Origin of the sequence: Streptomyces siamensis, from assembly GCF_039543605.1 — a bacterium.
Classification (GTDB): Bacteria; Actinomycetota; Actinomycetes; order Streptomycetales; family Streptomycetaceae; genus Streptomyces; species Streptomyces siamensis.
Genome location: NZ_BAABKB010000041.1, coordinates 1 through 57671 on the forward strand (window position 1 = coordinate 1; position 57671 = coordinate 57671).

Consider the following 57671-nt stretch of genomic DNA (forward strand, 5'->3'; position numbering starts at 1 on the left):
CGCGCGTGGTGGCGCGGGCCGCCGGGCTCGTGGGCTGCGCGGACTCCCGGGTCCCGGCAGGGTCTCGGATCGGCGGGCTCAGTCCGCAGGCCGGGCCAGCAGGGTGCGGACGCCGTCCGAGGTGAGCGTCAGGCCGTGCGGCGAACTGGCGTCGATGGTGAGCGCCAGGTCGCCCGAGGGCCACTGGGCGGCGAGCGCCCCGAGCGGCACCAGCCGGTAGCGGGAGACGGACGGCAGCAGCTCGGCCATCTCCAGTTCGGAGGTGAACACCGGCACCACCTGGGCGCCGCCCGGCTGGTCCAGGACGGGCAGCGCCACGGCCGAGGGGTCGGCCATGCCCTCTTCGACGGCGTCGTCGGGCACGGGGACCAGCACGTCGCTGCCCGCGAGCGTGTCCAGAGCCGCCGTGTCCTCGGTGTTCTCGGCGAGGGCGTTCAGAGCCTCCTGGGCCGGTGTCGGGGCGGCCTTGGGCCGGTCGTGGTTGTTCGAGGGTGTGTCCATGGCAGATCCCGGATAGTCGCGGACGGGACACCCGGGACACGATCGTTCCCGGGCGCAACGCCCGACGCGTACCCACCCTCGTACGCGGCAACCCTCGTGATCGCCTCCGGGCAGGGGCAGGATGCTCCTGGACGGCGGTCCTAGCCGGTCGCGGCCCGTGCGGGGTGCCGGGTCCAGGCCCTCGGGACCCGGGCCCGGCACGTCCGCCGCGGCACGGTGCGGGTTCGCTTTCGGTACCGCGCGTTCCGTCGCGCCGGACGGGGACCGTCACTTCAGGTACGGACCGTCGCTCCCGATCTTGCCGGGACCGTCGAGCACATAGACCCGGAGGTTGCCCTTCCCCGGTGCCGGCACCGTGAGCGTGCCGTTGGAGACGGTCTTCACGTCACCCGTGACGGCGTCCCTGTAGGTGCCGTTCGGGATGCCGGTGTAGGTGGCGTCCCCGGTGACGGTGACGAGGGCGAAGCTGTCGGTGGACCCGTTGGTGTAGCGGCGCTTGAACGCCATCGCTCCGGTGATGCCTTCGGTGGAGTACTGGCCCGACTGGAGCGCCGGGATCGCTCGGCGGATCCGGTTCAGGCGCTGGAGGTGCTTGACGAGCGGCTGGTCCAGGGTGGTGGCGACCTCACCGCTCGCCGAGTCGGCCTTGCCGAACTCGGACGCCGTCACGGACCCGGCGAGGTGGTCGCCGTAGTAGGCCCGGCCGGTGGTCGCGAGCGGACACGTGGGTCCGCAGTCGATCTGCTTGCCCTTCTGGAACTCGATCTCCGAGCCGTAGTAGAGGGTCGGGATGCCGCGGAAGGTCCACATCAGCGACATGTTCTCGGCCCAGGCGTCGGTGCCTCCGCTGTAGCGGGTGCTCGACTTGTTGGGGCCGTAGTCGTGGCTGTCGACGTAGACGACGTTGTACGTGGCGTCGTTGACGGAGTCGTCCGAGTCCTTGCCGTTGTTGTAGGCGTTCTGCGCGTCGCTGAAGTTCATGTGCATGCGCATGTCGATGATGTTCATCCCGGAGAACTGGCTGTGGTCCGGGGTGTGGTAGTTGTTCCCGCTCAGGAAGGCGTTGGTGGACGTGGGCTGGTTGCCGGTGCCGAGCTGCTCCTCGTAGTCGTACTGCTCGATGGCCGCGGTCGCGTCGTCGGCGCTGTACTCCTTGCGCTCCTTCCACGTGAAGAACTGTGCCGAGTGGTTGACCGAGCCGCGGTTCCACTTGTCGTTGACGAACGCGCCGACCTCGCCGAAGACGAAGAAGTTCCGTGCCGCCTCCGCTCCGAACTTCTGGGTGACGCGCTCCTGGATGGCGGGCAGGAAGCGGCGGTTCCAGGTGACGCGCGGGATGTGCACGGCGGTGTCGACGCGGAATCCGTCCACTCCCATGTCGATGTACTTGTCATAGGCGCCGATCAGGTAGTTCTGCACGGGCGCCGACTCGGTGTTGAAGTCGGCGAGATCCTCGTGCAGCCAGCAGGAACGGGAGTCCTCTCCCTCCCAGTTGCCGATCCAGCACTGGTGGTAGTACGTCTTCGGGAACATGCCGGAGGTGGGGCTCGGCCACTGGCAGTTGTACAGGGTGTAGCCCTCGGCGCTCCTGCCTCCGGTGGGCTTTCCCCAGTTGACGCAGGTGTTGCCGGAGGGCTCGGCCGTCGACCACAGGTCGCCGTTGTAGTACGACTTCCCGGACTTGGGTTCGACGGTGAGGCCGTCGTACTCGAAACCCTCGTTCTTCTCGTCGTAGTACCAGCTCCACTGGGAGTCGCGCACGCCGTACACCGTCGGGGTGAACAGGCCCTTGGCGCCCCAGCGGGAGCTGTGGTTGTAGACGACGTCCTGGTAGATCTTCATACCCTTGGCGTGGGCCGCGTTGATCAGGTCCTGGTAGGAGGCGCCGGCCGACTCCAGTCGCGGGTCGACCTTGTAGAAGTCGTAGCCGTGATAGCCGTGGTAGTCGTAGTCCGAGCGGTTGAGGACCACGGGGGTGATCCAGACCGCGGAGAACCCGAGGGCCTTGATGTAGTCGAGCTTGTCGACCAGGCCCTTGAAGTCGCCGCGGAACATGGGGTCGTCGTTGGCTGCGTTGCCGGACTTCACGTGCTGGCTGCCGCCACGGTTGTTGGAGCTGTCGCCGTCGTAGAAGCGGGCGGTGAGGACGAAGTAGACGGGGTCCTTGCGCGGATCGGTGCCCAAGGGGGTACCGGCCGCGGGTTCGGGGGCCTTCTCACCGGTCGTGACGGTGGCCTCGGCCGAGGCCGGCGACGTGTTGCCCGCCGCGTCGACGGCCTTCACCGTGTACGTGTAACTCGTCTTCTCCTCCAGGCCGGTGTCGGACCACACCGTCGAGCCGACGTCGGTGACGAGGGTGCCCTGGGTGCCGCCGGTGCGGGTCACCTGGTACTTCGTCACCGCCCTGTTGTCGGTGGCCGGGTCCCAACTCACCACCACCGAGGTGCCGGTGGCGTTCGCGGTGACCTTGGCTGGCGTGGTCGGGGCCTCGGTGTCGGGTTCCTCGGTGGCGCACGGGTTCTCGGCACCGGTGGTGACCTTCTGGTTCTGCACGGTCGTCGTGCCGGTGGGGATGGTGTAGTCGGCGCTGTTGTTGTTGTCCCAGACGCCGTTGCCGTTGTTGAACGCGGCCTTCAGCGAGGTGGCCGTCCCGATGTCGAGGGTCTTCTTCCACCAGCCGGTGCAGGCCGCTTCCATGCCGAGGCCGGGGACGGTCGTCCAGGAGCCGCCGGCGGGCGCGTAGTGGATGTTGGCGGTGGTCCACCCGGAGGTGGCGGTCGAGTAATAGACGGTGGCCTGGTTGCCGCTCCCGGTGCCGCCGTCGGCACACGGGTCGCTGTGCGCGATCACCCCGTCCTTGACGGTGATGTCGCCTGTGCCCAGGGCGTAGTTGCTCCCGCCGTTGTTGTCCCAGGTGCCGCTGCCGTTGTTGAAGGTCGCCTGGAGTCCGGTGGCCGATCCGAGGTCGACGGTCGCCTTGACCCAGTCGGTGCAGGCGGTCACCATCCGCACGCCGGGGACGGTGGTCCAGGATCCGCCGTCGGGCGCGTAGTGCAGATAGGTGGCCGGCCAGTTCTTGGTCTTCGTGTAGTAGAAGACGGTCGCGTTGTTCGCCGCGGCGGCGGTGGGCGTCATGGGGGCAGGGTCGTCGCCGGGCGGGACCAGTCCGAACAGTCCGAGCGCCGTGACGAAGACGAGGAGCGGGCGCAGCAGCACGGGTGGGGGTCTACGTCTCATCGCGGGTCTCCAACGGGAGCCGGGGAGTGGGGAGTTGCTCTGCAAGAGGAACCGGAAAGTTCCTGAAAGCCCTTGCAGGCGGAAGCTACAGGGACATGACAGAGACGTAAAGAGATCGCGCAGCGCCGGGTACGCGGTGCCGTTCTGACGCCCTCGGCGGGGGCGGGGGCTCGGGCCGAAGGCGTCGCCGGGTCGGGGCGGGTCGACGGTCCGCGGGCTCGGGTGCCGACACCGGCACCCGAGCCCCACCCACGGTCACGGCACGTGGGCGGTGAGCGACTCGGTCAGGAAGGATCGGTGGCGAGCACCTCGGCCACGGTGACGACCCGGATCAACGGCCGGTACAGGTCCATCACCCGCAGCGCCCTGGCGTGCGCGGTGTCGTCGGCACCCGCGCAGGCGTCGGCCACCACGAGGACCTCGACTCCCGCGTCGGCGGCCGCGAGCGCGGTGGACAGCACGCAGCAGTCCGTGCTGACGCCGGCCAGGACCAGCGGTCCCCCGGTGCCGAGGTGCCCGGCCAGTTCCGGCGTCCACTTGCCGAAGGTCGTGGCGTCCACCTGCTGCCCGGCCCACACCGTGAGTCCGTCGACCAGGTCCCACAGCGGGGACTGCGGTGGCTGGAGCGCGAAGGGCCACCGGTCGTAGTACGCCCGCCAGGCACCGGCCGGCTCCTCGGGCGCGACGAAGCGGGTGAACACGACCCTGTCACCGAAGGCCGGCAGCAGGCGGCGTACGCCGTCGGCGGCCTCGTCGAAGCGGGGCGTGGCCCACGGGCTGCCGGGCTCGGCGAAGACGCGCTGCATGTCGATGACGGCGAGCAGCCCGCGCCGCGCGCCGCCCGTCCCCTCTCCCCCGGTGCGACCGCCACCCACGCGTTGATCGTCCCGTCCTCGCGGACCGCTGTTCACGCGCGGACGGCCTCCGCTCCGGCGGCGGGGCTCGGGTCCAGTCGCTCCTGGGCCTTCACGCGGCCGACCCCGAAGGCCAGGGTGCCGAGGAAGCCCAGGGTCAGCGCGACCAGGACGCCCAGATTGGCGTAGGCCCAGTCGCCGTTCCTGCCGCCCAGACCGAACGGGCCGAGGAAGTAGCCCTGCCATTCCAGCCAGCCGGCCGCGGAGTTGGTGACCAGACCCCAGCCCAGCGCGGTGGCGACGAGGGTGAGCAGCAGCGGCTGGAGCGGCACGTCGCCGTACCGGCCGGTCCGACGGAAGAGGTCGCCCTCGTCGTAGTCGCGGCGGCGCATCGCCAGGTCGGCCAGCATGACCCCGCACCAGGCGGCCACCGGGACGCCCAGGGTGGTGAGGAAGCCGATGAACTGGCCCAGGAAGTCGTCCGCGAAGAACACTATGTACACGGAGCCCGCCATCATCAGCACGCCGTCGACGAGCGCCGCCAGATAGCGCGGTACGCGCAGCCCCGCGGACAGCAGCGCGAGCCCGGAGGAGTAGATGTCGAGGACGGCGCCGCCGACCAGGCCGAGCACGGCGACGACCGCGAAGGGAACCAGGAACCAGGTGGGCAGGATCGTGGTGAGCGCGCCGATCGGGTCGAGGGCCACGGCCTTGCTCAGGTCGTCGGAGGAGCCGGCGAGGAGGAGGCCGAAGACGAGCAGGAGCAGCGGCGCCACCGAGGCTCCGAAGGTGGTCCAGCCGATCACGCCCCGGCCGGACGAGGACCGCGGCAGATAGCGCGAGTAGTCGGCGGCGGCGTTGACCCAGCCCAGGCCGAACCCGGTCATCATGAACACCAACGCGCCGATGAACTCCTGCGCGGACCCGGCCGGTACGGCGCTCACCGTGTGCCAGTGGATGTGGTCGGCGACCAGCGCGATGTAGACGACGGTCAGCACGCCGGTGACGACGGTGATCACGGTCTGCAGACGCATGATCAGGTCGAAGCCCATCACACCGCCGACGACCGTCAGGGCGCCGACGACGATCAGCGCGACCACCTGGGTCGCGGTGCCGCCGCCGTGCCCGAGCCGCTCGAAGACGGTCGCGGTGGCCATGGTCGCGAGCGCCGTGAGCACGGTCTCCCAGCCGACGGTGAGCATCCACGAGATCACCGCCGGCAGGCGGCTGCCCCGCACTCCGTACGCGGCCCGGCCGAGCACCATGGTCGGCGCGGAGCCCCGCTTGCCCGCGACCGCGACGAAGCCGCACAGCAGGAAGGAGAAGACGATACCGATCACTCCGGCCACCAGCGCCTGCCAGAATGAAATGCCGAAACCAAGGGCGAAAGCACCGTAACTGAGGCCCAGGATCGAGACATTGGCCCCGAACCAGGGCCAGAACAGTGTGCGCGGAGTGCCCTTGCGCTCGCTGTCGCGGATCACGTCGAGTCCGTGCGCCTCCACCTGGAGCGGCCCGCCCGCGGATCTGCTGCCGGTGGCGTCCGTGAAGCCGGCCATCGTGGACCTCCCCCCTCTGGACGTGTCGGCGCGAGGCTAGGTCGACGCTCCCGGACCGTCAAGGGAGCCTCACGCACGGGCCGGTGGCGCGGACCGGCCGGTAATCTCCGTTCCCCACGATGAGAAGCTGTGCCCGAACCGGCGTACTGAAGGTCGAGGGGCAGCGAGCCACCGAGCCCTTCCCTACCGGAGGTACCTCACCCGTGACCATCACGAAGGCAGCCCCGCCTCCGGTCGACCGCGGCGACGCGGACGACCGACAGGGCGCGCGGGGCTGGCAGTTCAACTCTCCCCTCGTCCTGACGATGGTGCTGCTCCTCGTGGTGGCGGCACAGGGACCGGTACGGCAGGCGTTGTCCGCGCCGGTGATGCAGAGCTGGATGACCGTGTTCGTCGCGGTGGTGGTCCAGGCGCTGCCCTTCCTCGTGCTCGGCGTGCTGCTCTCCGCGGTGATCGCGGTGTTCGTGCCACCGACCTTCTTCGCCCGCGCTCTGCCCAAGCGGCCCGCCCTCGCGGTGCCCGTCGCCGGGATGGCCGGCGCCGTGCTGCCCGGCTGCGAGTGCGCCTCGGTGCCGGTGGCCGGGGCGCTGGTGCGACGCGGTGTCACTCCGGCGGCGGCACTCGCGTTCCTGCTGTCCGCTCCCGCGATCAACCCGATCGTGCTGACCGCGACCGCAGTGGCCTTTCCGAACGATCCGCGGATGGTGCTCGCCCGGTTCGTGGCGAGTCTGCTCGTGGCGTGCGCGATGGGCTGGCTGTGGCAGCGGCTCGGCCGCGCCGACTGGCTGCGCCCGCCGTCCCGTCCGGCGTACGAGGGCCTCGGCAAGGGGGCCGCGTTCTGGGGTTCGGTGCGGCACGACGTCATGCACGCCGGAGGCTTCCTGGTGGTCGGCGCGATGGCGGCGGCCTCGCTCAAGGCCGTCGTCCCGGCGAGCTGGCTGCAGGCGGCGGCCGGCAACCCCGTGGTGTCGGTCCTCGCCCTCGCGGTCCTCGCCGTGCTGCTGTCGATCTGCTCCGAGGCCGACGCGTTCGTGGTCGCGTCGCTGTCACAGTTCTCGCTCACCGCGCGGCTGGCGTTCCTGGTCGTCGGGCCGATGATCGATCTCAAGCTGTTCGCCATGCAGGTCGGCACGTTCGGCCGCGGGTTCGCCCTGCGGTTCGCCCCGGCCACCTTCGCCCTGGCGATCACCGTGTCGGTCCTGGTCGGGCAGGTGCTGCTGTGAACCGCCAGGCACAGGCAGCCGTCCTCTTCCTCGTCGGCGCGGCCGTCCTCCACGCAGGCGCCACCGACCTGTATCTCCGGTACGTCAAGGCCGGGTTGCGCCCCATGCTGCTGGGGGCCGGCATCGTACTGATCGCGGCGGCCGTCGCCACGGTCTGGTACGAGATGCGCGGGCGGGGCGCCCCGTGGCGGAAGGGCTCGGGGGCCGCCCACGAGGCGGGGCACGTCCACGAGGCGGGGCACGCCGAGAGCGGGCAGGAGCGCACCGGCGCCGACGCGGACGGGAGCAGACACGAGCGCACCGCCATCGACGCGGACACGGACGCCGACGCGGACGGGCACGGGCAGACAGCCCAGGACGCGAACGGGCACGCGGACGGCCACGGCCACTCGCACCGCGAACCGCTCGTCTCCTGGCTCCTCGTCCTCCCCCTGCTCGCCCTGATCCTGGTCGCCCCGCCCGCCCTGGGCTCCTACAGCGCCCTGCGCACCGGTACGGCCCTGCAGAAGCCGCTCGCCTACCCGCCGCTGGGCGAGCGCGACCCGCTCCCGATGAGCCTGGTCGACTACGCGGGCCGCGCCGCCTACGACCACGGCCGTTCCCTCGCCGGCCGGCACGTCAGGATCACCGGCTTCGTCGCCCTGGACCACGCCGGGACGCCGTACCTGGTGCGCATGGCTCTCAACTGCTGTGCCGCCGACGCCCAGCCGGTCAAGATCGGTCTGAGCGGCCGGATCCCGCCGGTGCTGCGGCCGGACGGCTGGCTCGAAGTGACCGGCACGTACACCGGCAGGCGGAGCAAGGACCCCGTCAACGGCGGCGTCATCCCGTTCCTCGACGTCAGCAGTGCGAAGCCGGTCCAGTCGCCGCGGGACCCGTACGACGAGAGCTGGAACAACTGAGCCCGGTTCACGACGTCCCCGGGTGAGCCCGGACCATGACCACCCGGGGTGAGCACCGCTCACCCCGGGGCGGAGCGACGGCTCCCCGAGCCTCGGAATCGCCACACGCCACCCATTGACACCCGCGTGCCTCGACCCGAGACTCATGCCCAGCCAATTGTGAACTGATTTTCACCAGACGAACAAGCGCCATCAGGCGAACAAGTGAACAACCGACCCATCGCGAACGGACCGCTCCTGTTCCTGGGCCTCCCTCATCTCCAAGGACGAAGATGAACCGCTCCCCCGCCGCACCCCGTCCCCCGCACACCTTCCGCACCGTGTTCCCGGTCCTGGCCCTGTGCTGGCTGGCCGTGTTCTTCGACGGCATGGACGTCAACATCTACGGCGCCGTCATGCCCCACATGCTCGACGACCCGGGACTGGGGCTGACCCCGTCCACAGCGGGCACCATCGGCAGCTGGACCACCTTCGGCATGCTCATCGGCGCGCTCACCGCCGGAAACCTCACCGACTGGCTGGGCCGCCGGATGATGCTGGTGTCCAGCGTGACCCTGTTCTCCATCGGTTCGGCCATCTGTGCGCTGGCCGGAGGCATCGGTCTGTTCGGCACCGGCCGGTTCGTCGCGGGCCTCGGCCTGGGCGGCCTGATGCCACTGTGCCTGGCCATGGTGATGGAGTTCGCCCCGCCCCGCAGGGCCGCTCTGACCACCGGACTACTGATGACCTCGTACCACGCGGGCGGCATGGCGGCGACGGGGCTCGGGCTGTCCCTCGCACCGGCCGCGGGCTGGCGCTGGGTGTTCTGGGCGGGCGTCCTGCCGGCCGTCGTCGCCGTACCGCTGCTGCTGACGCTCCTGCCGGAATCGCCCGGCGTGCTGCTGGCACGCGGCCTGCGCGAGCGGGCCGACGCCGTCGCCGACCGCTACGGGCTGCCGCGGCCTACGGCCGTCGCCGCCCCGGCCGCCGGGGCCAAGGGCCGACTGGCCGCGGTGCAGGGGCTGTTCCGCCCCGAAGCCCGCTGGGCGACTCCGCTGCTGTGGCTGGCCTCGTTCTGCGGACTGCTGCTCGTGTACGGCGTGAGCACCTGGCTGCCGCAGATGATGCGGGCCTCGGGCTACGGCCTGAGCTCGTCCGTCAGCTTCCTGCTGGTGATCAACGTGGGCGGCATCGTGGGCCTGCTGATCGCCGGCCGCACCGCCGACCGGTTCGGGCCGGTGCGGATCTCGGCGATCTGGTTCGTGCTCACCGCCGCCGGGGCACTGCTTCTCCGGTCCCACCTCCCGCTGGGCGTCACGTACGCGGTGGTGGCCGTCACCGGCGTGTGGCTGTTCAGCGCGCAGGTCATGGTGTACGCCGCTGCCAACACCGTGTACCGCGACAGCGAGCGCGCCGCGGGCCTGGGCTGGGTCACCGGGATCGGCCGTACTGGCGCCGTCGTCGGCCCGTGGCTGATCGGCACCCTCGCCGGCAACGGCAACGAGAGCTGGGGCTTCACCACCTTCGCGCTGGCGGGACTGCTCGGCGCGGTGGCCATCGTCCTCGTACCGCTCGCCCGGCGGGCCGGCCGGAGCGGCTCGTCCGCGTCGGCGCCCCTCACGGCAGCGGCCCCCGCGGACGCCTGACGAGCAACGTCTCGGCACTGCTTGGGACGACGGCACGGTCCGGATCTGGAGGATCGCGGAACACACGGTTGTGTGCGCCTTTCCAGCAGACGGACCGCTCCGTGCCTCCGCTCGATCCCCGCATGGCGCCGTCCGTCGGTGAGAACGGACTGTTCGTACTGGACTTCCTGGCCGAGTAGGCGCACGAGTTGCTGCTGGTCTCTCGTACTGACCGGCTGGATCGGGGCGCGTCCGGCGAACATCAACGGACGCTCCCGGACCAAGGTCGGACAACTCGTAACGCGTCGGTCTCGGGTTCGAATCCCGAAGGCGGCTCCGGTGACCCAGGTCGGAAATACTTCCGACCTGGGTTCACTCGTTCAGCGGACGTGATGGCGACGCCGGAGCGGGCCGCTCCCGTGTGCGTTGTCCGTCAGACCGTCAGACCGTCATGGTGGAGGCGTCAGCAGCCGGGACCGGAGCCGGGGTTGGTGCAGATGTTGTGACCGGATCCACCGTTGTTGGTGTTGGTGCCGGTGTTGCCGTTCAGGGCATCGTTGCCGTTGCTGCCCTGAAGAGCGTCGTTGCCGCCACCCCCGTTGATGACGTCGTTGCCGTCGTCACCGATGAGGGTGTCGTCGTTGTCGTCACCGCTGATCACGTCGTTGCCGGCGCCGCCTTCGATGCGGTCGTTGCCGGCGTTGCCACTGAGCTTGTCGTTGCCCGCGGCGCCGCAGATGAGGTCGTTGCCGCCGACGCCGTTGACGACGTCGTTACCGGCGAGCGCGAAGATCACGTCGTTGCCCGGTGTGCCGGTGATGATGTCGTTGCCGTTCGTGCCCGTGATCGTGGCCGTGGCGGTCGCACAGTTGGCGGGGGGCACCTCATAGGTGATGGTCAGCTGCGCCGGGCCCGAGGCGGGTCCGGAAGTGCCGCCCGACGGGACACGGTTCGACCCGCCACCGCCGCCACCGGGCCCGAAGGTGCCGGCCGTGACGATGGAGTTGCAACCCCCTCCTCCGCCGCCCCCGAACCAGCCGCCGCCTCCTCCACCGCCACCGAATGCGCCGCCGCCTGTGCCGCCGGCACCGCCTTGACCCGCGGTGCCGGACGTAGCGAGGCCGTCAGGACAGGCGACTCCAGCGATGCCGCCGGTTGTCTGGGTTCCGCCGCCACCGCCCGTACCACCGCTCGGTCGGCTGCCGCCAGTGCCTCCGGTGTCTCCGGCGTCTCCGCCGGTGGCCTGGGGGACACTGAAACCGCTGATTCCCGTACCTCCTCCTCCGCCGCCGGCGGCCACGATGAGTCGGGGGTCGGTGCCGGGGACGCCGGTCAGGACGCAGCCGACGTTGGCCGAGCTGCAGGTGCGTAGGTCACTGGAACCGCCGCCCGCACCGCCCGGCAGTTGAGCGGCGCTGCTGCCACCACCGGTGCCGACGTTGACATAGAGAGTGCTGCCGGGCGTCACGGTCACGGTGCCGCTGACGGTGGCGCCCGCCCCTCCCACGCCGCCGTCGGCCCCGTTGTTGCCTGCGGCACCGGTGGCCGTGATGGACAGTTGGCTGACACCGGCCGGGACGGTGAAGAGCTGGTCGGCGCCCGCATTGAAGGTGACGGTCGTGGGCGCCGCTGCGGCGGGCACCGCTGTGGGCAGCACCAGAGCCGCCGCCGGGAGCACGGCAGTGGCGATGAGGAGAGCGGTGCGGTGGACCACGCGTCGCGCCGGTCCACCGCCATTACTGCGTTGTTGGAAAACCGCGTGCTGCGGGGTCAGTTCCACGATCAGGGACTCCTCGCCAGAGGGCGCGGCACCAGAGGGCGCCGCGGACGTCGGTCGATGCTCCGGCCCCGCGCGAGGGACCTCCCGGTGATCTAGCCACATCCATTCCGTGCGGCTCCCAGGACACACCGCCGTAACACGCTGTGATCAACCGGCCAGCGCACACCACGATCCGAACCGATGCCTTCGCCTGGATCGCGTGATCCGTGCGCCGTGAGGGCACTGTCCCGAGTCGGCGACACGGGCCACTCCGGTGGTGGCGTGGGCGAGGCCAGGTGGGCGGTACGGCCCGGATCCGGGAGGAGTGACTCGACGGACGGCGGTGGCCTCAGTCGCGGTCTCGTTCGTGCCGCGATCCGGCCTGTTCCGCAGTTGTCCATTCAAGTCCGTGAGTGCGGAGTGAGCAGCGGTATTGCCGGTTCGGCGAACGCCCATGGACGCTCCCGAACCAAGATCGGACAACTCGTAACGCGTAGGCACGCCCTGACCCGGGCGAATGCCCTGCCGTTCAGGCCTAGATCTTGCCCTGACCCTATTCGGGACCATCGACCGCTGGTGGACCGAGATCACCGCGTTCATCGACACCGGGTACAGCAACGCCAAGAGCGAGGGCATCAACGCGTGATCAAGCTCGTCGCCCGCAACGCGTTCGGCTTCCGCAACGCCGAGAACCAACGACTACGCACACGCTGCGTCACTACCCGCCGAGCCCGCGAACACCTCCGCACCGCTCAACTTTGAAGACCCGCATATGCTGCCGCCGATCATGTGCAGGATTCCTGAGGGGGCGTGTCATGGGTGCTGAAAGAGCCACGAGCGGTCGAGCCGTTTCGGGCGGGGTGGACGAAGTCTCGTACCTGGATGACGTGGACGACACGGAGCGCGGCGGCTCCGCATGGCGGCGGCGTCTGTCCTGTATGGCGGTCGCGGTGGCGGTCCTCGCGGTGATGGCGGGCGGCCTGGTCTGGCTGTTCCAGGACGAGTTGTTCCATCCGTTCGGGGACGCCCGGGCTTGTGAGGGCAGCGACACGCAGTTGCCGGGTGTGATCCGGGCCGGGGGCGCACCGATTCCCACCGGTGCCTCCGACATCCACTACTTCACCAGGAACGGCAGTGCTGAGGTCACGTTCGTGAGCAACCAAGTACCGGACTACCTCCGCCAGGCGGGCATCCTCCCGGAAGATAAGCCCCTGTTCGACGAGAAGTACGGCACCAAAGGCGTCGCCGATGACGAGATCGAGCTCCCCGAGGGGCTGTGCGGGTCACCCCTGCGGGGACCCGTCTGGATCTACCACTCCACAAGCACCACCGGCACGAGCGTCAACGTCACGGTCGAGGTCTCTCCCACGGTCCGCGACGACTTCCGCTTCCCGGCCCGCACCGTGGTCACCTACAGCCTCCACTGACGCGCAATCGAGGCAATCTCCTTACATGCGTCTGTGGTTCATGGACGGCGCTGCGCGAGGACATGCCGCCAAAGGTTGGCCTCGCGGGCGCACACCCATTGAGCAGCGACGTTCGTCATGCCGATGACCTGGCAAGATGCCTCCATCGACATTGGTTTCCCTCGGGGGTCCACACCGACCGTCGATCTCCGGCTGTGGCGCTCCGATGCCATCGTGCTGTTCGACTGGCTGATGAGCACCGACCTGAACGCCGTACCGATCACGCATCCGGCTCAGAAACAAGCTCTCGCAGACCTGTTGGCGCGCTTGGAAGAGGTGGATGTCTTCGAGTCCACCGAGGATGAGATCGCCGCTGCCCAGGAAGAGGTGGCCAAGGACATGGGCTGGTAGGAGTCCGGATCATTTCGAGGGAGTGATGCGGCGATCACTGGTCTCCAGCCGATGGCGGAGTGATCACAACCTCACACTGACCCCAGGAGCGGGGCGGGGTAGGGCAAGTGGGGGTCTGTCCTTTGGGGTGCCGACTTCGACGGCCACTGGCTTCGGCCACGGCCGGCAGCCGCGGTCTCCTGTGAATCCCCGCCGGATCCGGCGGGGTTGGGGCATGAAGGTGTTTCTGCGCTATCGCGAGCTCACTCGCGAGTCCTGTCGCTGCCTCGCCTTCGCCGAGTCCGCCGCCGCGCGCCGCTGCCGGCGCAGAAGTAGCACCATCACTGTGCAGACCACGAGCGGCACGGTCACGAGCACGGTCCACCACGGGATGCCGAGCCACACCGACGCGGCCCCCACGCCCACGCCGACGCAGATGTTGGTGAAGGCCAGCCACCTGCCGTACGGCTCCCAGACGAAGGGCGCGTAGGCGGTCGGTCTGGCCAGGCGGGCCGTGCCGAATACCAGCGACTGGGCCGCGAGGAGGACGAGGAGGACACCCATGGCGGCGTTGCCCTGGTGCTCGCTGCGGGGAGCGTCGGAGGTGTTCTGGCGGACACCGTCCTTGCTGACGGCGATGATGTCGCGGCGCCAGCCCGTCGCGGTGACCTCGTCGCCCCGATGCAGCTTGTCGAAGAGCGGTTCGGAGTCGCTGAACCGCACGATCCTCTGCCAGGAGCCGTCGCCCCTGTCCGTGAGGGTCGCCTCGTATTCCCTGACCTTTCCTGTGAACGTGGACTCAGCCTTCGTGACCGTGAAGTGCCAGGTGGTGAGGCAGTCCTTCGCAGCCACCTCCTGCGGGGTCGCCTGCGTCGGGCAGGGCTCGGCTGCGCGGTAGTGCTCGTAGCGGTCCTGTTGGCCTGGCACCCACACCGTGAACGCCAGGTAGCTCAGCACCGCCCCCATCAGAGACAGCACGATCAGCGCCACGCCCGTGAGCCGCGCCCGGCCCGCCGCCTTCCGGCCGCGACTGTCCCTCTTCCCCGCCGTGGCCCACGCCCGCTCCGCCATCGCCGCCCCCTCCACCCGTTGTCCATCAGCTGAAGCAGGCATAGCACGGGGCGTAGGGAAGTCGGTGGGTGGGGCACGCATTCTGCCTGGTGACGGCGCGCAGTCCGGCGTCGATCATCGCGGCGAGTGGAGCGACCACCTGGCCGTCACAGAAGGCGGCCCGGAATGCCTTCAACACTCTTCACTGCTGTACCGCCGCCGACCTACTCCGGTTGCCCGTTGCGCGTAACGGAGTCGACCGCCTTTGCTGACGTCGCGTAATACGGGGAGCGACGCCAGTTCTCACGGCCCACCTTCGACAGCGCCGGCTTCCATAGATGGACGCCGTGTCGACGCTCCCACCAGATCGCAGTCCGCCAGGTGTGCACAAGACCGACGACCAGCATCAGCTGAAAGCCCAGGCCGACAAGCGGCGCATGGGCGACGTACGCGCCTCCCAACGTCACCAGGAGGACAAGGGCTGCCACACGAAGGCGGCCGAGCTGGAGGTGGCGAGTCTGCTCCTCGTGCCGTCCCGGCGCAGGCGACCGTTCGATCGCCACGGCGGAGCCGAAGGCACGCAGCTGGCGCGGCCGGTACACCAGGAGATTGGCCGCCCAGAGCAGCGTCAACATGACGACTCCGGAGATTTGAAGGCGTCCAGCGGTCCCCGAGAGCCTCAGGTCGTCCATGGTCAGGAAAATCAGCACGTCGGCGACAATCCCCGCCAGGACCCCAGCCCAGCCCTCCCCCAGCTCAGCTGGGACGATCCGTACAAGCGGTGCACCAGCCATGGCACCTTCACCCTCGGTCTTCACGAACCGCACCCAACACCGACCGCCCACGCCTGTCCAGGGCTCGCCACACCTCCTTGGCAGTGGGAGTTCCCCGGTCCCAGCATCTAGGGCCAATGCCGGTCCGACTCGATGACGCCTTCACCCGTATGAGGTCTCGTGCCGTCACACGCATCACGCTACATTCGAACGTATGAACGAATGGCGTGATGCGGAAGAGGCTGCCCTCCCAGTGCCGGACCAGGTACCGGACTGGCGGGACACGGAATATGCCCGCACGGGACTCACGCTCACGCTCCACAGGGCCGGCCGACGGCAGAAGACGCAGGTACTGACTTACCGCGACCAGCCCGACGGCCGTCGCGCCCTGCTCGTCGTTCTCGACTGGCCCCGGCCCACCATCCGCATGACCTGGGTCCTCTGGGATCCCGACCGCATGAGCCTGCTCTATTCCGAACATCATGTCCCCGCGGCGGCCGAGGCCGACAAGCAGGACGGCGACGTGGCGATCGCGGGCGACGACATGCTCGACTGCTTCGACGACAGGCCCGTCTCCTACTGGCCGCACCGCGCGGTCGAGGTGCGTGTGGGCGGCCGCTGGCACGAGGGCGGGCTGCGGGCTCACTTCAACGGTCCGGGCGGTCGGTCCGTCGCCTGGGTGCAACCACGGTTCTACGAACCCGCGTGGCAAGCCCTGATCTCCTTCAGTCGGTACTACGTCTGGGATCCGGCAACCATCAGATTCCGCGACGCCGCCGATTCCTGACGGCATGACGCCTCGGCCGTCGCCCTGACGCGCCCCGCCCTTCCCCCTCCCGGCGACGCTCCGGAGGGCGTGACGAACGCAGGGGCGGTGACCATTCCGGCCGCCGTCCCCGCGCGTCCCGTTGATCACTAAGCTGGGGCACCGCGGAGGGCCCTGCCGACGAGCACGCGAGCCCTCGGCATGAGGGCGATTTCGAGGGAGCGAAAAGTGACGGGCCGTCAGTGACGGGGCGGATTGCCGCGGGGCGAGAGGACCCCGTTCGGCAGTGCGGGCGCGGGCAGCCGGAACCCGTCGTGGCCGTCGACGGTGCCGAAGCGGTCCGAGGCCGCCTCCCACTCCTCGCGCGCCCGGACGATGTCCTCGTGGGTGCGGCCGATGAAGTTCCACCACATGACGATCTCCTCCTCGAACGGCGTTCCGCCGAGCAGGACCGCGCGGGCCGTGTCGTCCGACTCGTTCGTCAGCGTGAGGGCGTCCGCTCCTGTGGGGACGTAGCCCAGTTCCGCGGGCCGCAGCAGGGTGTCGGCCATGCGAACGTCGCCCTGGTCGACGAGCAGGCCGTGCTCGAAGCCGGGGTCCACGGCGAGCGTGACCGTCGCCCGGGGTTCGAGGAGGATCTCGGCGCCGAGCAGGGGCGTGAAGGTCCGCACCGGGGAGTCGTCGCCGGCGAAGGAGCCGAGGAAGACCCTGATCTCGGCTCCGGCGATGCGTACGGGGGCGGGTGCGTGGTGCTGGAAGTCCCGCTCGGCGTCGCGGTGCTCGGCGGGCAGCGCCACCCAGAGCTGGACGCCGTGCAGGACGGCGGTCCGCGTGGTGGACACCTCGGAGTGGCTGATCCCGTGTCCGCCGGTCATGAGGTTGAGTTCGCCGGGGCGTACGAAGGCGTGGCTGCCGAGGCTGTCGCGGTGCTCGATCTCGCCGCTGAACAGCCAGCTCACCGTCTGGAGTCCGGTGTGCGGGTGAGGTGGCACGTCCATGCCGCCGGTCGCGGAGACGTCGTCGGGGCCGTAGTGGTCGGCGAAGCACCAGGCTCCGATCAGCGTCCTGGCGCGCTGTGGCAGCGTCCTGCGTACGGTCATCGCCCGCGGGCCGCCCAGCGGCACGTCGCGCGGCGTCAGTACGTCGACCTGCGGCGATTCCGTCGGCCGGGCGCCGTCCGTCGTCGTACCGCAGCGCATTTCCACGGGTTTGGCCTCGACGTTGCTCATCGCGGACCGCCTTTCACCCACATGATGATTTCATGTTCAACAATTATGCCTGGATCATAGAACCACGACACCTTCGCCCACACGACCGACAAGGGAGCCGGGGAGCGGCCCCCGAAGGAGCGCCACGTTGACCAGCCCCACGACGGACGCCGCGACCCGGCGGATCTTCATCGACAAGCAGAGTCCCAAGGCATACCACGCCATGGTCCAGACGTCCGAGGCGGTGCGCGCGGTCGCCGCCGACGCGGGACTCGACCGCACGCTCGTGGAGCTGGTCAACCTCCGGGTGTCGCAGATCAACGGCTGCGCCTACTGCCTCGACACGCACACCAAGGCGGCCCTGCGCCTGGGTGAGTCGACGCGGCGGCTGGGCGTGCTGGCGGCCTGGCGCGACACCGAACTCTTCACGCCCGAGGAGCGCGCCGCACTCGCCCTCGCCGAGGCCACCACCGATCCCACGGACGCGGCCGCGCAGGAGTCCGCCCTCGACGCGGCCCACCGGACGCTCACCGACGATCAGGTCTCCGCGGTGATCTGGGTGGCGATCACCATCAACGCCTTCAACCGCGTCTCGATCATGAGCAAGCATCCCGTGCGCGGGATCGAGGGCCCCCGGGCGCACAGCTGACGGGCGGAACCGGGGAGGTCAGGCGGTCGGCCGTCGGGACAGCGCCTGTGTGAAGGGCGTCGACGGCCGCTCGAGGCGTTCACCGTCCACGACGATGTCGACGACTTCGTTGTAGAACGCCAGGAGTCCCCTGACGGCGCCCACCGCGGGCAGCGGCTCCGGGTAGCTCCAGACGACGTCGGGCGGCACGTCGCCCGTGCCGCGCCACGACCAGTACTGGGCGGTCCCCTTGTAGGGGCAGCCGCTGCTGTGGTCCGTGGGCGTGAGCAGGTCGAGGCGGACGTCCTCGCGGGGGATGTAGTAGCGGGTCGGCAGGCCGGTCTCGAAGAGCAGGACCGGGCGCCTGGTGTCGGCGACGAGGGTGCCGTCGATCTCGACCCGGACGTGGCGGCTGCTGGGCAGGGCGTCGACCCGTTTGTGCGGGTCACGGGGATGGATGAAGATCTCTTCGTCCTCCTCGTACCAGTGATCGAGCCCGCGGCCCGTGCGCCGGAACCACTCGAAGGCGATGTGACCGGCCAGGTCGTCGGCGGGGAAGGTCCAGGCGGCGTTCTCCAGCAGGGCGCCGTCGGTCCGAAGGTCGTAGAAGATCCGCGATCCGGTGTGGGTGCCGGTCCGCGGGTTTTGGGCCGGGTGGAGCAGGTCCTCGCGGACCTCCGCGCGCGGGAAGGCGTACAGCGGCACGGGCACGCCTGGTTCCCAGACGAGGACGGGGTGGCGGCTGTCGACGACGGTGACGTCGCCCGTGCGGCCGCGCACCCAGCGTCCGCTGGGCTCCCAGAGCAGGCCCTCCGGGGTGGTGCGGACGGACTCGGCGGTGCGCAGTGCGGTCATGGCTCCTTCTCCTGGAGACATCGCGCCGGAAGGACGGTGCCGAGACCTGTGGGACGGAGGGTGTCCGGGCCGGCCCTCGGGCCGGCCCGGACACCCGGTGCCGTCAGACCAGGTCGAACCGGTCGAGGTCCATGACCTTCGCCCACGCCGCGACGAAGTCGTTCACGAACTTCTCCTTCGCGTCGTCACTCGCGTAGACCTCGGCGAGCGCGCGCAGCTCGGAGTTCGAGCCGAACACGAGGTCGGCGCGGGTGCCGGTCCACTTGACCGCGCCGGAGGCGTCACGGCCCTCGAACGTGGTCTGGTCCTCGGAGGTCGACTTCCACGTCGTGCCCAGGTCGAGCAGGTTGACGAAGAAGTCGTTGGTCAGCACGCCCGGCGTCTCGGTGAGGACACCGTGCTTCGACTGCTGGTGGTTGGCGCCCAGGACACGCAGGCCACCGACCAGGACCGTCAGCTCGGGGGCGCTGAGGGTGAGCAGGTTCGCGCGGTCCAGCAGCAGGTACTCGGCCGGCAGTCGGTTGCCCTTGCCGAGGTAGTTGCGGAACCCGTCGGAGGTCGGCTCCAGCGCGGCGAACGACTCCGCGTCGGTGTGCTCCTCGGTCGCGTCGACACGGCCCGCCGCGAACGGGACCTCGACGGTGACGCCGGCGTCCTTGGCGGCCTTCTCCACGGCGGCGGAGCCGCCGAGCACGATCAGGTCGGCCAGGGACACCTTCTTGGCGCCGGAGTTGAACTCACGCTGGATGCCCTCCAGGGTGCGCAGCACCGTGGCGAGCTGGTCGGGGTCGTTGGCCTCCCAGCCGCGCTGCGGCTCCAGGCGGATGCGCGCGCCGTTGGCGCCGCCGCGCTTGTCGCTGCCGCGGAAGGTGGAGGCCGAGGCCCACGCGGTCGAGACCAGCTGCGAGACGGTCAGGCCCGAGTCGAGGAGCTTGGCCTTCAGGGCCGCGACGTCGGCGGCGTCGATGGCCTCGCCCTCGGCCTGCGGCAGCGGGTCCTGCCACAGCAGGGTCTCCTCGGGGACCTCCGGGCCGAGGTACAGCGACTTCGGGCCCATGTCGCGGTGGGTCAGCTTGTACCAGGCGCGGGCGAAGGCGTCCGCGAACTCCTCCGGGTTCTCGTAGAACCGGCGCGCGATCGGCTCGTAGATCGGGTCGAAGCGCAGCGACAGGTCGGTGGTGAGCATCGTCGGGAGGTGCTTCTTCGACGCGTCGTGCGCGTCGGGGATGATCTCCGCGGCGTCCTTCGCCACCCACTGGTGGGCACCGGCCGGGCTCTGGCTGAGCTCGTACTCGTACTCGAACAGGTTCTTGAAGAACCCGTTGCTCCACTGGGTCGGCGTGGTGGTCCAGGTGACCTCCAGGCCGGACGTGATCGCGTCGCCGCCCTTGCCGGTGCCGTAGGTGCTGGCCCAGCCGAGACCCTGCGCCTCGATCGGGGCGGCCTCGGGGTCGGCGCCGACGTTGTCCGCCGGGCCGGCGCCGTGGGTCTTGCCGAAGGTGTGACCACCGGCGATGAGGGCGACGGTCTCCTCGTCGTTCATCGCCATCCGGCGGAACGTCTCACGGATGTCGCGGGCCGCGGCGATCGGGTCCGGGTTGCCGTTCGGGCCCTCCGGGTTGACGTAGATCAGGCCCATCTGGACCGCGCCGAGCGGGTTCTCCAGCTCGCGGTCGCCGGTGTAGCGCTGGTCGTCGAGCCAGGTGGTCTCGGGACCCCAGTAGACGTCCTCCTCGGCCTCCCACACGTCGGCACGGCCGCCGCCGAAGCCGAAGGTGTTGAAGCCCATCGTCTCCAGCGCGACATTGCCGGTGAGGACCATCAGGTCGGCCCAGGACAGGCTCTTGCCGTACTTCTTCTTGACCGGCCACAGCAGGCGGCGGGCCTTGTCCAGGTTTCCGTTGTCCGGCCAGCTGTTGAGCGGGGCGAAGCGCTGCTGGCCGGCGCCGGCGCCGCCGCGGCCGTCGCTGATGCGGTAGGTGCCCGCGCTGTGCCAGGCCATACGGATCATCAGCGGGCCGTAGTTGCCGAAGTCAGCGGGCCACCAGTCCTGGGAATCGGTGAGGACCTCGGCGATGTCCCGCTTCACGGCGGCGAGGTCGAGGCCGTTGAACGCCTCGGCGTAGTCGAACTCCTCGCCGAGCGGGTTGGCCACGGCGGGGTTCTTGGCAAGAATCTTCAGGTTGAGGCGATCCGGCCACCACTGGCGGTTCCCGCCACCCTGGGTCGGGTGCGCGGCACGGCCGTGCGCGACCGGGCAGCCGCCCTCGCCCTCCGATTTCGCGTCAGCGACGATTGCGTCGTGGTTCTCAGACATGGGAATCCTTCCGGGCTGGGCGGATCACGTTGTTCAGGAACTAATCGGTTACTAGGCAGCGGCAGAGCAGGCGGAGCACAGGCCCCAGTAGATGACCTCGGCCTCGTCGATCGCGAAACCGTGGTCCTCGGACGCGGTGAGGCACGGAGCCTCACGGACCGCGCAGTCGACGTCGGCGACCGCACCGCACGAGCGGCACACGACGTGGTGGTGGTTGTCCCCCACCCGTCCCTCGAAGCGGGCCGGACTCCCGGCCGGCTCGATGCGGCGTATGAGCCCCGCCGCGGTGAGCGCGTGGAGAGCGTCGTACACGGCTTGTGTTGATATGTGACCCACGCGGTCGCGCACGCCGGAGGCGATCGCCTCGACACCGAGGTGGTCACCGCCCCGGACGGTCTCCAGCAGTGCCACGCGGGCCGCCGTTACCCGCAGGCCGGCACCGCGCAGCTCCTGGGCGGTGGACGGATTCCGGGATGCGGTCATGGCACCGAACCTACCCTCATAAACACGAACGATTCAAGAAAACGAACCGTGCCAGTCTGGTGTCGTGCACCTGTCGGCCGCGCGGCCGCGACGCCGCCGTAGCCGCCCAAGGGCTGAGGATTGCTCCCGGGACCCCGCCCGGGCATCTCCTCACCCCCGAAGCACCCGCCTACCGAAGTGATCGCCTCGTGCCCCGTGCCCAGCGCGTCGCCCGGTGCTACGAGCGTCTCGTCACTGTCATCGATGCCTTCTTCGACCTCGCCGACACGATCACCACCGTGCGCAGCCTGATCCGGCGGTCCTGGACAACTCACCGCTGGGACGAACGCCCGAACCGCCGACCGTGAACCTTCGACCCCGCCCCGGTCACTTCGGCAGATCGGCGCAGAGGAAGGGAGCAAGGAGCGCGAACAGCGCGTCGGGGCGGTCCAGGGGGATGATGTGACCGCAGTCCCGGAGATGGTGCCCGACCAGATCATCGGCGATGGGACGGAGTTGGCGTTCGAGCCCGGCGCCGACGGGGTGAGAGCCGACGGCCATGGTGGGCATGGTCAGCCGAGCCGTCGCGACTGCGTCCTGGATCTGCTGCGCGCTGGTGGGCAGGGCCCGGTAATAGGAGAACGCGCAGCGCAGGGCCTCACCCCCGGTGTAGGCGTGGACGAAGGCCGCACGGATAGCGTCGGGTACTCCCCGCCCGAGCGTCCCCGAGTCGAGGAACCAGTCGACGTACGGGGCCTCGTTGCCGGCCAGGACGGTCTCGGCGAGGCCGGGGACGGCGTGGAAGCCGAACCACCACGGGGCACCGCCCGCGACGGCGTCCTCTGCTCCGGGCAGGCGGCCGAGCAGTGCCTCCATCACGACCAGGCGCCGGACGAGGCCGGGCCGGCGCAGCGCGAGCAGGACGGCGGGGGCGGTGCCCGCGTCGATGCCGACCACCGCTGCCGAGGGCTCGCCGAGCGCGTCGAGCAGCCCTTCGGCGTCGGCGGCGAGGGTGCCTGCGTCGTAACCCTCGACGGCGCGTGCACTGGCACCGAAGCCTCGAAGGTCCGGGGCGATGACCCGGTACTGCCCGGCCAGGCGGCCCATGATGCCGCTCCAGAGTTGCCAGGTGTGCGGGAAGCCGTGCAGCAGGAGAACCGCAGGCCCATCCCCGGCGATTGCGACATTGAGTTGGACGCCGTTCGTCGCGATGCGGCGCAGGTGGTGTGCGGTGGTGACCGGCATGACAGCCCCTCCGAGTGGTTACCATTGGTGACCAGAAAACGATAGGTAACCGACCGGCCGCTTCCTAGACGGCACTTTCAGGGAAGGTGGTGAGCCACAAGTGACCACCCGAGGAGCCCGGGCCGCCGGTCGCGGGGTGCGCGGCGATCTGTTCGATCCCCATTGCCCGACGCGGCAGTTGCTGGACCGCATCGGTACGAAGTGGACGTCCATGGCCGTCAAGACGCTCGCCGATGCCGCACCGGACGAGGTGCGCTTCGCGGAGCTGAGACGCCGGATGCCCGGCGTGTCGCAGAAGATGCTGTCCGTGACGCTGCGAAGCCTCGGCCGCGACGGGCTGGTGGTCCGCCGGGTCGAACCGACCGTGCCACCGCGGGTCTTCTACCGACTCACCGGACTCGGGCTATCCCTGGAAGCCGCGCTTGCGGGGCTGCGGACCTGGGCGGAGGAGCACATGGCCGAGATCGACCGCGCCAACGAAGCCGCCGCCCAGGAGGCCGATGAGGAGTAGGCAGACGGTCTACCAGGCCGAGCCCGGCAGCGCCGACGAGGCGGCGCTCGGGAAGCTCGCCGCGCGCTGACCGGGTCCACCGATGCCGCCGTCATCCGGTGACCGGCCACCCGAGCGAGCCAACAACCCCGCCCAAAGGCTGTCGCCGAGAGTGACCAGGACGAAGCGTTCGCGCGGCGGGTCGGACACGAACGGTCGCCATGCCATCCCGCCATCCGCAGAGACGGCGGTCCGGGCTCGCAGGGTGACCAGGTTCTGGCTGTTGCGCAGGTGGTGGCGGTAAAGGGCCCGACTGTGCGCGTCGACGGTACGCAGCCGTGGTGACCAGCCGTGGCCGGCGAGGTGGGCAAGGACGCCTTCGACGAAGTGCGGGTTGCGCTCGGCCGGGAACCACAGCAGTTCCTGGCCCGCGAGGTCCGCCCAGGACAAGGCCGCGTGGTCGGCCAACGGGTGGTCGGGGCGCAGCAGCACGCCGAGCGGCTCGTCGGCCAGGGTCAGCGTGGCCAGGTCGTCGATGTCGTGGAAGACGCGCATCACCCCGAAGGACAGGGTGCCGGTCCGCAACAGGTCGAGCTGCTGCGGGGAGTCGGCCTCGGCGAACTCGACGTCCAGGTATCCGTCTTCGGCCAGGACCCGCTCGACCCGCGCCAGCAGGTGCTCCGGAACGGTGCCGCAGACCCCTACGTGCACCGGACAGCGCGCGTCGCGCGCCTGCACCAGCGACGACTCGATCTCGGCCAGGGTACGACTGGCGCTCGCGTACAGGATCCGGCCGCCCTCGGTCAGCTCCATCCCCTTGGGCCTGCGGTGGAACAGCTTGGCCCCGACTCTGCGTTCCAGGGCGCTGATCTGCTGGCTCAGGCTGGGCTGCGCGATCCGCAGCACCCGTGCGGCCTCCGTCATCGTGCCCTCCTCGGCGACGGCGACGAAGTAGCGGAGATGACGAAGTTCGACGCCTTGGTGGTCGTGCATGTCCCCTCCTTGCTCTCGCGATAGGTCCGAGCCTATGGGGTGGCCTCGTGGGGCTATTGGCGTGCACCGGATCGCGGGGGTTCTACTGGGGCCGAAGATTCGATCCGGTCCTGCTGAACGGAGCGACACGTCATGGACGATCCCTTTTCCCACGCTGGCGACCTATGAAGATCGCCGAATTCCCCGCGTCGTCAGCGCGGGCCAGTGTGGCCGCCGCCTTGACGGAGGACAGGGCCGCCGACGACATCACCACCTTGTGGAGCGTCCCGGCCGATCTGATCGCCACCGCCGAGATCAGCACCCGCCGGCCCGGCGTCGCCGCCGGAATCCCCGTGGTCCACGAAGTGTTCGCCCAGACCGACCCGGAGGTCGAGGTCAAGACGCTGGTCGCGGACGGCGAGCGGGTGCAGGCCGGGGACGTTCTGGTGCGGCTGACCGGACCGGCGCGCAGCCTGATCACCGCCGAGCGCACGGTGCTGAACTTCCTGCAGCGCCTGTGCGGCATCGCCACGGTCACTGACGGCTTCGTCCGAGCCGTGGCCGGAACCCCGGCGCGGATCCTGGACACCCGCAAGACCGCCCCGGGGCTGCGGGCGCTGGACAAGTACGCCGTCACCGCGGGCGGCGGCAGCAACCACCGGCTCACCCTGGCGGCGATGGTCCTGCTGAAGGAGAACCACATCACCGCGGCGGGCGGGGTGACCGCGGCGATCAATACGGTCCGGAAGGCAATGGCCGACTCCGGGACGAGCGTTCCGATCGACGTCGAAGTGCAGACCGTCGCGCAGGCCCGCGAAGCCATGGAAGCGGGAGCCGGCTGGCTCATGCTCGACAACATGGAGGTGGCCGACATCGAAGAAGTGATGCGCATGAGGGCCGGCCGTTCCGGCGGTTCGGAGATCCTCCTGGAGGCCTCCGGCAACGTCACCCTGGACCGGGTTCGCGCCCTTGCCGATGCCGGCGTCGACCTCATCTCGATCGGCGCCCTGACGCACAGTGCCCCCGCGCTCGACCTGACGATGCTGATCACGACGGACGCGGCGCCATGCCCGAGGTGACGATCGTCGACGCGTGCCGGCGGCAGGGCCGGGGCGGCAGTCCGACCGCCGTTCTCGACGAGGCGCCCTTCACCGATGCCGAGCGACGGCGCATCCCTGCTGCGACGGGCACCTCGCACGCGGTCTTCATCGCTGCGGTGGACGGCGAGGAGCAGACTCGACCGTCGTATCGGCTCCGGTTCTTCACCGGCGAAGGCGAGTTGCCCGCCTGCGGTCACGGCACAGTCGCCGCACTGGCGCTGCTCGCTCTGCGCCACAGCGGCGACGCCGATTACCGGGCCGCGCTGCACACCACAAATCGCGTATTCGACGGCTGGGCGAAGCGAGAACACGACGACCTGACGGCCACTTTCGACCCGGGCCCGATCAGCCCGCGGGACGCCGGGGAACCCGAACTCCGGGCGATCGCGACCGCCCTCGGCCTGATGAGCGAAGCCCTTCCCCACGGCGCCAGCGTGGCCTCACCCGGCCGGCCACGGCTCCTGCTACCCGTGCGATCGCGCACCGTGCTGGCCGAACTCCGTCCGGACTTCACGGCACTGCGCCATGCCTGTGACCGCTACGGACTGCTGGGCTGCTACGCCTACTCGATCCCCGATGCGAAGGGTCGGGCGGCGGCCCGGATGTTCGCCCCGTCGATCGGCGTCCCCGAGGATGTCGCCAACGCCAACAGCACCGCATGCCTGGCCGCGTATCTCGCGGATCAGGGCGTCACCGACATCGCGGTCGACATGGGCGATCACCTCGGCCATCCGTCCACGATCATCGCCAACGCACAACGCAGCGCGTCCGGCACCCTGATCCGCCTGGGCGGCGCCGCAGACATCGCGCGCGCCGTCCGCCTTCCCCGGCTCGGCTGACACGAAGGCGACCCGCGGTGGTCAGCAGACCGACGAAGACGGCCGCCCACGCTCGTCCGAGACCAACCCGTACGTCAGATGCACTCATCCCAACACTGGAGGTTCCATGCCCAAGGGCTACTGGGTCAGCGTCTACCGCACCATTTCAGACCCTGAGAAGCTGGCCGCTTACAACAAGCTGGCCGGTCCGGCCGTCGCGGCCGGGGGTGGCCGGGTCCTCGTCCGTGGCGGCCGGGTAGTGGCGCATGACGCCGGAATCGCCGAGCGCACCGTCCTGATCGAGTTCGACAGCTTCGAGCAGGCCGTCGCGGCGCACGAGAGCGCGGCCTACCAGGAGGCGCTGGTCGCCCTCTCCGACGGCGTCGAGCGCGACTTCCGCATCGTCGAAGGCATCGACTGACCGAGGTCCAGTCAGATCTTCACTGAAGGACTCTGCCGGGAACCTTGAGAGGGTGGTACGTGAGGTGATGCGCGTTTTGCCGCTGCGAGCAGGGAGCGTTCACGCTGCCACGGCCGTAGCCGTAGCCGTCCGGCGTACCCGCGACGAGCCCAACTACCCCACCCCCAAAGGCAAAACGGGGCATCACCCCACGTACCACCCTCTCGGAGCCCTGGCCGAGGCCCCGAGACTGTCCACCGCCCCGGTGACGGACGCACAGCCGACCGTCCCACCCGCTGCGGCAGCCACGACGAGTCCGCCGGACACAGGACTCGTCTTCGACGCTATGCGGTGAGTTGGGTGGCCAGGGTGGTGTCGTCGGCTTCTGACTCGATCGGGTGGAGGCGAGCCTTGGCCAGCAGGTCGAGTCCCATGTAGAGGCGCGCCTCGCTGCAGCCGCCCTGACGCGGATTTGCGCGGCCGGATACCTCAGAGAGGAACTCCAGCAGAGGGGTGCCGAGCGGGAAGGTGAACAGCCAGCCGCCCGCGGCACCGAGCAGCGGGCCAGCCAAGTCGTGATGAGCGCGGCCACCCCGTCAGGTTGGCCGGGCCGCTTGAGAGCCCCGCTCTCCTCCCGCGAGCACCACGGTGGTCACATCTGTGACACGATGCGTGCGTGGACCATCCACCCTAGGTGACCAAGACGTCACAATGAGCAAGGTTTGGAACGTCCTTGGGGGGATCATGCGCGCCAGAAACGCACTCTTCACCACCGTCATCCTTGCAGCCGCGGTCACCGCCTGCTCAGGGGCGGATCACCAGCAGGGCACCGCCGAACGGAACAGCGGGCCATCGGCCGGGGCCGCCAAGTCCCCAGACTGCGGACCGGACTCGACGCTCTCCCAGTCCGACTGGCTCGACAAGTGCGCCAGCGAGACACCGGCCGAGAAGCAGCCCGACACCGAACTCGCCGTCGGTGACACCTTCGCCTACAAGGACGGCCTGAAGGTCACGGTCACCGACGTCAACAAGATCACGCAGTTCGGGGAATACGACGACAAGCCCGAGGCCGACAAGACGCCCTTCCGCGTGAAGTTCGAAGTCGTCAACGGCACCAAGAAGCCGTACGACCTCGACAGCCTCAGCTACAGCGCCGAGGGCGGCACCACCGGTGGGGAAACCGAGTTCATCACCGTCGAGCCGGGCTCGAAGCAAAGCACCGGGCGCCTCGCGCCCGGCCGCACCGGCGCCTTCACCTCCGAGTACTCCATCGCCAAGAGTGATGGCAACACCATCGTATTCACGGTCAGCCGCACCGACGACGCCTTCCTGAAGGACGACAGCGCCTACCTCGGCGACGACCCGAACTGGACCGGCGACATCAAGTAGAGCCTGTACGCCCCGACAGCCAGAAGACGAGGCTCCGCCTGCACGGGGCCTCGTTGCGTGCCCGGGCATTGACGGACCTGAGTGGGATGCTCGCCTCAACTCTGCGTGACGGGAGGTGAGTAGGGATGTCCAAGAAACAGCGGACTGCCGTGATCATGGTCACGGCCCTGGTCGGCCAGGCGTACCTCGGCAAGGTGCCAAGAAGCAGGCGGCCTCGCTCGGCCTGTCGATCACTGTGGTGCCCCTGGCCGGCCTGTCGATCGGGGCCGCCATGGCGTAGTTCCACCGAGTCGCAGCCTTCCCGCCCCCTCTGCGGGGAGGCCGCGACTCCGTGTAGCGGATATCCCGATGCCGGCCGTGCCACACCTGCACCACAATCTCAACAGCATTTCCAGTACGAGGAGTTCTCATGGTGCAGTCCCTCGACCCGCTCACCGTGCAGCGGCTCGCGAACGTCCGCTACCTCTGCCGCGAGGACATCCAACAGAGCCACCAGCCCCCCTGCGGTCCCGCGCCATCACCTCCTTCCACGACGCCGTCGAGAACTACGTCGGCCTGGCCGCGCAGTACCTGCGCACGATGAAGAGCGCCTGAACGAGGCACGCGTGGCGCTCAAGCACAACGGGACGTTCCCGTCCGAGCGCCAGATCGAGCAGGCGCGGGCGACGCTCGGTGGGTTCACGAGGCACGATTCCTGGACCGCCAGCGGACACAGTCGTGGACGGTCGAAGTACGCGTCAGCTGCCCCGAAGACCGACCGCCAGGGTCAGTTCAAGGACCCGCTGTGGCGATGCGAGGTCCGGAAACAGTTCCCGCAGCTGCGACATCCGGTACCGGACCGTCTGGGGATGGACGAACAACGCCGCCGCCACCTCGTCCCGCCTGCCCTGGTGCAGCAGCCACGCCCGCAACGTCTCCTCCAGCCGCCGTGCGGTCGCGACAGGCAAGGTCCGCAACGGTGCGAGGGCTCGGGCACGCAGGTCTGCGAACGCGTCCGCGTCGGCGCTCAGCACCAGCTCGGGCAGGTGGTCCTCGGTGTCGCGAATATCAGCGGAGAGGGAGCGCGCACGTACGGCTCGTGCGTACGAGGCGGACGCACAAGTCCACGGCCGGGCCGGGCCGACCACGGCAGAGCGGTCGGTCAGCTGCCGCAAGAGATGTGTTCGGTCGGCATCCGGGACGAGCAACACACCGGTGGCGTCCGGTAGATCGTCGAGGACGAGGGTGCTCGAGTCGAGCGTGCGGTAGGCAGGCCGGGCCTGGACGGCGGGCAGCAGGACCGCGGTCAGCGAAACCGGAGGCTGCCACCCGGCCCGTTGAACAGAGGCCAGCAGCACGTCCGGGCTCGCGCCGGCGAGGAGGTCGCGGGCCAGGTGTTCCAGGTGGCGCTCGTGGGCCCTGCCCCGGGCGGCCAGTTCGTCGGCGTGGCCCGCGGCGCTCGCGGCGGAGAGCTCGTCGATGTAGGCGAAGGTCAGCTCGGCGAACTTGGCGACCTCGGCGGCGGGCAGACCTGCGGGTACGGCACCCGCTGCCAGGCATCGCCAGGCCACGCGGGCGCCGACGCGGTAGGCGCTGAGCAGGGCGTCCATCGAACGGCCGTCGCGCACCTCGCCGCGGCCCAGCTCGTAGGCCGCGTCACCGCCGTCGCCGCCTGTGGCGTTCCCGCTCGCGAGGTCCAGGTAGTGCCCCAGGGCGGTGCGGACGGCTCGGCGGATGGTGCCGCCCATACGGCCCGAAAGGGCGTTGGCGTAGGGAGGGACCTCGTCGATGATCGCCTGGACGACCTCGTCGGCGGTGGTCTTCACCGCGGCCCGAAGTGCGGTGACCGTCGTCTCATCCAGGGCCAGTTCGCTGGCCCTCCGGATTGCATGGTTCACGTTTTTGTTCCCTGCGAACAATTCAGCCGACCAGATTTACGTCCTGCGGTCAGGACTTTACGCCTCGAGGCGCAGCAAGCTGGAGTCATGACGAGTGCAGCCCTCCGCAGCAGGGCGTGGAAACTGCTGGAGATGGTCACGACGCCGCTGCTGCCGTCGGACTACCTCGACCTGGTCAGCCCGCTGCGTGCCGGCGCTGACTTGCGTGGGCGCATCGAGGCCGTGCACCCCGAGACGGGGGACGCCGCGACTGTCGTGATCAGGCCGGGACGGGGCTGGCGCGGCCACACAGCCGGCCAGTACGTGCGGATCGGGGTCGACGTCGACGGGGTGCGCCTGTGGCGGGCCTACTCCCTCACCTCGCCGACAAACCGCCAGGACGGCCGCGTCACGATCACCGTGAAGGCGATCCCGGACGGCAAGGTCAGCAACCACCTGGTCCGCAGGGCGACACCGGGCACGCTGATCCAGCTCGACCAGCCGACCGGTGACTTCGTGCTGCCACAGGCCAAGCCCGCCAAGGTGCTCTACCTGACGGCCGGCAGCGGCATCACGCCCGTGATGGGCATGCTCCGCGACACCGAGTTCGACGACGCCGTCATGGTCCACTGCGCACCGCAGCCGCAAGACGTGATCTTCCGCAACGAACTGCACGACCTGGTCGCCGACAAGAAGCTGCGGCTCACCGAGGTGCACACCGACACGGACGGCATGCTCGACATCGCCCGTCTCAACGAACTGGTGCCCGACTGGGCCGACCGCGAGACCTGGGCTTGCGGGCCCGCGGGCCTGCTCGACGCCGCCGAAGAGCACTGGAGCGAGCACGGCGTACAAGAACGCCTGCACACCGAACGCTTCCGCCCCAGCATCGTCGTCGCCGGCGACGGCGGCGAGGTCACGTTCAGCGCGACCGGCAAGACCGTCGACGCGGACGGCGCCACGCCGTTGCTGGACGTCGGCGAGGAGGCCGGCGTGCTCATGCCCTCCGGGTGCCGCATGGGCATCTGCTTCGGCTGTATCTCGCCGCTCAAGGCGGGCGCCGTACGTGACCTGCGCACCGGCGAGATCACCGAGGCCGAGCCGGGCGTCCTCATCCAGACCTGCGTGTCCGCCGCAGCGGGCCCCTGCGACATCGAACGGTAGGAGCACCTTGACCGCCATCGACCCCACCGCCCACCTGACCGCGGAGCAGATCGAGGAGCTCGGCCGCGAGCTGGACGCGATCCGCGACGAGGTGATCGCCGGCCGCGGCGAGAAGGACGCCGCCTACATCCGCAAGGTCATCTCGGCGCAGCGCAAGCTCGAGCTGGCCAGCAGGGGCGTGCTGCTGTTCTCGTTCTTCCCGCCCGCGTGGCTGCTCGGCACCGCCGGTCTGTCCGTGGCGAAGATCATGGACAACATGGAGATCGGCCACAACATCCTGCACGGCCAGTGGGACTGGATGCGGGACCCGAAGATCCACTCCACCACCTGGGAGTGGGATCACGTCTCACCGGCCGATCAGTGGAAGCACTCGCACAACGAGCTGCACCACACGTACACCAACGTGATCGGCAAGGACAACGACCTCGGCTACGGCATCATGCGCGTCGACGAGGACCAGAAGTGGCACCCGTTCCACCTCGGCCAGCCGCTGTGGAACTTCATCAACGCCTGCTTCTTCGAGTACGGCATCGCGGCCTACGACCTGGAACTCGGCAAGAACCTGCCCAAGCACCGCCGCAAGGACCCCGAGTTCCGCGCACGGGCCAAGGCCGTGGGCCGCAAGATCCGCAAACAGGTGCTCAAGGACTACGTGATCCACCCGCTGCTGTCGGGCCCGTCGTTCCTGCCCACGCTCGCCGCCACCTTCACCGCGAACCTGGTCCGCAACATCTGGTCCCACTCGGTGATCATGTGCGGGCACTTCCCCGAGGGCGTGCAGGTCTTCGAGCGCCGGTCGATCAAGGGCGAGACGCGCGGCCAGTGGTACCTGCGCCAGATGATGGGCTCGGCGAACATCAGCGGCAGCAGGGCCATGCACTTCATGACCGGCAACCTGTCGCACCAGATCGAGCACCACCTGTTCCCGGACCTGCCGAGCAACCGGTACGCCGAGGTCGCGGTGAAGGTGCGCGCGCTGTTCGAGAAGTACGAGCTGGAGTACGTCACCGGGCCGCTGCCCAAGCAGGTGTTCTCCGCGTGGCGCAAGGTCTTCCGGCTCTCGCTGCCGAACAAGAAGCCGAAGGTCAAGACGCCGGACCGCGAGCAGGAGCTCGTCGCGGCCTGATTCCCGGTATTGGTTCAGCTCTTTCGGCCGTACCGGCGGCACCTCCGTGTTGGGTCCGCGTGAGGAACACGCGCGGTCGGCCTGAACGGCCACGGGCCGGGTCCGGGGCCTGCCCGGACCGTACGGGGCACGCGGATACCGGACTTCACCGTCACCGCAGGCCAGGCGGGTGCATCACCAGCCTGGCCTGCGGTGACGGTGAAGGCGAGGGGCCCGGCACCTCCGTCTGCGGCCAGGTGGACCTTGGTGCTCAGCCCGCCGCGGGACCGTCCGAGCGCGTGATCGGCCGCCTCGCCGCAGTGGGCCGCCCCCTTTCGAGTGCCCCGGCGGCGTGCTGGTGGGCCCGGACGACCGTGGAGTCCACCGACACCGTCCAGTCGATGTCGTCGTCGGCGTCCGCCGCCGCCAGGACAGCGGCGAAGACCATCTCCCACGTGCCGCCGACGGCCCGTCTGATCAGCCGCTTGTGAGTGGTCTGGAACGAGCCGAGTTCGTCGGGAAGTCCCGCCAGGGCGAGTTGGTGCGGTACTTCCACGCGATGGCCTCGAGAATGCGGCGATGGTCGAGCCCGGGCTGCACGGCTCACGCTCCCGATGCCGGCAGGCCTTGCCGGATGCGGGTGGCCAGCCACAGGTCGAAGCGGTCGTCGCCGTCGTCGAGGTTGCGGCCGGTCAGGCGCATGGCCTTGTCGACGCGGTTGCGGGCGGTATGACGGTGGACGGCGAGGCGGCGGGAGGTCTCGTCCCAGGAGCCGCCGGTGTCGAGCCAGGTAGCGAGGGTGCGGACCAGGTCGCCTGCCGGGTCGGCGGAGTCGAGCGGGCCGAGGAGGGCGTCGGCGTAGCCGCGCAACGCTCGGCGGTCGCCGAACTCCAGCAGCAGGCGCGCGGAGCGCGCCTCGCGGGCCTCGGCGGGGCTGCCGAGCGCGCGGCTGACGCCGACCAGCGCGCGGGCCTGGCGCAGCGACCCCGTGGCCGCCTCCGGCGGGACGGCGGGGCCGATGCCCGCGGGAGAGCCGGGGGCGAAGCGGGTGAGCACGTCGAGCAGGCCGAGGTCCTCCCCGACGACGGCCTCGACCAGGCCGTCGCGGACGCGGACCAGACCGCCCGGCACGGCGAGCGCGAGGTCGGCTGCCATCTCCGCCACCACGTCGGTGGAGGTGGCGGCGCCGCCCACCGGTTCGACGGCGACCGTGCGGACGGTGTCGCTGGCCAGGCCCGCCACCGCGAGGGCGTCGCGGGCGTGTTCCGCCGAGACGTCCTCGGCGAGCAGCCGGCCCAGCAGTGCCGAGCGGCGTCGCCGCTCGGGCTCGTCGGCCAGGTGGCGGCGCTCCAGCTCCAGGGAGAGCAGCGAGACCAGACCGGAGGCTGGCATCCGGTCGTCCGGAGCGAGCGCGCCAACGAGCACGAGCAGGCCGCGCAGCCGGTTCGCGCCCAGCGGCTGGACCTCGACGCCGAGGCTGCCCGCCGTGCTGCTGGCGCTGCCGCGCAGGCCCCGCGCGGCGACCTTGTGGACCAGTTCGGTGACGCGCGGCGGCAGGCCGTGCGGGCCGAACTGGTCGAGGCTCTCCAGCCCGACGGAGGCGATCGGGCGGCCGAGCAGATCGGTGACGGCGGCGCCGACACCGGTCGCGTCGACCCAGGCCTCCAGCGTTGCGGTCAGGCCGCGCCCCGAGGCCGCGGCGGCGGTCAGTCGGCGCTGGGCGTCGAAGGCCCGCTCAAGGGCGCGATGCTGTTCGGCGGCCTTGGCGGCGAAGACGGCCTTGGTGACCGCGATGAACGGCACTTCGTCCGGGACGGTGAGCAGCGGCAGACCGGCCTCCGCCGCGGCGGCGATCAGCGGGGCTGGGGCCTGTTGGTGCGGTAGGTCGTGGCCGAGGCCGAGCACCAGCGCGCTGGCGCCGGCCGCCGCGCAGTCGAGCACGTAGGCGCGGCAGTCCTGCGTCGTCATGGGGAGCAGCAGTCCGATGGTCATCAGCAGCTCGCCCCCTTGCAGCCACTGTCCCGGGCGGAGTAGTTCCGAGACGTGGGCCGCCTCGACCGGACGGTCCAGCCGGTCCGGCGCGGCGACCACCGACAGGCGAAGCTCGGGCAGCGCGACCAGGTCGGCGAGGTGAAGAGACATGGACACAGTGTCCATCGGTCCGATCGAGAATCGACGCGGTAACCATCGTCCGAGGTCCGGACGCCGCATAGGTTCCTGCTACACATCCGCCTCGTGTCATCCTGGAGGGCCTCATGAACCAGCACAGACCCCCCCACCCTCCGCATCTCGGTGGCGGTTCTCGTACCGACAGTTCCAGCTCCGGTGGCGTCATCGAGACGCGCTCCATCGACTATGTGCCCGGCCGCGAGCGGCACGGCAAGGTCTGGCACCAGGGACCGTTCTGGTTCACCGGAAACTTCGTGCTGACCACGATGGTCACCGGCTTCATCGGCCCCTCGCTCGGGCTGAGCCTGCGCTGGTCGGTGCTGGCCGTCGTGCTGGGCGCCTGCTTCGGCACCTTCTTCATGGCCTTCCACGCCAACCAGGGCCCGCGGATGGGCCTGCCGCAGATGATCCAGTCGCGGGCCCAGTTCGGCATCCGCGGCGCGATCGTGCCGTTCGCGGCCGTGGTCTTCGTCTACATCGGCTTCAACGTCTTCAACGTGGTCCTGGCGACCCAGGGCCTTCAGACGATCCTGCCCGGCGGCACCACCCTCTGGTACGCGCTGTTGATCGGCCTGGCGATCGTGCTGGCCGTGGTCGGCCACGACCTGCTGCACGCGGTGCAGCGCTGGCTCACCTACGTGCTGATCGCCGTCTTCGGCGTTCTGACCGTCGGCGCGATGGTCCAGCTGCACCCGCACGCCCCGGCGGCGGGCTCGGGCGGGGGCGGGTTCACCGCGTTCCTGGTGGTCTTCTCGGCCGCGGCCGGCTACCAGATCAGCTATGCCGTCTACGTCTCGGACTACTCGCGCTACCTGCCCAAGGACGTTCCGGCCAAGAAGGTCATCTGGTGGACCTACCTCGGCGCGGCCGGGTCGGCCGTCTGGCTGATGTCGCTGGGCGCGCTGCTGGCCTCCGCGCTGCCGAACCCGGACGCGATCAGCGGACTTCGGCAGGTCGGCAACGACATTCTGCCCGGCTTCGGCACCTTCGCCGTGGTCGTCTCCTCGCTGGCCCTGATCTCGATCATGGCGGTCAACGCCTACGGCGCAATGCTGACCTCCACCAGCGCGGTCGACGCCTTCCGCAAGGTCCGCCCGACCGTGAAGTCCCGGATCGCCGGCATCGTCGTGATCGAACTGATCGTCTTCGTGGTCGCGCTCGTGCTGCCCGCCGACTACCTGGCGAACTTCAACAACTTCGTGCTGCTGATGCTCTACTTCCTGATCCCGTGGACCGCGGTCAACCTGGTGGACTTCTACTTCGTCCGCCGGGGCCACTACGCGATCACCGCGATCTTCGACCCGCGCGGCATCTACGGCCGCTGGTCCTGGCAGGGCCTGACCGCCTACACCGTGGGCTTCGCGGCGATGATCCCGTTCTTCGCCACCTCCTTCTGGACCGGCCCGGCCGCCGAGGCGCTGGGCGGCGCGGACATCTCCTTCGCGGTCGGCCTGGTCGTCGCCGGCGTCCTGTACTACGTGCTCACCCGCGGCCTGGACCTGAGCGCCGAGGCGGAGGCGATCGCCGCGAGCGACCGCGAACTGGAGGGCGAGGACGCGGACGGTCCCGATACCCACAACGGCTCCCCGCTGACGGTCTGACATGGCATTCCCCAACACCGACACCACTCGTGTCGCCTGCGCACAGCTCACGCTCGACGTCGGCCGTCCGGAGCGCAACCGCGCCGCCGCCCGCACGGCGATCGAGCGCGCCGCAGCAGCCGGGGCCGAAGTCGTGGTCCTGCCCGAACTCACCAACAGCGGTTACCTCTTCCACGACGTGGCGCAGGCCGCCTCGCTCGCGGAACCCCTTCACGGCCCGACCGTCGCCGACTGGACCGCGCTCGCCCGGCGCCACCGGCTCGTCGTCGTCGGCGGCCTCTGTGAACGCGACGAGGACGGTCTGATCCGCAATTCGGCCGTCCTCGTCGACCCACAGGGCCTGCGGGCGGTCCACCGCAAGGCCCACCTCTTCGGCAGCGAAAATGAGTTCTTCGTCCCCGGCACGGAACCCCCGCCCGTGGTCGACACCGACGTGGGCCGGATCGGCCTGATGATCTGCTACGACCAGGAGTTCCCCGAGTATGTGCGCGCCCTCGCGCTGCACGGTGCTGACCTGTTGTGCGTGCCGGTCAACTGGCCGCTGTTCCCCCGCCCCGACGGCGAGCGGCCATCCGAGGTGATCCGCGTGCAGGCCAACGCGGCGACCAACCGGATGTTCGTCGCCGCCTGCGACCGCACCGGAACCGAGCGCGGCGTCACGTGGACCGGCGGCTCCGTGATCGTCGACCTGGACGGCTTCCCCGTCGCCGGACCCGCGACCGAGACCGGCGACGACCTGCTCATCGCCGACTGCGCGCTGGCCAGCGCCCGCGACAAGGGTCTCGGCGAGCACAACGACGTCCTCGGCGACCGCCGCCCCGAGCTCTACCGAAGCATCATCAGCTCCACCGATCCACAAGAGGAGGAGGCACGATGAGCGAGACGCCCATCGGCCCGATCGACGCCACCCGCGTCCCCCGCTACGCCGGCCCCGCCACCTTCGCCAGGCTGCCCCGCACCGACGAGGTCGACCATGTGGACGTGGCCGTCGTCGGCGTCCCGTTCGACAGCGGCGTCAGCTACCGCCCCGGCGCGCGCTTCGGCCCCGCCCACGTCCGCGCCTCCTCCAAGCTGCTGCGCCCCTACCACCCCGCGCTCGACATCTCCCCGTTCGCGGCCCAGCAGGTCGCCGACGCGGGCGACATCGCGGTCAACCCCTTCGGCATCGCCGACGCGATGAAGACCGTCGAGCTGGCCGCACGCGACCTCGCCTCCGGCGGCACCAAGCTGCTGACCATCGGCGGCGACCACACCATCGCCCTCCCGCTGCTGCGCGCAGTCGCCGCCGAGCACGGCCCCGTCGCCGTCGTCCACTTCGACGCCCACCTCGACACCTGGGACACCTACTTCGGCGAGCCGATCACCCACGGCACCCCGTTCCGCCGCGCCTCCGAAGAAGGCCTGCTCGACCCCGAGCGCTGCCTCCACGTCGGCATCCGCGGCCCGCTGTACTCGCGCGAGGACCTGCGCGAGGACGGCGTCCTCGGCTTCCAGGTCATCCACGCGGACGACTACCAGGACGCCACGGTCGCCTCCGTCGTCGAGCGCATGCGCCACCGCCTGGGCGACGGGCCGGTATACGTCTCCATCGACATCGACGTCCTCGACCCGGCCCACGCCCCCGGCACCGGCACACCCGAGGCCGGCGGCCTCACCAGCCGCGAACTCCTGCACACCCTGCGCGGACTGGTCGGCCTCGACGTCGTCGGCGCCGACATCGTCGAGGTGGCACCTGCCTACGACCACGCGGAACTCACCGGCATCGCCGCCGCACACGCCGGCTACGAACTGCTCTCAGTGCTCGCGCGGAACAAGGAAGCCACCACAGACAACTGAACTCACCGTGTGACTCCAGTGAGTCACACGGTGATCCCAGCCCGCACACGCCCTTCGCGTGGACGACCGGTCAATTGGTCAGCTGGTGGCCCTTGCGGATCTCCGCCTGGGTGACCTCGCGGTCCTCCAGTTCGCAGATCTTCGACACCTGGACGCGGGGCATGTTTTCGAGGTGCACCTGGGGCAGCGCACGGAGTGGTCCTCGGTAGCGCTCACCAGCCAGTGGTACCGCTCTTACGGCAACGAGAATCGGGACTTCGGCGAGGACGGCCTGATGAGGGTCCGTCTCGCCTGCATCAACGATCTCCCGATCGCCGAATCCGACTGCAAGTACCACTGGCCGCTGGGCAGGCGTCCCGACGACCACCCCGGCCTGAGCGATCTCGGGTTCTGACCTCCGCCCCCAGCAGCACGAGCATCTTGAAGCCGGCGGGGGCCCGGTGCCTGAGGCACCGGGCCCCGCTCCGGCACTGCAGAGCATCCTCGTCGGCCACTCGACCGGCGGCGGCGAGGTCACCCGCTGCATCGGCCGGCACGGCACCGGCCGCGTCCCCAAGGCCGTCCTGGTCGGCGCGATCCCCCCTCCCCACGCGTAGCCACGTTCAAGGCCACCGCCCACGCGGTGTACAGCGGTCACAGACGAGACGCCACTGAGCGAAGCTGTCTTCGAGAGCTGACCCCGAGCTTCGCGAAGACGTTGCCGAGGTGCCATTCCACGGTGCGCGGGCTGATGAACAGCTGGGCGGCGATCTCCTGGTTGGTGTGCCCGTCTCTGGCCAGCCCGGCGATCTGGGCTTCCTGGCCGGTGAGCTCGGTGTCGGTGCCGTCCGTCCTCTTGCGTGCGGTTTCTCCGGTCGCCGAGAGCTCCTTGCGGGCGCGCTCGGCGAAGCCGTCGGCTCCGAATCGATCGAACGCCTCGTAGGCGGACCGCAGCTGAACACGGCTTTCCTGGCGGCGGTTACGACGACGCAGCCACTCGCCGTACAGCAGTCGGGCACGGGCCAGGTGGACGGCGATGCGGCAGCCCCCGAGATGCTCGATCGCCTCCTGGTAGAGCGCCTCGGCAGCCTCGTCGTCGGTCACCAGGGCACGCGCGCAGGCCTCCACCCCCAGGGCCCACCGGGTTCCGCTCGCGCGGGTGCGCTCGGTGAGGTCGTCCAGTGCCGCCGCCGCGACCTTGGGCTGCCCGCTGCGGACGGCCGCCTCGACGAGTTCGGACAGTGCCCACCCGAAAAAGGCCAGGTCCTCGTACTGGCATGCGCGCGTCGCGGCTGCCAGCGCGGTGTCGTAGCGGCCGAGGCCGTTGTAGAGCACTGCGGTTGCGTACTCGGCGAGGCCCAGACTGCGCCCCTCGCCCCTGGCGCGCACTTCTTCGGCGGTGGTCTCGATGAGATCCCTCGCCTGGTGCTCCTGGCCCCGCAAGGCGCCGAGCACGAGTGATGTGTACATCATGGGTACGCCGCCCACGGCGTCCGAGATCGCCGTGGCCTCGTCGATCAGAGCCGCCGCGGTGTCGAACTCGCCGGCATGGACGTGGGTGAACGCCTGGTAGGTCAGCGCCATCGGGAGCACGGTGAGCGCCCCCGCTTCGCGGGCGATGCGGACGGCGCCGATCGCCAGTCGGTACCACGCGTCGTCGTCCCACAGCTCGGACGCGACAGGCTCGGGTATCAGACGGAAGGCGAGCCACAGCCAGCGCCGGTCCGTGTCGCCGGATGCCTGCTCCTGCTGGACGACGCGCAGTGCGTGTCTGAGGGGGGCGACGCCAGCGGCGTAGCCGTCGAGGATCCGGCCGACCACGCTGTCCAGAAGAATGTCGACCGTCCGCGGTGGCGTCGGCGGCGACGGTCCGGCGCGGGCCGCCTCGGCCACCTCCCAAAGCCCGGGGCCCTCGCTCAGACGGCCGGCGAAGATCGCCGCGCCGACCGCTTCGAGGAGGGTGTCACGGGCGAGGGCGGGGTGGAGGGGCGCCAGCCGATGTGCCGCGTCGAGCAGGAGCCGGGGCGCGTCGCCACCGCGCACCTGGGAGAACACCAGTCGGGCTCGCAGCCGCTCGATCCGGGCGCGTCGCAGGTCGTCCAGAGGGCCGGCCTCCGCGGCAGCCAGCATGGTGCACGCCTGGTCGGCCGCGCCGGCGTCGATCGCGGCCTGGGCGGCGGCCAGTGCGCGGGCGACACGGCGTGCGGGATCGGGCGTCAGTTCCGCCGCCCGCCGCAGGAACGAGGCAGCCGCGGCGTTTCCGCCCCTGCCTTGCGCCCGGCCGGCCGAGCGTTCCAGGTCGACGGCGACGCTCTCGTCCGGCTGGTCGGCGGCGTGAGCGTGGTGCCACGCCCTGCGATCAGGATCAAGGTGGGGATCGGTGGCTTCCGCCAGTGCCCGGTGTGCCGCACGGCGATCCGGCGCAGACGCCCGCCGATAGATGGCCGAGCGCACCAGGGGGTGCTGGAACCGCACCACGATGTCGCATTCGAAGAGCCCTGCGGCCTCGGCCGATGCTGCGGCGTCCCGCGATATCTCCTGCAGGCCGGCCGCGCGCCACAGCAGGCGCGCGTCTCCGGTCGGTTCCGCCGCGGCGGTCAGCAGGAGACGCCGGCCGTCCTGCGGAAGTGATCGGAACTGCTGGTAGAAGGCGTTCTCGATGCGGCCCGCCAAGGGGCGCCCGCCGGGAAGCCGGAATCCGCCCGCCAGCTCCGCGGGTGCTTGCGGCAGCTGCAGCAGCAGCGCCATCGGATTGCCGTGGGCCTCGGCGACGATCCGGTCCCGCACCAGCGGGTCGAGGGGTACCCGCAGGGCCGAGGCCAGCAGGGTGCGTGCGTCGCGCTCACTGAGGCCGTCGAGGATCAGTTCCGGCAGGCCGGTCAGTTCACGATGGTCGTCGGGCTCGCGCAGGGCGAAGATCAACGCCACCGGTTCGGCCATCAACCGCCTGGCGACGAACACCAGCGTTTCCGTGGTCTCCTCATCCAGCCACTGCGCATCGTCGATGAGGCAGGCCAGTGGCTGTGCCTCGGCGGCGCCGGCGAGCAGATCGAGCGCGGCCAGACCCACCAGGTACCGATTCGGCGCCTCGCCCTCCCGTAGTCCGAACGCCACGGACAACGCATCGCGCTGCGGCTCCGGCAGCTCCTGAAGCCGCCCCAGCGCGCGGGTGAACGTGCACAGCTGCTGAAGGCCCGCGAACGGAAGTCTCATCTCCGACTCGACGCCCGCGATGGCGGCGGTCCGGAACCCGACGGCCCGGCCGGCCGCGTAGTCCAGCAGGGCGGTCTTGCCGATCCCCGCCTCGCCGCGAAGGACCAGGACCGCGCTCCTGCCCGCCTGCGCCGTGGCCAGTGCCTGCTCCAGTGCGGCCAGCTCCCGGTCCCGCCCCAGCAGTCCGACCTGAGCATCGATGCCGGGCACGCTCATGGTCGATCTCCTGACCCCGCTGCCTGGTGTGTTTCTCCGCCGCCGGCCGATGCGACCGGTCGGCTCGGCATGGCCCCTTCGGACATCACCATTGCCACCGTAGTTCACTTTGACCATTTTCAGCCGATATGAGACTTACCCCCGTATGAGACCTGCAGCCCTCTGATCACCGGCAGCGACTGTCAGCACCCCTACGTGATCCACGGTTGCGCCGCCTCCGCCGCGAGCGCGCCACCCCCGGGTTCGACCACGGGACCAACCCCCGGGGGTTTCCCGGGGGCGATGCATGCCCGACCTCGGAAATGGTGGGCGAGTCGACGACACAAGGTCGTCGGCGACAGCAAGGAGATTCATATGTCCGCCACTCCCGGCACTCCGGAGATCCGGCCGTTCACGTTCGAGTTCCCCCAGGCGGAACTCGATGATCTGCGTGCGCGCATCGAGGCGGCGCGGTGGCCCGAGAAGGAGACCGTCGCGGACCAGTCGCAGGGCACGCAGCTGGAGACGATGAAGGAGCTCGCGCGCTACTGGGCGTCGGAGTACGACTGGCGCAGGGTCGAGGCGAAGCTGAAGGCCCTGCCGCACTTCATCACCGAGATCGACGGCCTGGACATCCACTTCATCCACGTCCGTTCCAAGCACGAGGACGCCCTGCCGCTGATCGTCACGCACGGCTGGCCGGGCTCGATCGTCGAGCAGCTGAAGATCATCGAGCCGCTGGTCGACCCCACCGCCCACGGCGGGAGCGCGTCGGACGCCTTCCACGTGATCATCCCGTCGATGCCCGGCTACGGCTTCTCGGGCAAGCCCACCTCGACCGGCTGGGGTCCCGAGCGCATCGCTCGCGCCTGGGGCGAGCTGATGAAGCGCCTGGGCTACACCAAGTACGCGGCCCAGGGCGGCGACTGGGGTGCGATCATCGCCGACTTCATGGGGGTCCAGGCACCCGAGGGCCTGATCGGCATCCACACCAACATGGCCGGCGCCGTACCGCCCGCCATCGACGCCGCGCTCATCGCGGGCAATCCGCTGCCGGCGGGCCTGTCGCTCTCCGACGAGGAGAAGGCGGCGGTGGAGCAGCTGGACTTCGTGTACCGGCACGTCTACTTCGCCTACCTGATGGCGTCGCGTCCGCAGACGCTGACCGGGCTGGTGGACTCTCCGGTCGGTCTGGCGGCCTTCCTGCTCGACCACGACGCGGCCAGCCTGGCCATGATCTCCCGGTCCTTCGCCGGTGTGAAGGAGGGCCTGACCCGGGACGACGTCCTGGACAACATCACGCTCTTCTGGCTGACCAACACGGCGGTCTCCGCGGCTCGCCTCTACGCGGAGAACAAGACCTCCTTCTTCGGGGTCAAGGGCGTCGCCCTCCCGGTCGCCGTGAGCGTCTTCCCCGACGAGATGTACCGGGCCCCGAAGAGCTGGGCGGAGCAGGCCTACCCGAACCTCGTCCACTACAACAAGGTCTCCAAGGGCGGCCACTTCGCCGCCTGGGAGCAGCCGGAGCTCCTCGTGAGCGAGATCCGCTCGGGCCTGCGAAGCCTGCGGTAATGGACCACTCCTGACGCCTGCACGGGCACCGGCCCCGCGGGGCGGCCGAGCGACCCGACTCCGGGTCCGCCCGGCCGCCCCGCGGGGCGTTCGTGGAGGTCGACCGGGCCACCACGGGCCCCGGACACCTCGACTGCCGGTACCCGGTGAACCGGCGAGTGCTGTTCCTTCTGGGACATATACCGCCTCGCAGACGGCAGTTGGGGTACCGACCGAGGACCCATCGCTAACTATTAATTTAGGAATTATTATTGACGTGTGCCGGTGACCGCTGCAAGATCCTGGCAACCAACCCGTAGGCGAGCGGGCGTTGACCGGTTCCAGGAACGACCGCCGCACATTCCGCCGGGCAGCGGCCGCCTCAGACTCACGACCGGGACGGTTCGGCACGCCTGATCGGACAGCGAAGGATCCGATGTGAAACGACATCTCACCGTCCTCGTGGCGCTCCTGACCGGCTTGCTGGTCGTGCAGGCACCCGCCCATGCCGTCCCCCGGGCCGGCAGTGACACCGTCACGGCGCCGGCGTCCCAGCAGGTGCTGAGCCCGACGCCCTACATGGGCTGGAACACCTACTACGCGCTGGGGGGCGATCCGACCGAGGCGGAAGTCAAGTCGGTTGCCGACTTCCTGGTCAGCAGCGGACTGCGCGACGCCGGCTACCAGTACGTCTGGATCGACGGCAACTGGGCGGCGCCGACCCCGCGCAACTCGGCCGGCGACCTGGTGGCCAACCCCGACCAGTTCCCGAACGGGCTGAAGCCGCTGGTCGACTACATCCACGCCAAGGGCCTCAAGGCCGGCATCTACACCGACGCCGGCCCGTACATTCCCGGCAAGTGCGGACTCGGCAGCCACGGCCACTACCAGCACGACGCGAACCAGTTCGCCGCCTGGGAGTTCGACGCGGTCAAGGCGGACTATCTCTGCGGGATCGCCGCGGACCTCGACCCGAAGACCGTCTACACCGAGTTCGCGCAGGCGCTGCGGAACAACGCGAGCAAGCGCCCCATGATCTTCAACCTCTGCAACCCGGTGACCTCCCCGGACTGGGGCAACTACCCGGAGACTCAGCAGTCGACGTACTCCTGGTCCTACGCGCCGGCGATCGCACAGTCCTGGCGGACGTACACGGATGTCGGTTTCGTCGGCGAGATCAAGTACAAGGACGTGCTGCGGAACTACGACGCGAACGCGCGGCACCCCGAGGCCGCAGGTCCCGGGCACTTCAACGACCCGGACTACCTCGGACCCGAACTGGGCATGAGCGACGAGGAGTTCCGTACCCAGATGACGCTCTGGTCGGCGGCGGCCGCGCCGCTGATGATCGGCAGCGACGTCCGTAAGCTCAGCAAGACCTCGCTCGGGATTCTCTCGGACCCCGACGTCATCGCGATCGACCAGGACCCCGCCGGTGTCCAGGCCGTCCGCGTGGGCCCGGCGGGCACGACGGAGACCTGGGTGAAGCGGCTGGCGAACGGTGACCGCGCCGTGGTGCTGCTGAACCGGGGCGACAGCCCCGCGACGCTGACCACGAAGGCGTCGTCGGTCGGGCTGACCGGGGACCGGTTCACCTTGAAGAACGCCTGGACCGACAAGGTCACCGAGAGCGCCGGCACCATCAGCGCCGCCGTCCCCGCCCACGGCGCGGCCCTGTTCCGGGTCGCCCGGGCAACGGGCAAGCCCGGCGTTCCGCACGTCGTCGCCGGCCTGCCGCAGGTGACGGCGGTCGACGGCGACGCGGTGGCGGCCGGCATCGCCCCGGTGGTCGCCGGCGGCGACCACGCCCGGGTCGAGGTCACCGTCCGCAACGACGGTGCGCAGCCGGTCTTCACCCCGCGGGTCGAACTGGCGGTGCCCGCCGGGTGGACAGCCCGTCCGCTCGGCAGAGCGCCGAAGCTGCTGCCGTCCAACCGCTCCGCGACCCTGGCCTTCACGGTGACCCTGCCGGCCACCGCCGCGCCGGGCAGCGCCGCGCTGACCGCCACTACCTCGTACGAGGTGACCGGCAAGGGGCGGCTGCGGCAGGAGACGGCCACGTCACTGGTCGTGGCACCGGCGGCGCCGGACGGCGACGTCACCCTGTCGCACCACGACTGGATCAGCGCCACCAGCGGGTGGATGAGCCCGACGGTCGACCGGAGCGTCGGTGGCTGGACGCCGATCAGCATGCTCGGCCAGGAGCACCCGACGGGCATCGGGGTCGCCTCACCTTCCACGGTCCGCTACTACCTCGGCGACCGGTGCACCCGGCTGACCACGACCGTCGGCATCGACGACGCGGTGCGCAACGTCGGCCCGGAGGGCGGAACTTCGACCTTCCAGGTCATCGGTGACGGCCGGGTGCTGTTCGACAGTGGTGTGCTGAGCCGCGACGACGTCCGCCAGGCCGACATCGACCTGACCGGCGTCCGGGTGCTCGACCTGGTGGTCGGCGACGCCGGCGACGGCGGCTACAACGACCGTGCCGACTGGGCCGGTTTGAACGCCACCTGCTGATTCGGCTCTCACGGGGCCGGGTGCCCTCGGTCCTCCGGCCACGGCCGCACCGACACCCTTGACGTGAACCGTCCGCGAACGGCCCCCGACCGGGTTACCTGGTCGGGGGCCGTTCATCTGCGGTGGGTGTGGGATTCGAACCCACGGTGGCATCGCTGCCACGACGGTTCTCCGGTCCGTCCCAGGCCCACGGTGCCTGACGGCAACGACGACGGACGTCCGCGTGAGCAGAGGTATGTCACAGGGCGTCGACATCAGCCGTTCTCGGGCCGGGGTCGGTACCGGAGCGGTGGACCGTGACCCGAGCGGGCACCGGAGGCTGGTCCGGCCAGGCGAACGCGTACCGGGGATCGCCCCCGCGGTTCAGCCGTACGAAGCGCAGGAGTTCGCGGACGACGCCCGCGTTGCCCATGGCCCAGCCCGTGCACGGTTCGAGGTCGCTCGGGGTGCCCCGGTGGTCGAAGTTGGACCAGCGGGCGCCGTCGGTGTCCCGGATCGCACGGGTGACGAGGTCCGCGACGAGGGCGTCGGCGAAGTCGTACGGGTCCTGCCGTTCTACGATCCGGTCGCAGGCCAGGGCCAGGACGCCCGCGGTGCCGCAGCAGCGGCCGTTGTTGTCCCAGAAGCCGGGGCGCAGCCGCTGGGGCAGGCCGGACCGGGTGACCGTATGCCAGCAGCGGTCGGCCAGGGCGGGCCAGACCGGGTCCGCCGTGACGTCCCGCAACAGTCGGAACACCTGAGCGTCGCCTGCCGGGCCGTGGCACCAGCCGTAGCTGACCGGCTCGATCACATCGGGGCGGTACTGCGGAGTGGAGTGCAGCACCAGAAAGCCCTCCGGCCCGGCTTCGTCACGCGCCACGACATCCGCGGCACCGGCCAGCGCCAGCTCGACCAGGTCCGCGCGGCCGGTGGCCCGGCCGACCCGGGCAAGCGCCAGGACGATGCCGAGCGTGCCGTGCGAGATGTGATGCAGACGGGAGTCGATTCCCGTGCGATGGGCCCAGTGAACACCCGCCGCGGTCTGCTCCGCCGTCCGCAGATACGGCTCCACGGCGAGGACGGCCAGGTCGGCGTCGCCGGCCGCGAGCGCGCCGAGGCCGATCCCCGCGTTGCCGCCCATCAGCTCGAACAGCTCGCCCCAGCGCGTCCCGTCGAAGCGTGACCGCACGAGTTCCAGCGCGCGGTCCGCGGCGGCGCCGGCGGCCGTGTCGCCGAGTGCGTCGTGAACGGCCCTCAGGCCAAGGGCCATTCCGGTGCGCCCGAAGTAGAGGGAGTCGTCGTCGATGCCGTCGACGGAGTCCGCGAGGCTGCGGGCCGCGCGCAGGGCGGTGTCGGCGTAGGCATCGTCGCCGAAGTGCCGCCATGCCTCCAGGAGTACGGGGACGATCCCGGCCGTACCGGAGTAGAGCATCGGGTTGAGCTCGTCGTCCGAGGGCCTGGTCGTCCAGGCGAGGCCCCCGCCGGCCGTTTCCCGCGCCGCGTCGGTCAGCCACCGCAGGCCCTCCACCGCGAGCTCCTCGACCTCGTCGACCGCCACAACCTTGGCTTCGGGTGCTGTCATGGGCTCACTCTCGCATGATCTCCGGGCCCGCCCAGTGGGAGGTGGCACTCCGCAGGGTGACCCGAAACAGCGGCGAGGGGAGGGAGTTCGGGCTCCGTCCAGGGTTCGGCGGGATCCTGGGCGGCCCATTGCCACGGCGTGCTGTTCGCGGCTGGAGTACATCACCGAAGTACAACAACCACAGCAGCCGGCCGCGTCCGGTGGAGGCCTCGTCAGGACGTAACGCGACCGGTACGGCCGTCAGCAACCGACCCATATTGAGCTACGGATCAGAAGGCGTACCTGCCAACCGGTGAGGTCGTCCGCACGGTAAAGGCCGCGACCCGGGGTGCGACAAGGGTCGGCTGCCTCACCACCACCGCAGGACTGTGCCACTTACATGCCGGAACGTACGGGGAACCACGGGGAGTCAGCAGCACCAACGGGGTTTCCGCCGCGCCTTCCCGCATCGTGGGATTCACACAGATCACACCATCAACCGCCCTGCCTCGCGCCTAGAGCGGTAAATGGTCCAGCCCACTCACCGGTTCCACACCCGCTGGAACTCTTCGGCCGTGATGGCCTTCAGCGGTTCCACTTCAGGGTCGATCGCTTGGTCTGTCAAGAAGCCGTGCTCGTCCTCCATGTGCTCCCAGTTGTACCGGTGGAGCTGGCCGGAGGAAGTCAGCTCGACTTGCTTGATGACGATCAACTCTCCGCGGTCGGGTACGGCCTCGACATACCACAGTTGGCCTCCCCGGCCCGCCGCGGTGCCTGTCAGCCGGTTGACGGAAAGGACGCGCCACGTGCCACCAGGCCCATTGCTGGGTGATGGCGAGATGCGCGCCACGAGGGAGGGGGCAGTCTGCGGCGATCAGCACGTCTCCCTCATTGTCACGCCAGCCGATGCTCACCGACCCGTCGCCGATGTCACGTACGTCGAGTCCCCTGCTCTCGTCCGGAACGGTCATGGCCGGCAGTCGCAGGGTGTGGAGCAGGCGCCCGGTGCCAGCGTCGAGGACGAGCAGGTCGGCGCGGATCCGGCGACCCGTGTCCTTCCCCGTGAGGAACGGCTGGCGTGCGACGTACACCCGACCGGCGGCGAGCTCGGGGAACCCGTACTCCTGGCCGGTCGGCGCCCGCAGCTGCCAAGCAAGGTGTCCGTCCCGGGTGCCGTAGGCGCGCAGGAGAGTGTCGTGGTCCTCCTCGGATCGGTCGCCGGGGTCGATGGCCGACAGTACGATGCCGCCTCCCGCGGCGACCGCGTCCCACGCATCCGCGGCAGTGAGAGCGCGCGCGGTGGCACCTTGGCGGTTCACGTCGAGCAGCTGAATGGCCGGCGGGTGGTCCGGATCAGGGATGACCAGCGTGTGCTCGCCTCCCCTGACCATCAGTCTGGGGGCCGCGGTGTGCTGCTGCCACAGAACCTTGCCCGTGCGGTTGTCGATGCCTAGCAGGAGGTAGTAAATGCCCCTGTCGGGGCTCGTCACGTTGCAGACCAAAGGGACGACGCTCAGGTGGCCCGGCAGGGCGTACGCAGTGATCACGAGCCCGTCGGGGCAGGATCTGGGCGTCTTCGCAGTCCGCAGACTCCGGCCGTCGCGCTCGGCGAAGGCACGCACGGCACCGGGGGCCTCGGTGAGAGCTTGGCCGCCGACGAGCGCCGTGGTCCGAAAGCCCTTGGCGTGCTGGACGTCTACGTGCCACAGCGGCTTGCCCGTGCGCAGATCGACGCCGATGAACCTCCCGTCGCCGAAAGCGGCCACCACGGTGCGTTCCGACACGTCGAACGTATCCACACCGGCCTCCGAGTCCGGGCGCTCGTAGCGCCAGTACTCCTTGCCGGTCCGCACGTTCGCCGCAGTCACGCCGGAGAGCGAACCCGTCTTCCGTACGTACAGTCCGTGGACCAAGGCTTCATCGAATCCTGAAGTTCGACGTACGACGTGTTCGGGTGCGACCGGGGCTCCGACGCCGACCGCGGCGGGAAACGGGCCGTGGGCTCCAGTGACCACGTCCCGTGGCTGGTGCCTGTGCACCCACAAGTGGCTCATCACGAGGAGGAGCAGCGCGATGAGCAGGCCCCACACCTGACGGCGGGCCAGCGCCCGCACTTCCGCAACGTCCGGAACAGGCTTGCCCGGTCCCCCCGACAGCCCCATTCCTGGTTCTCCCAGCAAATTCATCCGTCGCGCCACAACAGCCCCCCGGCCCTGCCCCCGATCACCGTGACCCGATGGCTGAGGGATTCTCACCTTCCGCAGAAGGACAGCACAAGGGCTGCGGTGTGGTTGCCATGGCTCGCCAGGTGGTTCACGAGGGCCCCTGTCCATTTCCCCGGGCTTCTGCCTGGTTTGCGCGAAAACCCTCCGCAGGTCAGAGGGATGTGAAACTCGAACGACGCATCCGGAGTCGTGTGCGCAGGCTGTGATCCTGCCGGGGACACTCGCCGAAGATCAGCAGAAATCTAGCGCTGACCAGCGCGGATGCCATTACACGGGAGCGAGCCCCCAAGCGAGCCGTTCAGATGCGATATATCCAGGACTCCCCGGATCAGAGTGCCTCCGTCCTGTTCGGGCAGAAGCCTCCCGGTCACCGCGGGCGACCCGGTTCCGGATGCCTCTCCTCGTCGGCAGCCGCGGCCTCCCGTCCCTGTTCGCTCGCGACCAGGCTGGAGAGCAGTGCCAGCGCCTCGTGCGAGGGAGAGCCTGGTTCGGCGGTGTATCCGGTGATCGTGAGGCCGGGGGCGCTGGTGACGTCGAGGGACTCGAACCTCAGGATCAGGTCGCCGACCGCCGGGTGGTAGAAGTGCTTGGTGCCGCTGCGGTGGGCCAGTACGTCGTGGGCCGCCCAGCGGGTACGGAACTCGATGCTGCGCGTGGCGAGCTCCCCCACCAGGGTGGTGACCGCCTTGGAATGCGGTGACCGTGCGGCTTCCACGCGCAGCAGGGCGACGGCGTCGTCGGCCGCCTTGTCCCAGTCGGGGAAGACCTCGTCGGCCCGGTCGTCCAGGAAGATGAAGCGGGCCAGGTTCGGCGGCTCGGTCTGCCGCTCGTGGACCGCCCCGTACAGTGCCCGGCCCAGTGGGTTGGCCGCGACGATGTCGAGGTGGGCGTTGTACACGACGGCCGGCGCGGAGACCATGGCGTCGATGAGCGCCTGCACACCCTGCGGAACCTTGCGGCTCGGGCCCCTCGACGGCTTCCCGCCCACCTTGGTGGTCGCCGCCCGGGCCAGGTCGAACAAGTGGGCCGTCTCCACCTCGTCCAGGGAGAGGGCCGCGGCAATGGCCTGGAGAACATCGTCGGAGACACCGGAGACCTGTCCGCGTTCGATCTGGATGTAGTACTCGGCGCTCACCCCGGCCAGGTACGCGACCTCCTCGCGCCGCAGGCCGGGGACCCTGCGACGCCCCGACGTCGCGAGCCCCACCTGCTCGGGGGTGATCTTCGCGCGCCGGGTCATCAGGAAGTCTTTGATGTCCTTGGCGGTGTCCATGATTCGAGGCTAGGTCCATCGCGCGGTGCCAGGGAGGGGCTGCCGGTACCTGCGACACACGGTCTCTCCCACCAGGCCGCGACGGCGCCCCGCCTGGTCGGTGTCGCCCGCACCGACCGGTCGGGCGCCGCCGGCACCCGGGGAGCTCAGTCCGTCGGCACGGCGTCCGGCAGGCCGAGCGCGGTGGACACATGGCGCCAGACGGCGGCGAGCACCATGTCCAGCGTGATGGTCGGGTCGCGCAGCATGAGGCGGATGCCGTAGCCGTCGCACAGGGACAGGACGAGCGTGCTGAGGCCGTCCACGTCGGTGGGGGTGAACTCGCCGGTCGCGATGCCGCGCCGTACCGCCTCGGACACCCAGGAGTGCAGCTGGGCGTACAGGTCGACGGCGAAGACCCGGGTGGTCTCGTCGCGCAGCGCCCTCACCCACAGTTCCTGCCACAGCTTCCAGTCCTGGTGCAGCTGGGGATCGCTGGGCAGCAGATTGCGCACGATGCGGGCCAGGATGACCGCCGCCGGTGCCGACTCGGCGTCGCGTTCGACGTCGACGGCGGTGTTGGCGAAGGAGTGCGTCATCGCCTCGGTGAACAGCTTCTCGCGCGTGTCGAAGTGGTAGTGCAGCAGCGCCGTCGACACTCCGGCCCGCTCGGCGACCATGCGCATGCGGATCTTCTCGAAGCCGATGTCGGCGATGACCTCGCACGCCGCGGTCAGGATGCGCGCGCGCGTGTCTGCCGTGCGCACCTTCGTGGACACCCTGCGGCTCCCCTCGTTCGGTGGTCGTACGCCAAGACCATTTTCCCTCACCTGGGCCGTGCCGCGGTCGCCCCCTCCCGATGCCGTTCGTCGTAGGTGTGGAAACCGCGTCCCGACTTCCGTCCCAGCAAGCCGGCCTCCACCATTCGGGACAGCAGCGGGGGCGGCGAGTACTGGGGTTCGCGGAACTCGGCGTACAGAGACTCGGCGATGGCTCGCGTGGTGTCCAGACCGATGAGGTCGGTCAGGGCCAGCGGGCCGAGCGGGTGGGCGCAGCCGAGGACCATGCCCCGGTCGACGTCCTCGACGGTCGCGCTGCCCGACTCCACCATGCGGACGGCGGCGAGGAGGTAGGGCACCAGCAGCGCGTTCACGACGAATCCGGCCTTGTCCCGGGTGCGTACGACCTCCTTGCCGAGGGTCGTGGTCACGAAGGCCTCGGCCCGTGCCGCGGTGGTGGGCGAGGTGAGCAGTGACGGGACGAGTTCGACGAGCCGCAGCACCGGTACGGGGTTGAAGAAGTGCACGCCGACGACTCGGTCGGGGCGGCCGGTCGCGGCGGCGAGCCGGATGACCGGGATGGAGGAGGTGTTCGTGGCGAGGATGGTGCGGTCGCCGGTGACCACGGAGTCGAGGCGGGCGAAGACGTCGAGCTTGAGTGCCTCGTCCTCCGCGACCGCCTCGATGACCAGGTCGTGGTCGTGCAGGGCCTCGATCTCGTCGGTCACGGAGATCAGGCCCGTGGCGGCGTCACGTTCCTGCGCGGTGAGCCTGCCGTGCGCGGTGGCCCGGTCGAGCGAGCGGGTGATGCGCAGCAGCCCGGTGCGGGCCGCCTCCGCGTCGCGTTCCACGACCGTGACCGGCACGCCGGCGCGTGCGCAGACCTCGGCGATGCCGGCGCCCATCAGGCCGCAGCCGACGACCCCCACGCGCTCGATGTCGGTCATCCGTCTTCCTCTCCGAAGTGGGGCGAACTGTGCCGGTGCCGCCCGGCGCCCGGCCGGGTGGGGCGGCCCACGGGCCGGGGCGCGACGGTCCCCGGACAGGGGCTGCCCGGGGCCGGGGCACGGGGCCCCGGCCCGGGACGCGTCATGCGACGGGCAGGTCCAGGACCTCGGTGCCGCGCTTGACGAGCTCGTTGGCGATGATGAGGCGCTGGATCTCGGAGGTGCCCTCCCAGATCCGGTCGACGCGCAGCTCGCGGTAGAGCCGCTCGACGGCGTACGTACGGTCGTAGCCGCGGCCGCCGTGGATCTGGAGGCAGCGGTCGATCACCCGGCCCGAGGCCTCGCTGGCGGAGAGCTTGGCGATGGCCGCCTTGGCGTGCAGCGTCTTGCGGTCCTCGGCCGAGGCCTGGTCGATCTCCCAGGCGACCTGGTGGGTGTAGGCGCGGTTGACGGCGATGTCGACGGCGCAGTCCGCGAGCATGCCCTGGATCAGCTGGTACGAGGCGATCGGCGCCCCGAACTGCTCGCGCTCCACCGCCCAGTCCCGGGACAGCTCCAGGGCCCGTTCGGCGGCGCCGGTGGTGCGGGCCGCGATCATCAGACGCTCCTCGGTGAACCAGGAGCGGGTGATGTCGTACCCCTCGCCGATGCCTCCGAGCACCGCGTCCTCGTCGACCTGCACGTCGGTGAAGGTGAACTCGGGGTGCTCGTAGACGAAGGTGTGCATGAAGCGCGGCACGCGGGTCATCTCGATGCCGGGGGTGTCCTTGTCGACGAGGAACAGCGTGGGGGCGCGCTCCGGGCCCGCCGCCGCGAGGACGATCATGAAGTCGGCGTGGTCGCCGACGGTCACGAACCACTTCTCGCCGTTCAGCACCCAGCCGTGGTCGTTCCTGGTGGCGGTGGTGGCGAGGTTCTGCGGGTCCGAGCCCGCGCCGGGCTCGGTGACGGCGTAGCAGTCGCGCCGCTCGCCCTTGATCACCGGGACGAGGAAGCGCTCACGCTGCTCCGGGGTGCAGAAGCGGAGCGCGTTGGCCGGCCGCCACACCATGTCCCACAGCGCGCCGGTGAGCCGGCCGAGCTCCTCCTGCACGGTGACCTGCTCGGCGATGGTGAGTCCGGCGCCGCCCCACTCGGCCGGCATGTTGACGGCCTGGAGGCCGGCGTCGAGGACCGCGTCGCGGATCTTGGCGTGAGCGCTCGCGGGCAGGCCGTTGTCCTCCTCGCACGGGATCTCGTAGTCGGCGATGAAGTCGGTGAGGGCGCGCGCGTCGGCCTTGAGCTGCGCCTGGCGCGGGGTGAGGCGGAAGTCCATGGATGTCCTCGCTGTGTGGTGACGGGTGTACGGGGCGCGGGGCGGGCTGTTTCAGTGCGTGGGCAGGGCCAGGGCGCGGGTGCCGCGCTTGATCAGCTCATTGGCGATGATGAGGCGCTGGATCTCGGAGGTGCCCTCCCAGATCCGGTCGACGCGCAGCTCGCGGTACATGCGCTCGACGGGGTAGGTGCGGTCGTAGCCGCGGCCGCCGAAGATCTGCAGGCAGCGGTCGGCGACCCGGCCGGCGGCCTCGCTGGCGGCGAGCTTGGCGGTGGAGGCCTTGGCGTGCAGCGTCTTGCGGTCGGTGTGCGGCTGGTCGGCCTCCCAGGCGACCTGGTGGGTGTAGGCGCGGTTGACGGCGATGTCGACGGCGCAGTCGGCGAGCATGCCCTGGATCAGCTGGTACGAGGCGATCGGGGCGCCGAACTGCTCGCGCTCCACGGCCCACTCCCGGGCGAGCTGCAGGGCGCGTTCGGCCGCGCCGACGGTGCGGGCCGCGATCATCAGGCGTTCGTCGGTGAACCATTCCTTGGTCAGTTCGTAGCCGTTGCCGACGCCGCCGAGCACGTCCTCGTCGGCCACGAAGACGTCGGTGAAGGTGAATTCGGGGTGCCCGTTGACCGCGGAGTGCATGAAGTGCGGGACGCGGGTCATCTCCACGCCCGGCGCGGCCCGGTCCACGAAGAAGAGCGTGGGCAGCCGCTCGGGTCCCGCGTCCGCCTGCACCAGCAGGAAGTCGGCGATGTCGCCGCAGGTGACGAACCACTTCTCCCCGTTGAGCAGCCAGCCGCCGTCGGTGCGGGTGGCCGTGGAGGTGCCGGAGGACGGGTCCGAGCCCGCGCCCGGCTCGGTGACGGCGAACGCGTCGAACTTCTCCGCGCGGATCACCGGCAGCAGGTACTTCTCGCGCTGCCGCTCGTCGCCGTACGCCAGGACGTTGGCGGGCCGCCAGGGGATGTCCCACAGGCAGTTGGTGACCTTGCCGAACTCCTCCTCCACGACGACCTGGTCGAGGAGGCTCAGTCCTGCGCCGCCCCACTCGGCCGGCATGTTGATGGCGTAGACGCCCGCGTCCATGGCGGCGCGGGTCAGTTCGGTGACGAGTGCCTGCGGCAGCGGGCCGCCGGCCTGTTCTGACTGGTCCTCGTACCGCATGAGCAGCCGTGCGTAGTCGGCGGCGCGGCGCTTCAGGTCGGCCTGTTCGGGGGTGTAGCGCATGTCCATGGGGGCCTCTTGGGTCGGGGGACGGCGGGCGGGGCTCGGAGCAGGGCTTCGGCGGTGGTCAGGCGAGGACGGCCCGGGAGTCGAGGGCGAGGGCACCGTGCGGGCTCACCAGCAGCGGGTTGACCTCGATCTCGGCGATCTCGGGGTGGGCGGCGGCGAACGCGGTGATCGCCTCGACGGCCGCCGCCGCAGCGGCGACGTCGACGGGCGGGCGGCCGCGTACGCCGTCGAGCAGGGCGGCGGTGCGCAGTCCGCGCAGCAGACTCAGGGCACGGCCGGCGGAGACCGGGGCCAGCGTGAAGGCGACGTCGTGCAGTGCCTCGGCCAGCACTCCGCCGAGGCCCACCATGGCGACCGGGCCGAAACGCGGGTCCCGGTTGACGCCGACGATCAGTTCGATGCCGTCGGTGAGGTCCGCCATGGCCTCCACGGAGTAGGCGGGGGCGCCGAGCCGGGCGTGCATCTCCCGGAAGGCGGCGAGCAGTTCGTCGGGGCCGGCGAGCCCCAGGACCACACCGCCCGCGTCGGACTTGTGGAGCAGATGGAGGGCCTTGAGAACGTAGGGTCCGGGGAACTCCGCGGCCGCGGCGAGCAGTTCGGTCTCGTCGTGGATCTCGCGCGCGGCGGGGAAGGCGAGTCCGGCTTCTTCGAGGGCTCTGCGGGTGCCCATGTAGCCGCTGTCGCGCAGGGGGGCCGCGGCCGGGGGAAGCGGTGTGACGCCGGTGTGCAGGGGGCCGGGTGCGGTGGCGGCGAGGGCACGCGCGGCGTCCTCGGTGGCGGCGAAGACCGGGATGCCGGCCGCGGCGAGGGTGCGGCAGCTGGGCGAGTCCGGGTACATCGACTGCACCACCAGCGGTTTCGCGGTGGCGCGGTGGTGGTCGGCGATGAGACGGGCGGCCTCCCGCTCCCCCTCCGCGAGCACCAGGCCGCCCCCGCCGAGTCCGCCGTCGGCGGCCGCGTACCCGCCGAAGTACCCGGTCATCAGGACGGCGTCGACCTCCTCGGCGGCCAGCAGCGCGGCGACGGTCCGCGCGTACGAGCCCGGGTCCTGCTCGCCCATCCCGGCGAGGTCCACCGGGTTGGCGACGGCCGACTGTTCCCACAGGGTTTCGCGCAGGTGCCGCCGGGTCGGCCCGGTGAGTTCGGGCACCGTGAAGCCGGCCGCCTCGACGGCGTCTGCGGCGACGACACCGTGGCCGCCGCCGTCGGTGAGCACGGCGACCCGGCGGCCGGCCGGCCGGCGCGCGCCGGTCAGTGCGGCCAGTGCGACGGTGAGTTCACGGGGGGTGGTGACCAGTTCGACACCGGCGTCGCGGCACGCGGCGGTCACCACGTCGGCGGAGGTGGTGAGTGCCCCGGTGTGCGACTGGGCGCTGCGGGCGGAGGCGTCGCCGCGTCCCGCGGTGAGCAGCACCACGGGTTTGCCCGCGGCTGCGGCGGCCTCGGCGAAGGCGCGTCCGTCGGCGAAGTCCTCGGCGTAGACGGCGATGGCGCGGGTGCCCTCGTGGCGAGCGCAGTCGGCGAGCAGGTCGACGAGGGTGACGTCGGCCTGGTTGCCCAGTGAGACGAACCGGGAGAAGCCGAGGCCGTGCGGGCGGAAGCGGAGCTGGAGTTCGAGGGCGAGGTTGCCGCTCTGGCTGAGGAGGGCGACACCGCCGGGCGTGAAGGTGTCGGAGGCGAGGAAGAGGTCGGTGGTGTTGTCGGCGATTCCCAGGCAGTTGGGGCCGACCATCACGGCTCCCGCGGCACGGACCCGCTCGGCGACGGCGAGTTGCCGGGCCCGGCCGGCCTCTCCGGTCTCGGCGAAACCGGCGGTGATCGCGACGATCGCCCGGGCCCCGCAGCGCAGGGCCTCGTCGACGGCGTCCTCGAAGCCGGCGGCGGGCACGGAGACCACCGCCAGGTCGACGGGTTCGCCGATGGCGCTCAGGCTGGGTGCGGCGCTGCGGCCGAGCACGGTGCCGCCGCGGCGGTTCACCAGGTGGACGGGGCGGCGGCCGTTCGCGCGGACGGCCTGGGCGGCGATGGCATGGCCGTACTTGGCCGGGTCGTCGCTGGCTCCGACGACGGCGACGGAGACGGGGTCGAAGAGGGCCGACAGGTCACGTCCCATGTCACTTCACCAGCCGCAGCGCGGAGTTGGGGCAGGCGGCGACCGCGGCGAGGGCGGCTTCCTCGCCGTCCGGCGGGACGTCGCCGTCGCGGAGCTGCGCGTAGCCCCACTCGTCGAGGTCGATCTGCTCGGGCGCGGGTTCCTGACAGAGGCCGTAGCCCTGGCAGCGGGTGGAGTCCAGCAGCAGTTTCATGGTGCGGTCCTTTCGGTGCGCCGGGTCCGGGCGGATGGCGGGGTGGGGTGAGGAGGCGGGGGGCAGGTCAGGGCACCGGCACCGTGAACCGGCGTCCTTCGTCGTTCGGCGTGGCCCGGCACGGCGGGCAGACCGTCCCCCGGTGGGCGTCGACGCGGTCGGGGAAGTGGGTGAGGAGGGTGCCGGCGATGCGGGCGGCGGCGTCGAGCAGGCCGCACGCGCCACGTCCGGGCAGCTGCGCCGACCAGCGGCGCAGCCTGTCGGTGGTGTCGTCGTCCGCCTCACCCCGCGCGACGGCCGCGAGGGCGCCGGCCAGCGCACCGGTGCCGGAGACGCACACCCCGCACTGCCGGGCGCTCTGGGCCGCGAGGTGGGCGGCGGCCTCGTGGGCGGCGGCGACCGGGCAGTCCTCGGGGTGCAGGAAGTGCAGCGCTCCGCAGCCGAGCGCTCCCCCGGCGGCCCGGAGCCGGTCGTGGTCGAGCGGAAGGTCCGTCCAGCCCGCGCCGTGCAGCCCTCCGAACAGACCGCCCAGCAGGACCGCTTCGGCCCTTCCGTGGCCGCACAGGTCGGCGAGGACCTTCAGGTGCGTGCCGGCGGGCACCTCGACGAGTGCGGCCGCGTCGGCGCCCGTAGGGCTCCGGGTGCCGGAGAGGGTCACCAGATGGGTGCCGGCGACGGCGTCCGCGGACTCGGGGCGCGCGTGCATCAGCGCGATGCGGGCCAGCGTCTCGACGTTGGCGACGAGGGTGGGCGCCCCGCCGACACCCCTCTCGAACGGGCGCGGGGGTTTGGCCGTGGGCAGGGCCGGGCCGCCGTCGATGCGCCGGACGACCGCGGTCTCCTCGCCCGCGACGTAGGCGTGCTCGGTGCGTACGACGTCGACGGGTGGATCGCAGGGACGCTCGGCCAGCGCGCGGCGCACGGCCTGCTCGGCGCCGGCGTCGGAGAGGTACACGCAGCCGCGCCCGGCGCCGGTCATGGCGGCG

The 57671-nt window shown here is 70.4% G+C and carries 47 protein-coding genes and 4 pseudogenes (1 of these 51 running past the window's edge); 23 read left to right on the forward strand and 28 right to left on the reverse strand.

Annotation, left to right across the window (positions count from 1 at the left end; translation table 11 throughout):
* Positions 1-78: 78 nt before the first annotated feature.
* The 4 genes from ABEB03_RS37880 to ABEB03_RS37895 form a co-directional block, all read right to left on the reverse strand.
* On the reverse strand, positions 79-501 hold the full coding sequence (locus ABEB03_RS37880; protein ID WP_345657472.1) for an SseB family protein: 423 nt from the start codon (positions 499-501) through the stop codon (positions 79-81).
* Between the two features lie 267 nt (positions 502-768).
* Positions 769-3738, reverse strand: a complete 2970-nt coding sequence (locus ABEB03_RS37885; RefSeq protein ID WP_345657473.1) for a carbohydrate binding domain-containing protein — start codon at positions 3736-3738, stop codon at positions 769-771.
* A 284-nt stretch (positions 3739-4022) separates the two neighbouring features.
* Positions 4023-4613, reverse strand: a complete 591-nt coding sequence (locus ABEB03_RS37890; RefSeq protein ID WP_345657474.1) for a cysteine hydrolase family protein — start codon at positions 4611-4613, stop codon at positions 4023-4025.
* 32 nt (positions 4614-4645) lie between these two features.
* On the reverse strand, positions 4646-6151 hold the full coding sequence (locus ABEB03_RS37895) for a purine-cytosine permease family protein (protein ID WP_345657475.1): 1506 nt from the start codon (positions 6149-6151) through the stop codon (positions 4646-4648).
* A gap of 203 nt (positions 6152-6354) precedes the next feature.
* Here ABEB03_RS37895 and ABEB03_RS37900 point away from each other — a divergent pair, with 203 nt between their 5' ends.
* From ABEB03_RS37900 to ABEB03_RS37910, 3 genes are all read left to right on the forward strand, one after another.
* Positions 6355-7374: a permease gene (locus ABEB03_RS37900; RefSeq protein ID WP_345657476.1), complete on the forward strand. Its 1020-nt coding sequence runs from the start codon at positions 6355-6357 to the stop codon at positions 7372-7374.
* Positions 7371-8276, forward strand: coding sequence for a TIGR03943 family putative permease subunit (locus ABEB03_RS37905; protein WP_345657477.1), 906 nt, complete (start codon positions 7371-7373; stop codon positions 8274-8276). Before ABEB03_RS37900 ends, ABEB03_RS37905 begins: the two co-directional genes overlap by 4 nt.
* Positions 8277-8548: 272 nt before the next feature.
* Positions 8549-9901, forward strand: coding sequence for an MFS transporter (locus ABEB03_RS37910; protein ID WP_345657478.1), 1353 nt, complete (start codon positions 8549-8551; stop codon positions 9899-9901).
* A gap of 442 nt (positions 9902-10343) precedes the next feature.
* Here the strand turns inward: ABEB03_RS37910 and ABEB03_RS37915 are convergent, their stop codons facing one another.
* Complete coding sequence (locus tag ABEB03_RS37915; RefSeq protein WP_345657479.1) at positions 10344-11660, reverse strand: calcium-binding protein; 1317 nt, start codon at positions 11658-11660, stop codon at positions 10344-10346.
* Between the two features lie 496 nt (positions 11661-12156).
* Between ABEB03_RS37915 and ABEB03_RS45500 the strand changes: the two genes are divergently transcribed.
* The 3 genes from ABEB03_RS45500 (at position 12157) to ABEB03_RS37935 (ending at position 13456) form a co-directional block, all read left to right on the forward strand.
* Positions 12157-12285: a transposase gene (locus ABEB03_RS45500; RefSeq protein ID WP_425589357.1), complete on the forward strand. Its 129-nt coding sequence runs from the start codon at positions 12157-12159 to the stop codon at positions 12283-12285.
* Positions 12286-12454: 169 nt separating this feature from the next.
* Complete coding sequence (locus ABEB03_RS37930) at positions 12455-13066, forward strand: hypothetical protein (RefSeq protein ID WP_345657480.1); 612 nt, start codon at positions 12455-12457, stop codon at positions 13064-13066.
* Positions 13067-13183: 117 nt separating this feature from the next.
* On the forward strand, positions 13184-13456 hold the full coding sequence (locus ABEB03_RS37935) for a hypothetical protein (protein WP_345657481.1): 273 nt from the start codon (positions 13184-13186) through the stop codon (positions 13454-13456).
* 231 nt (positions 13457-13687) lie between these two features.
* Here the strand turns inward: ABEB03_RS37935 and ABEB03_RS37940 are convergent, their stop codons facing one another.
* Together ABEB03_RS37940 and ABEB03_RS37945 are read right to left on the reverse strand one after the other, a co-directional pair.
* On the reverse strand, positions 13688-14506 hold the full coding sequence (locus ABEB03_RS37940) for a hypothetical protein (RefSeq protein ID WP_345657482.1): 819 nt from the start codon (positions 14504-14506) through the stop codon (positions 13688-13690).
* A gap of 203 nt (positions 14507-14709) precedes the next feature.
* Positions 14710-15303, reverse strand: coding sequence for a hypothetical protein (locus tag ABEB03_RS37945; protein WP_345657483.1), 594 nt, complete (start codon positions 15301-15303; stop codon positions 14710-14712).
* Between the two features lie 169 nt (positions 15304-15472).
* Here ABEB03_RS37945 and ABEB03_RS37950 point away from each other — a divergent pair, with 169 nt between their 5' ends.
* Positions 15473-16045: a hypothetical protein gene (locus tag ABEB03_RS37950; RefSeq protein WP_345657484.1), complete on the forward strand. Its 573-nt coding sequence runs from the start codon at positions 15473-15475 to the stop codon at positions 16043-16045.
* Positions 16046-16263: 218 nt separating this feature from the next.
* Here ABEB03_RS37950 and ABEB03_RS37955 read toward each other — a convergent pair whose 3' ends face one another.
* Entirely contained in the window at positions 16264-17253 is a 990-nt protein-coding gene (locus ABEB03_RS37955; RefSeq protein WP_345657485.1) for a pirin family protein, read from the reverse strand.
* Between the two features lie 127 nt (positions 17254-17380).
* On the opposite strand from ABEB03_RS37955, the gene ABEB03_RS37960 reads away from it, so the two are divergent.
* Entirely contained in the window at positions 17381-17881 is a 501-nt protein-coding gene (locus tag ABEB03_RS37960; RefSeq protein WP_345657486.1) for a carboxymuconolactone decarboxylase family protein, read from the forward strand.
* A gap of 18 nt (positions 17882-17899) precedes the next feature.
* On the opposite strand, the gene ABEB03_RS37965 is transcribed toward ABEB03_RS37960, so the two are convergent.
* The 3 genes from ABEB03_RS37965 to ABEB03_RS37975 all read right to left on the reverse strand — a co-directional run bounded on the left by ABEB03_RS37965 (position 17900) and on the right by ABEB03_RS37975 (position 21515).
* Positions 17900-18715, reverse strand: coding sequence for a DUF427 domain-containing protein (locus ABEB03_RS37965; RefSeq protein ID WP_345657487.1), 816 nt, complete (start codon positions 18713-18715; stop codon positions 17900-17902).
* 103 nt (positions 18716-18818) lie between these two features.
* On the reverse strand, positions 18819-21032 hold the full coding sequence (katG, locus tag ABEB03_RS37970; RefSeq protein ID WP_345657489.1) for a catalase/peroxidase HPI: 2214 nt from the start codon (positions 21030-21032) through the stop codon (positions 18819-18821).
* A gap of 51 nt (positions 21033-21083) precedes the next feature.
* Positions 21084-21515: a Fur family transcriptional regulator gene (locus ABEB03_RS37975; RefSeq protein ID WP_345657490.1), complete on the reverse strand. Its 432-nt coding sequence runs from the start codon at positions 21513-21515 to the stop codon at positions 21084-21086.
* 203 nt (positions 21516-21718) lie between these two features.
* Between ABEB03_RS37975 and ABEB03_RS37980 the strand changes: the two are divergent.
* Positions 21719-21862, forward strand: a pseudogene (locus ABEB03_RS37980) (IS5/IS1182 family transposase); the annotation flags it as partial.
* A 19-nt stretch (positions 21863-21881) separates the two neighbouring features.
* On the opposite strand, the gene ABEB03_RS37985 reads toward ABEB03_RS37980, so the two are convergent.
* Entirely contained in the window at positions 21882-22739 is an 858-nt protein-coding gene (locus ABEB03_RS37985) for an alpha/beta fold hydrolase (protein ID WP_345657492.1), read from the reverse strand.
* A 100-nt stretch (positions 22740-22839) separates the two neighbouring features.
* On the opposite strand from ABEB03_RS37985, the gene ABEB03_RS37990 reads away from it, so the two are divergent.
* Positions 22840-23250 carry a winged helix-turn-helix transcriptional regulator gene (locus tag ABEB03_RS37990; protein ID WP_345657493.1) on the forward strand — a complete coding sequence of 137 codons (411 nt, stop codon included), beginning with the start codon at positions 22840-22842 and terminating at the stop codon, positions 23248-23250.
* A 9-nt stretch (positions 23251-23259) separates the two neighbouring features.
* On the opposite strand, the gene ABEB03_RS37995 is transcribed toward ABEB03_RS37990, so the two are convergent.
* A complete protein-coding gene (locus ABEB03_RS37995; RefSeq protein ID WP_345657494.1) occupies positions 23260-24222 on the reverse strand; it encodes a LysR family transcriptional regulator in 963 nt (320 codons plus the stop codon).
* A 164-nt stretch (positions 24223-24386) separates the two neighbouring features.
* Between ABEB03_RS37995 and nadC the strand changes: the two genes are divergently transcribed.
* The 3 genes from nadC (at position 24387) to ABEB03_RS38010 (ending at position 26540) form a co-directional block, all read left to right on the forward strand.
* Complete coding sequence (gene nadC, locus ABEB03_RS38000) at positions 24387-25280, forward strand: carboxylating nicotinate-nucleotide diphosphorylase (protein WP_345657495.1); 894 nt, start codon at positions 24387-24389, stop codon at positions 25278-25280.
* Positions 25268-26140: a PhzF family phenazine biosynthesis protein gene (locus ABEB03_RS38005; protein ID WP_345657496.1), complete on the forward strand. Its 873-nt coding sequence runs from the start codon at positions 25268-25270 to the stop codon at positions 26138-26140. Before nadC ends, ABEB03_RS38005 begins: the two co-directional genes overlap by 13 nt.
* Positions 26141-26246: 106 nt before the next feature.
* Positions 26247-26540 (forward strand): DUF1330 domain-containing protein, encoded by a 294-nt coding sequence (locus ABEB03_RS38010; protein ID WP_345657497.1) that lies wholly within the window; start codon positions 26247-26249, stop codon positions 26538-26540.
* 323 nt (positions 26541-26863) lie between these two features.
* Here the strand turns inward: ABEB03_RS38010 and ABEB03_RS38015 are convergent, their stop codons facing one another.
* Positions 26864-27091 (reverse strand): hypothetical protein, encoded by a 228-nt coding sequence (locus ABEB03_RS38015; protein WP_345657499.1) that lies wholly within the window; start codon positions 27089-27091, stop codon positions 26864-26866.
* 172 nt (positions 27092-27263) lie between these two features.
* Here ABEB03_RS38015 and ABEB03_RS38020 point away from each other — a divergent pair, with 172 nt between their 5' ends.
* Positions 27264-27908, forward strand: a complete 645-nt coding sequence (locus ABEB03_RS38020) for a hypothetical protein (RefSeq protein WP_345657500.1) — start codon at positions 27264-27266, stop codon at positions 27906-27908.
* 737 nt (positions 27909-28645) lie between these two features.
* On the opposite strand, the gene ABEB03_RS38025 is transcribed toward ABEB03_RS38020, so the two are convergent.
* The gene (locus tag ABEB03_RS38025; RefSeq protein ID WP_345657501.1) at positions 28646-29785 is read right to left on the reverse strand and encodes a PucR family transcriptional regulator; all 1140 of its coding nucleotides are present in this window, start codon (positions 29783-29785) and stop codon (positions 28646-28648) included.
* 87 nt (positions 29786-29872) lie between these two features.
* Here ABEB03_RS38025 and ABEB03_RS38030 point away from each other — a divergent pair, with 87 nt between their 5' ends.
* Together ABEB03_RS38030 and ABEB03_RS38035 are read left to right on the forward strand one after the other, a co-directional pair.
* Positions 29873-30928, forward strand: coding sequence for a ferredoxin reductase (locus tag ABEB03_RS38030; RefSeq protein ID WP_345657502.1), 1056 nt, complete (start codon positions 29873-29875; stop codon positions 30926-30928).
* Between the two features lie 7 nt (positions 30929-30935).
* The gene (locus tag ABEB03_RS38035) at positions 30936-32054 is read left to right on the forward strand and encodes a fatty acid desaturase family protein (protein ID WP_345657503.1); all 1119 of its coding nucleotides are present in this window, start codon (positions 30936-30938) and stop codon (positions 32052-32054) included.
* Between the two features lie 57 nt (positions 32055-32111).
* Here ABEB03_RS38035 and ABEB03_RS38040 read toward each other — a convergent pair.
* A pseudogene (locus ABEB03_RS38040) lies at positions 32112-32618 on the reverse strand (IS5 family transposase); the annotation flags it as partial.
* A gap of 18 nt (positions 32619-32636) precedes the next feature.
* Complete coding sequence (locus ABEB03_RS38045; RefSeq protein WP_345657504.1) at positions 32637-34175, reverse strand: PucR family transcriptional regulator; 1539 nt, start codon at positions 34173-34175, stop codon at positions 32637-32639.
* A 113-nt stretch (positions 34176-34288) separates the two neighbouring features.
* Between ABEB03_RS38045 and ABEB03_RS38050 the strand changes: the two genes are divergently transcribed.
* From ABEB03_RS38050 to ABEB03_RS38070, 5 genes and pseudogenes are all read left to right on the forward strand, one after another.
* Positions 34289-35803 (forward strand): purine-cytosine permease family protein, encoded by a 1515-nt coding sequence (locus tag ABEB03_RS38050; RefSeq protein WP_345657505.1) that lies wholly within the window; start codon positions 34289-34291, stop codon positions 35801-35803.
* 1 nt (position 35804) lies between these two features.
* Positions 35805-36680, forward strand: coding sequence for a nitrilase-related carbon-nitrogen hydrolase (locus ABEB03_RS38055; protein ID WP_345657506.1), 876 nt, complete (start codon positions 35805-35807; stop codon positions 36678-36680).
* Entirely contained in the window at positions 36677-37639 is a 963-nt protein-coding gene (gene speB, locus ABEB03_RS38060) for an agmatinase (protein WP_345657507.1), read from the forward strand. The genes ABEB03_RS38055 and speB overlap by 4 nt, the downstream gene beginning before the upstream one ends.
* 223 nt (positions 37640-37862) lie before the next feature.
* Positions 37863-38033 (forward strand): annotated as a pseudogene (locus ABEB03_RS38065) (DUF1348 family protein); the annotation flags it as partial.
* 82 nt (positions 38034-38115) lie between these two features.
* A pseudogene (locus tag ABEB03_RS38070) lies at positions 38116-38223 on the forward strand (alpha/beta fold hydrolase); the annotation flags it as partial.
* Positions 38224-38272: 49 nt separating this feature from the next.
* On the opposite strand, the gene ABEB03_RS38075 reads toward ABEB03_RS38070, so the two are convergent.
* Positions 38273-41047, reverse strand: coding sequence for a helix-turn-helix transcriptional regulator (locus ABEB03_RS38075; RefSeq protein WP_345657508.1), 2775 nt, complete (start codon positions 41045-41047; stop codon positions 38273-38275).
* Positions 41048-41401: 354 nt separating this feature from the next.
* Between ABEB03_RS38075 and ABEB03_RS38080 the strand changes: the two genes are divergently transcribed.
* Positions 41402-42598, forward strand: a complete 1197-nt coding sequence (locus ABEB03_RS38080; RefSeq protein ID WP_345657509.1) for an epoxide hydrolase family protein — start codon at positions 41402-41404, stop codon at positions 42596-42598.
* A 417-nt stretch (positions 42599-43015) separates the two neighbouring features.
* On the forward strand, positions 43016-45097 hold the full coding sequence (locus tag ABEB03_RS38085) for an NPCBM/NEW2 domain-containing protein (protein ID WP_345657510.1): 2082 nt from the start codon (positions 43016-43018) through the stop codon (positions 45095-45097).
* Between the two features lie 238 nt (positions 45098-45335).
* On the opposite strand, the gene ABEB03_RS38090 is transcribed toward ABEB03_RS38085, so the two are convergent.
* The 10 genes from ABEB03_RS38090 to ABEB03_RS38135 all read right to left on the reverse strand — a co-directional run.
* Positions 45336-46658 carry a lanthionine synthetase LanC family protein gene (locus ABEB03_RS38090; RefSeq protein ID WP_345657511.1) on the reverse strand — a complete coding sequence of 441 codons (1323 nt, stop codon included), beginning with the start codon at positions 46656-46658 and terminating at the stop codon, positions 45336-45338.
* Positions 46659-47236: 578 nt separating this feature from the next.
* Entirely contained in the window at positions 47237-48823 is a 1587-nt protein-coding gene (locus ABEB03_RS38095; RefSeq protein ID WP_345657512.1) for an outer membrane protein assembly factor BamB family protein, read from the reverse strand.
* 406 nt (positions 48824-49229) lie between these two features.
* Positions 49230-50135: a helix-turn-helix domain-containing protein gene (locus ABEB03_RS38100; protein ID WP_345657513.1), complete on the reverse strand. Its 906-nt coding sequence runs from the start codon at positions 50133-50135 to the stop codon at positions 49230-49232.
* Between the two features lie 146 nt (positions 50136-50281).
* Entirely contained in the window at positions 50282-50893 is a 612-nt protein-coding gene (locus ABEB03_RS38105; protein WP_345657514.1) for a TetR/AcrR family transcriptional regulator, read from the reverse strand.
* A 47-nt stretch (positions 50894-50940) separates the two neighbouring features.
* Positions 50941-51840, reverse strand: a complete 900-nt coding sequence (locus ABEB03_RS38110; RefSeq protein ID WP_345657515.1) for a 3-hydroxybutyryl-CoA dehydrogenase — start codon at positions 51838-51840, stop codon at positions 50941-50943.
* A gap of 142 nt (positions 51841-51982) precedes the next feature.
* Positions 51983-53155: an acyl-CoA dehydrogenase family protein gene (locus ABEB03_RS38115; RefSeq protein ID WP_345657516.1), complete on the reverse strand. Its 1173-nt coding sequence runs from the start codon at positions 53153-53155 to the stop codon at positions 51983-51985.
* Positions 53156-53206: 51 nt separating this feature from the next.
* Positions 53207-54379 (reverse strand): acyl-CoA dehydrogenase family protein, encoded by a 1173-nt coding sequence (locus tag ABEB03_RS38120; RefSeq protein ID WP_345657517.1) that lies wholly within the window; start codon positions 54377-54379, stop codon positions 53207-53209.
* Positions 54380-54437: 58 nt separating this feature from the next.
* Positions 54438-56492 carry an acetate--CoA ligase family protein gene (locus ABEB03_RS38125; RefSeq protein ID WP_345657518.1) on the reverse strand — a complete coding sequence of 685 codons (2055 nt, stop codon included), beginning with the start codon at positions 56490-56492 and terminating at the stop codon, positions 54438-54440.
* A gap of 1 nt (position 56493) precedes the next feature.
* The gene (locus ABEB03_RS38130) at positions 56494-56685 is read right to left on the reverse strand and encodes a ferredoxin (RefSeq protein ID WP_345657519.1); all 192 of its coding nucleotides are present in this window, start codon (positions 56683-56685) and stop codon (positions 56494-56496) included.
* 67 nt (positions 56686-56752) lie between these two features.
* Positions 56753-57671 carry the 3' portion of an NADH-ubiquinone oxidoreductase-F iron-sulfur binding region domain-containing protein gene (locus tag ABEB03_RS38135; RefSeq protein WP_345657520.1) on the reverse strand. 383 nt of this gene lie beyond the right edge of the window, so only the last 919 of its 1302 coding nucleotides appear in the window; its start codon lies off the right edge, out of view; the stop codon is at positions 56753-56755.

Excerpts from the sequence above, each read along its gene's own strand:
- ABEB03_RS37880 (WP_345657472.1), bottom strand. The coding sequence starts at position 501 with ATGGACACACCCTCGAACAACCACGACCGGCCCAAGGCCGCCCCGACA.
- ABEB03_RS37885 (WP_345657473.1), bottom strand. The coding sequence starts at position 3,738 with ATGAGACGTAGACCCCCACCCGTGCTGCTGCGCCCGCTCCTCGTCTTC.
- ABEB03_RS37895 (WP_345657475.1), bottom strand. The coding sequence starts at position 6,151 with ATGGCCGGCTTCACGGACGCCACCGGCAGCAGATCCGCGGGCGGGCCG.
- ABEB03_RS37910 (WP_345657478.1), top strand. The coding sequence starts at position 8,549 with ATGAACCGCTCCCCCGCCGCACCCCGTCCCCCGCACACCTTCCGCACC.
- ABEB03_RS45500 (WP_425589357.1), top strand. The coding sequence starts at position 12,157 with ATGCCCTGCCGTTCAGGCCTAGATCTTGCCCTGACCCTATTCGGGACC.
- ABEB03_RS37930 (WP_345657480.1), top strand. The coding sequence starts at position 12,455 with ATGGGTGCTGAAAGAGCCACGAGCGGTCGAGCCGTTTCGGGCGGGGTG.
- ABEB03_RS37935 (WP_345657481.1), top strand. The coding sequence starts at position 13,184 with ATGCCGATGACCTGGCAAGATGCCTCCATCGACATTGGTTTCCCTCGG.
- ABEB03_RS37940 (WP_345657482.1), bottom strand. The coding sequence starts at position 14,506 with ATGGCGGAGCGGGCGTGGGCCACGGCGGGGAAGAGGGACAGTCGCGGC.
- ABEB03_RS37950 (WP_345657484.1), top strand. The coding sequence starts at position 15,473 with ATGAACGAATGGCGTGATGCGGAAGAGGCTGCCCTCCCAGTGCCGGAC.
- ABEB03_RS37955 (WP_345657485.1), bottom strand. The coding sequence starts at position 17,253 with ATGAGCAACGTCGAGGCCAAACCCGTGGAAATGCGCTGCGGTACGACG.
- ABEB03_RS37965 (WP_345657487.1), bottom strand. The coding sequence starts at position 18,715 with ATGACCGCACTGCGCACCGCCGAGTCCGTCCGCACCACCCCGGAGGGC.
- katG (WP_345657489.1), bottom strand. The coding sequence starts at position 21,032 with ATGTCTGAGAACCACGACGCAATCGTCGCTGACGCGAAATCGGAGGGC.
- ABEB03_RS37975 (WP_345657490.1), bottom strand. The coding sequence starts at position 21,515 with ATGACCGCATCCCGGAATCCGTCCACCGCCCAGGAGCTGCGCGGTGCC.
- ABEB03_RS37985 (WP_345657492.1), bottom strand. The coding sequence starts at position 22,739 with ATGCCGGTCACCACCGCACACCACCTGCGCCGCATCGCGACGAACGGC.
- ABEB03_RS37995 (WP_345657494.1), bottom strand. The coding sequence starts at position 24,222 with ATGCACGACCACCAAGGCGTCGAACTTCGTCATCTCCGCTACTTCGTC.
- nadC (WP_345657495.1), top strand. The coding sequence starts at position 24,387 with ATGAAGATCGCCGAATTCCCCGCGTCGTCAGCGCGGGCCAGTGTGGCC.
- ABEB03_RS38005 (WP_345657496.1), top strand. The coding sequence starts at position 25,268 with ATGCCCGAGGTGACGATCGTCGACGCGTGCCGGCGGCAGGGCCGGGGC.
- ABEB03_RS38010 (WP_345657497.1), top strand. The coding sequence starts at position 26,247 with ATGCCCAAGGGCTACTGGGTCAGCGTCTACCGCACCATTTCAGACCCT.
- ABEB03_RS38020 (WP_345657500.1), top strand. The coding sequence starts at position 27,264 with ATGCGCGCCAGAAACGCACTCTTCACCACCGTCATCCTTGCAGCCGCG.
- ABEB03_RS38030 (WP_345657502.1), top strand. The coding sequence starts at position 29,873 with ATGACGAGTGCAGCCCTCCGCAGCAGGGCGTGGAAACTGCTGGAGATG.
- ABEB03_RS38045 (WP_345657504.1), bottom strand. The coding sequence starts at position 34,175 with ATGTCTCTTCACCTCGCCGACCTGGTCGCGCTGCCCGAGCTTCGCCTG.
- ABEB03_RS38050 (WP_345657505.1), top strand. The coding sequence starts at position 34,289 with ATGAACCAGCACAGACCCCCCCACCCTCCGCATCTCGGTGGCGGTTCT.
- ABEB03_RS38055 (WP_345657506.1), top strand. The coding sequence starts at position 35,805 with ATGGCATTCCCCAACACCGACACCACTCGTGTCGCCTGCGCACAGCTC.
- speB (WP_345657507.1), top strand. The coding sequence starts at position 36,677 with ATGAGCGAGACGCCCATCGGCCCGATCGACGCCACCCGCGTCCCCCGC.
- ABEB03_RS38075 (WP_345657508.1), bottom strand. The coding sequence starts at position 41,047 with ATGAGCGTGCCCGGCATCGATGCTCAGGTCGGACTGCTGGGGCGGGAC.
- ABEB03_RS38080 (WP_345657509.1), top strand. The coding sequence starts at position 41,402 with ATGTCCGCCACTCCCGGCACTCCGGAGATCCGGCCGTTCACGTTCGAG.
- ABEB03_RS38090 (WP_345657511.1), bottom strand. The coding sequence starts at position 46,658 with ATGACAGCACCCGAAGCCAAGGTTGTGGCGGTCGACGAGGTCGAGGAG.
- ABEB03_RS38095 (WP_345657512.1), bottom strand. The coding sequence starts at position 48,823 with ATGAATTTGCTGGGAGAACCAGGAATGGGGCTGTCGGGGGGACCGGGC.
- ABEB03_RS38100 (WP_345657513.1), bottom strand. The coding sequence starts at position 50,135 with ATGGACACCGCCAAGGACATCAAAGACTTCCTGATGACCCGGCGCGCG.
- ABEB03_RS38110 (WP_345657515.1), bottom strand. The coding sequence starts at position 51,840 with ATGACCGACATCGAGCGCGTGGGGGTCGTCGGCTGCGGCCTGATGGGC.
- ABEB03_RS38115 (WP_345657516.1), bottom strand. The coding sequence starts at position 53,155 with ATGGACTTCCGCCTCACCCCGCGCCAGGCGCAGCTCAAGGCCGACGCG.
- ABEB03_RS38120 (WP_345657517.1), bottom strand. The coding sequence starts at position 54,379 with ATGGACATGCGCTACACCCCCGAACAGGCCGACCTGAAGCGCCGCGCC.
- ABEB03_RS38125 (WP_345657518.1), bottom strand. The coding sequence starts at position 56,492 with ATGGGACGTGACCTGTCGGCCCTCTTCGACCCCGTCTCCGTCGCCGTC.
- ABEB03_RS38130 (WP_345657519.1), bottom strand. The coding sequence starts at position 56,685 with ATGAAACTGCTGCTGGACTCCACCCGCTGCCAGGGCTACGGCCTCTGT.